At 68.7% G+C, this 55,948-nt stretch carries 50 protein-coding genes (1 of these 50 cut by a window edge); 24 read left to right on the top strand and 26 right to left on the bottom strand.

The features are described 5' to 3' along the window. From mdoH to AC3A6G_RS26350, 6 genes are all read right to left on the bottom strand, one after another. Window positions 1-1,539 carry the 5' portion of a glucans biosynthesis glucosyltransferase MdoH gene (gene mdoH / locus AC3A6G_RS26375; RefSeq protein WP_487874995.1) on the bottom strand. 468 nt of this gene lie to the left of the window's left edge, so the window shows 1,539 of its 2,007 coding nt (coding positions 1-1,539); the start codon lies at window positions 1,537-1,539; its stop codon lies beyond the left edge, outside the window. A 396-nt stretch (window positions 1,540-1,935) separates the two neighbouring features. Further along, window positions 1,936-3,336 (bottom strand): sigma 54-interacting transcriptional regulator, encoded by a 1,401-nt coding sequence (locus tag AC3A6G_RS26370; protein WP_487862832.1) that lies wholly within the window; start codon window positions 3,334-3,336, stop codon window positions 1,936-1,938. After that, window positions 3,333-3,983 (bottom strand): hypothetical protein, encoded by a 651-nt coding sequence (locus AC3A6G_RS26365; RefSeq protein ID WP_487874994.1) that lies wholly within the window; start codon window positions 3,981-3,983, stop codon window positions 3,333-3,335. Before AC3A6G_RS26365 ends, AC3A6G_RS26370 begins: the two co-directional genes overlap by 4 nt. A 73-nt stretch (window positions 3,984-4,056) precedes the next feature. Further along, window positions 4,057-5,484 (bottom strand): sensor histidine kinase, encoded by a 1,428-nt coding sequence (locus AC3A6G_RS26360; RefSeq protein ID WP_487862834.1) that lies wholly within the window; start codon window positions 5,482-5,484, stop codon window positions 4,057-4,059. After that, a complete protein-coding gene (miaB, locus tag AC3A6G_RS26355) occupies window positions 5,484-6,869 on the bottom strand; it encodes a tRNA (N6-isopentenyl adenosine(37)-C2)-methylthiotransferase MiaB (protein WP_487874993.1) in 1,386 nt (461 codons plus the stop codon). Before miaB ends, AC3A6G_RS26360 begins: the two co-directional genes overlap by 1 nt. Before the next feature lie 91 nt (window positions 6,870-6,960). After that, window positions 6,961-7,410 carry a hypothetical protein gene (locus tag AC3A6G_RS26350; RefSeq protein WP_487862836.1) on the bottom strand — a complete coding sequence of 150 codons (450 nt, stop codon included), beginning with the start codon at window positions 7,408-7,410 and terminating at the stop codon, window positions 6,961-6,963. Window positions 7,411-7,584: 174 nt separating this feature from the next. Between AC3A6G_RS26350 and AC3A6G_RS26345 the strand changes: the two genes are divergently transcribed. Both AC3A6G_RS26345 and AC3A6G_RS26340 read left to right on the top strand, forming a co-directional pair. After that, window positions 7,585-8,787 (top strand): efflux RND transporter periplasmic adaptor subunit, encoded by a 1,203-nt coding sequence (locus AC3A6G_RS26345; RefSeq protein ID WP_487862837.1) that lies wholly within the window; start codon window positions 7,585-7,587, stop codon window positions 8,785-8,787. Beyond that, the gene (locus tag AC3A6G_RS26340; RefSeq protein WP_487862838.1) at window positions 8,784-11,939 is read left to right on the top strand and encodes an efflux RND transporter permease subunit; all 3,156 of its coding nucleotides are present in this window, start codon (window positions 8,784-8,786) and stop codon (window positions 11,937-11,939) included. Before AC3A6G_RS26345 ends, AC3A6G_RS26340 begins: the two co-directional genes overlap by 4 nt. Window positions 11,940-11,954: 15 nt before the next feature. On the opposite strand, the gene AC3A6G_RS26335 is transcribed toward AC3A6G_RS26340, so the two are convergent. From AC3A6G_RS26335 to AC3A6G_RS26320, 4 genes are all read right to left on the bottom strand, one after another. Continuing rightward, the gene (locus tag AC3A6G_RS26335; protein ID WP_487874992.1) at window positions 11,955-12,596 is read right to left on the bottom strand and encodes a histidine phosphatase family protein; all 642 of its coding nucleotides are present in this window, start codon (window positions 12,594-12,596) and stop codon (window positions 11,955-11,957) included. Between the two features lie 22 nt (window positions 12,597-12,618). Continuing rightward, window positions 12,619-13,239, bottom strand: a complete 621-nt coding sequence (locus AC3A6G_RS26330) for a DUF4136 domain-containing protein (RefSeq protein ID WP_487862840.1) — start codon at window positions 13,237-13,239, stop codon at window positions 12,619-12,621. A gap of 47 nt (window positions 13,240-13,286) precedes the next feature. Then, on the bottom strand, window positions 13,287-14,222 hold the full coding sequence (gene ttcA / locus AC3A6G_RS26325) for a tRNA 2-thiocytidine(32) synthetase TtcA (RefSeq protein ID WP_487874991.1): 936 nt from the start codon (window positions 14,220-14,222) through the stop codon (window positions 13,287-13,289). 83 nt (window positions 14,223-14,305) lie between these two features. Continuing rightward, window positions 14,306-15,277 (bottom strand): LysR family transcriptional regulator, encoded by a 972-nt coding sequence (locus AC3A6G_RS26320; protein ID WP_487862842.1) that lies wholly within the window; start codon window positions 15,275-15,277, stop codon window positions 14,306-14,308. Between the two features lie 98 nt (window positions 15,278-15,375). On the opposite strand from AC3A6G_RS26320, the gene AC3A6G_RS26315 reads away from it, so the two are divergent. Further along, window positions 15,376-16,599 (top strand): MFS transporter, encoded by a 1,224-nt coding sequence (locus tag AC3A6G_RS26315; RefSeq protein ID WP_487862843.1) that lies wholly within the window; start codon window positions 15,376-15,378, stop codon window positions 16,597-16,599. 33 nt (window positions 16,600-16,632) lie between these two features. Here AC3A6G_RS26315 and AC3A6G_RS26310 read toward each other — a convergent pair whose 3' ends face one another. After that, on the bottom strand, window positions 16,633-17,031 hold the full coding sequence (locus AC3A6G_RS26310; protein WP_487874990.1) for a dihydroneopterin aldolase: 399 nt from the start codon (window positions 17,029-17,031) through the stop codon (window positions 16,633-16,635). Between the two features lie 31 nt (window positions 17,032-17,062). Continuing rightward, window positions 17,063-17,839: an SDR family oxidoreductase gene (locus tag AC3A6G_RS26305; protein ID WP_487862845.1), complete on the bottom strand. Its 777-nt coding sequence runs from the start codon at window positions 17,837-17,839 to the stop codon at window positions 17,063-17,065. Between the two features lie 51 nt (window positions 17,840-17,890). Between AC3A6G_RS26305 and AC3A6G_RS26300 the strand changes: the two genes are divergently transcribed. The 4 genes from AC3A6G_RS26300 (at window position 17,891) to AC3A6G_RS26285 (ending at window position 21,027) form a co-directional block, all read left to right on the top strand. Next, window positions 17,891-19,006, top strand: a complete 1,116-nt coding sequence (locus AC3A6G_RS26300; RefSeq protein WP_487874989.1) for a class I SAM-dependent methyltransferase — start codon at window positions 17,891-17,893, stop codon at window positions 19,004-19,006. Window positions 19,007-19,080: 74 nt separating this feature from the next. Next, complete coding sequence (gene hisN, locus AC3A6G_RS26295; RefSeq protein ID WP_487874988.1) at window positions 19,081-19,866, top strand: histidinol-phosphatase; 786 nt, start codon at window positions 19,081-19,083, stop codon at window positions 19,864-19,866. A 9-nt stretch (window positions 19,867-19,875) separates the two neighbouring features. Continuing rightward, window positions 19,876-20,070: a DUF2905 domain-containing protein gene (locus AC3A6G_RS26290; RefSeq protein WP_487862848.1), complete on the top strand. Its 195-nt coding sequence runs from the start codon at window positions 19,876-19,878 to the stop codon at window positions 20,068-20,070. Window positions 20,071-20,100: 30 nt separating this feature from the next. Next, window positions 20,101-21,027 carry an ROK family protein gene (locus AC3A6G_RS26285; protein WP_487862849.1) on the top strand — a complete coding sequence of 309 codons (927 nt, stop codon included), beginning with the start codon at window positions 20,101-20,103 and terminating at the stop codon, window positions 21,025-21,027. Here AC3A6G_RS26285 and AC3A6G_RS26280 read toward each other — a convergent pair. Further along, window positions 21,000-22,505: an aminotransferase-like domain-containing protein gene (locus AC3A6G_RS26280; RefSeq protein ID WP_487862850.1), complete on the bottom strand. Its 1,506-nt coding sequence runs from the start codon at window positions 22,503-22,505 to the stop codon at window positions 21,000-21,002. The genes AC3A6G_RS26285 and AC3A6G_RS26280 overlap by 28 nt on opposite strands. Window positions 22,506-22,680: 175 nt before the next feature. Here AC3A6G_RS26280 and AC3A6G_RS26275 point away from each other — a divergent pair, with 175 nt between their 5' ends. Then, window positions 22,681-23,001 (top strand): hypothetical protein, encoded by a 321-nt coding sequence (locus AC3A6G_RS26275; RefSeq protein ID WP_487862851.1) that lies wholly within the window; start codon window positions 22,681-22,683, stop codon window positions 22,999-23,001. 8 nt (window positions 23,002-23,009) lie between these two features. On the opposite strand, the gene otsA is transcribed toward AC3A6G_RS26275, so the two are convergent. The 4 genes from otsA to AC3A6G_RS26255 form a co-directional block, all read right to left on the bottom strand. Then, the gene (gene otsA, locus AC3A6G_RS26270; protein WP_487862852.1) at window positions 23,010-24,395 is read right to left on the bottom strand and encodes an alpha,alpha-trehalose-phosphate synthase (UDP-forming); all 1,386 of its coding nucleotides are present in this window, start codon (window positions 24,393-24,395) and stop codon (window positions 23,010-23,012) included. Continuing rightward, the gene (locus AC3A6G_RS26265) at window positions 24,392-26,314 is read right to left on the bottom strand and encodes a glycoside hydrolase family 15 protein (protein WP_487862853.1); all 1,923 of its coding nucleotides are present in this window, start codon (window positions 26,312-26,314) and stop codon (window positions 24,392-24,394) included. Before AC3A6G_RS26265 ends, otsA begins: the two co-directional genes overlap by 4 nt. Before the next feature lie 16 nt (window positions 26,315-26,330). Further along, window positions 26,331-27,101, bottom strand: coding sequence for a trehalose-phosphatase (gene otsB, locus AC3A6G_RS26260; protein WP_487864374.1), 771 nt, complete (start codon window positions 27,099-27,101; stop codon window positions 26,331-26,333). An 89-nt stretch (window positions 27,102-27,190) separates the two neighbouring features. Beyond that, complete coding sequence (locus AC3A6G_RS26255; RefSeq protein ID WP_487874987.1) at window positions 27,191-28,450, bottom strand: multifunctional CCA addition/repair protein; 1,260 nt, start codon at window positions 28,448-28,450, stop codon at window positions 27,191-27,193. A gap of 160 nt (window positions 28,451-28,610) precedes the next feature. Between AC3A6G_RS26255 and AC3A6G_RS26250 the strand changes: the two genes are divergently transcribed. After that, window positions 28,611-29,336, top strand: coding sequence for an OmpW/AlkL family protein (locus AC3A6G_RS26250; RefSeq protein ID WP_487874997.1), 726 nt, complete (start codon window positions 28,611-28,613; stop codon window positions 29,334-29,336). Window positions 29,337-29,339: 3 nt separating this feature from the next. On the opposite strand, the gene AC3A6G_RS26245 is transcribed toward AC3A6G_RS26250, so the two are convergent. The 3 genes from AC3A6G_RS26245 to AC3A6G_RS26235 all read right to left on the bottom strand — a co-directional run bounded on the left by AC3A6G_RS26245 (window position 29,340) and on the right by AC3A6G_RS26235 (window position 32,729). Next, window positions 29,340-30,023, bottom strand: coding sequence for a glutathione S-transferase family protein (locus AC3A6G_RS26245; RefSeq protein WP_487862856.1), 684 nt, complete (start codon window positions 30,021-30,023; stop codon window positions 29,340-29,342). Window positions 30,024-30,143: 120 nt separating this feature from the next. Then, entirely contained in the window at window positions 30,144-30,695 is a 552-nt protein-coding gene (locus AC3A6G_RS26240) for an MgtC/SapB family protein (RefSeq protein WP_487864371.1), read from the bottom strand. Continuing rightward, entirely contained in the window at window positions 30,696-32,729 is a 2,034-nt protein-coding gene (locus AC3A6G_RS26235) for a lytic transglycosylase domain-containing protein (RefSeq protein WP_487862858.1), read from the bottom strand. A gap of 9 nt (window positions 32,730-32,738) precedes the next feature. On the opposite strand from AC3A6G_RS26235, the gene AC3A6G_RS26230 reads away from it, so the two are divergent. Beyond that, the gene (locus AC3A6G_RS26230; RefSeq protein WP_487862859.1) at window positions 32,739-33,356 is read left to right on the top strand and encodes a 5-formyltetrahydrofolate cyclo-ligase; all 618 of its coding nucleotides are present in this window, start codon (window positions 32,739-32,741) and stop codon (window positions 33,354-33,356) included. Window positions 33,357-33,486: 130 nt separating this feature from the next. Here the strand turns inward: AC3A6G_RS26230 and AC3A6G_RS26225 are convergent, their stop codons facing one another. Beyond that, window positions 33,487-34,470, bottom strand: a complete 984-nt coding sequence (locus AC3A6G_RS26225; protein WP_487862860.1) for a LysR substrate-binding domain-containing protein — start codon at window positions 34,468-34,470, stop codon at window positions 33,487-33,489. 169 nt (window positions 34,471-34,639) lie between these two features. Here AC3A6G_RS26225 and AC3A6G_RS26220 point away from each other — a divergent pair, with 169 nt between their 5' ends. Next, a complete protein-coding gene (locus tag AC3A6G_RS26220) occupies window positions 34,640-34,960 on the top strand; it encodes a DUF2917 domain-containing protein (RefSeq protein WP_487862861.1) in 321 nt (106 codons plus the stop codon). A gap of 77 nt (window positions 34,961-35,037) precedes the next feature. Here AC3A6G_RS26220 and AC3A6G_RS26215 read toward each other — a convergent pair whose 3' ends face one another. After that, window positions 35,038-35,442, bottom strand: a complete 405-nt coding sequence (locus AC3A6G_RS26215) for a BLUF domain-containing protein (protein ID WP_487874986.1) — start codon at window positions 35,440-35,442, stop codon at window positions 35,038-35,040. Window positions 35,443-35,532: 90 nt separating this feature from the next. Between AC3A6G_RS26215 and AC3A6G_RS26210 the strand changes: the two genes are divergently transcribed. Further along, window positions 35,533-36,303: a Crp/Fnr family transcriptional regulator gene (locus AC3A6G_RS26210; protein ID WP_487874985.1), complete on the top strand. Its 771-nt coding sequence runs from the start codon at window positions 35,533-35,535 to the stop codon at window positions 36,301-36,303. 16 nt (window positions 36,304-36,319) lie between these two features. Here AC3A6G_RS26210 and AC3A6G_RS26205 read toward each other — a convergent pair whose 3' ends face one another. Continuing rightward, a complete protein-coding gene (locus AC3A6G_RS26205) occupies window positions 36,320-38,038 on the bottom strand; it encodes a sigma-54 interaction domain-containing protein (protein ID WP_487874984.1) in 1,719 nt (572 codons plus the stop codon). 164 nt (window positions 38,039-38,202) lie between these two features. Between AC3A6G_RS26205 and AC3A6G_RS26200 the strand changes: the two genes are divergently transcribed. Genes AC3A6G_RS26200 through AC3A6G_RS26175 form a run of 6 tightly spaced genes read left to right on the top strand, consistent with a single transcriptional unit; the run spans window position 38,203 to window position 44,865 of the window. Beyond that, window positions 38,203-39,750, top strand: coding sequence for an acyl-CoA carboxylase subunit beta (locus tag AC3A6G_RS26200; protein WP_487874983.1), 1,548 nt, complete (start codon window positions 38,203-38,205; stop codon window positions 39,748-39,750). A 27-nt stretch (window positions 39,751-39,777) separates the two neighbouring features. Beyond that, a complete protein-coding gene (locus tag AC3A6G_RS26195) occupies window positions 39,778-40,782 on the top strand; it encodes a Bug family tripartite tricarboxylate transporter substrate binding protein (RefSeq protein WP_487874982.1) in 1,005 nt (334 codons plus the stop codon). 12 nt (window positions 40,783-40,794) lie between these two features. After that, window positions 40,795-42,876 carry an acetate--CoA ligase family protein gene (locus AC3A6G_RS26190; RefSeq protein ID WP_487874981.1) on the top strand — a complete coding sequence of 694 codons (2,082 nt, stop codon included), beginning with the start codon at window positions 40,795-40,797 and terminating at the stop codon, window positions 42,874-42,876. Next, the gene (locus tag AC3A6G_RS26185; RefSeq protein ID WP_487874980.1) at window positions 42,873-44,255 is read left to right on the top strand and encodes an acetyl-CoA carboxylase biotin carboxylase subunit; all 1,383 of its coding nucleotides are present in this window, start codon (window positions 42,873-42,875) and stop codon (window positions 44,253-44,255) included. The genes AC3A6G_RS26190 and AC3A6G_RS26185 overlap by 4 nt, the downstream gene beginning before the upstream one ends. Continuing rightward, window positions 44,252-44,464, top strand: coding sequence for an acyl-CoA carboxylase biotin carboxyl carrier protein subunit (locus tag AC3A6G_RS26180; RefSeq protein ID WP_487862869.1), 213 nt, complete (start codon window positions 44,252-44,254; stop codon window positions 44,462-44,464). Before AC3A6G_RS26185 ends, AC3A6G_RS26180 begins: the two co-directional genes overlap by 4 nt. Then, window positions 44,461-44,865: a PaaI family thioesterase gene (locus tag AC3A6G_RS26175; protein WP_487862870.1), complete on the top strand. Its 405-nt coding sequence runs from the start codon at window positions 44,461-44,463 to the stop codon at window positions 44,863-44,865. The genes AC3A6G_RS26180 and AC3A6G_RS26175 overlap by 4 nt, the downstream gene beginning before the upstream one ends. 46 nt (window positions 44,866-44,911) lie before the next feature. Here AC3A6G_RS26175 and AC3A6G_RS26170 read toward each other — a convergent pair whose 3' ends face one another. After that, entirely contained in the window at window positions 44,912-46,300 is a 1,389-nt protein-coding gene (locus tag AC3A6G_RS26170) for an aminotransferase-like domain-containing protein (RefSeq protein WP_487862871.1), read from the bottom strand. A 205-nt stretch (window positions 46,301-46,505) separates the two neighbouring features. Between AC3A6G_RS26170 and dctP the strand changes: the two genes are divergently transcribed. From dctP to AC3A6G_RS26150, 4 genes are all read left to right on the top strand, one after another. Then, window positions 46,506-47,546 (top strand): TRAP transporter substrate-binding protein DctP, encoded by a 1,041-nt coding sequence (dctP, locus tag AC3A6G_RS26165; RefSeq protein WP_487862872.1) that lies wholly within the window; start codon window positions 46,506-46,508, stop codon window positions 47,544-47,546. Between the two features lie 64 nt (window positions 47,547-47,610). Then, window positions 47,611-48,144, top strand: a complete 534-nt coding sequence (locus tag AC3A6G_RS26160) for a TRAP transporter small permease subunit (protein WP_487874979.1) — start codon at window positions 47,611-47,613, stop codon at window positions 48,142-48,144. Beyond that, window positions 48,141-49,451 carry a TRAP transporter large permease gene (locus tag AC3A6G_RS26155; RefSeq protein ID WP_487874978.1) on the top strand — a complete coding sequence of 437 codons (1,311 nt, stop codon included), beginning with the start codon at window positions 48,141-48,143 and terminating at the stop codon, window positions 49,449-49,451. The genes AC3A6G_RS26160 and AC3A6G_RS26155 overlap by 4 nt, the downstream gene beginning before the upstream one ends. Next, entirely contained in the window at window positions 49,448-50,758 is a 1,311-nt protein-coding gene (locus AC3A6G_RS26150; protein ID WP_487874996.1) for a hydroxymethylglutaryl-CoA reductase, degradative, read from the top strand. Before AC3A6G_RS26155 ends, AC3A6G_RS26150 begins: the two co-directional genes overlap by 4 nt. 73 nt (window positions 50,759-50,831) lie before the next feature. Here the strand turns inward: AC3A6G_RS26150 and AC3A6G_RS26145 are convergent, their stop codons facing one another. Continuing rightward, window positions 50,832-51,665 (bottom strand): DUF6279 family lipoprotein, encoded by an 834-nt coding sequence (locus AC3A6G_RS26145; RefSeq protein WP_487874977.1) that lies wholly within the window; start codon window positions 51,663-51,665, stop codon window positions 50,832-50,834. 52 nt (window positions 51,666-51,717) lie between these two features. On the opposite strand from AC3A6G_RS26145, the gene glmU reads away from it, so the two are divergent. Beyond that, entirely contained in the window at window positions 51,718-53,136 is a 1,419-nt protein-coding gene (gene glmU / locus AC3A6G_RS26140; RefSeq protein ID WP_487874976.1) for a bifunctional UDP-N-acetylglucosamine diphosphorylase/glucosamine-1-phosphate N-acetyltransferase GlmU, read from the top strand. Here glmU and AC3A6G_RS26135 read toward each other — a convergent pair. Beyond that, window positions 53,096-53,599 (bottom strand): Lrp/AsnC family transcriptional regulator, encoded by a 504-nt coding sequence (locus tag AC3A6G_RS26135; RefSeq protein ID WP_487862877.1) that lies wholly within the window; start codon window positions 53,597-53,599, stop codon window positions 53,096-53,098. The two genes, glmU and AC3A6G_RS26135, sit on opposite strands and share 41 nt — an antisense overlap. A 153-nt stretch (window positions 53,600-53,752) precedes the next feature. On the opposite strand from AC3A6G_RS26135, the gene glmS reads away from it, so the two are divergent. Next, window positions 53,753-55,633, top strand: coding sequence for a glutamine--fructose-6-phosphate transaminase (isomerizing) (glmS, locus tag AC3A6G_RS26130; protein WP_487874975.1), 1,881 nt, complete (start codon window positions 53,753-53,755; stop codon window positions 55,631-55,633). The last annotated feature ends 315 nt before the right edge of the window (window positions 55,634-55,948 follow it).

The raw sequence follows: 55,948 nt of genomic DNA, 5'->3' as shown, positions 1-55,948 counted from the left end.
CTTGCGCATCAGCACCGCAATGATGCCCAGCAGGCGCGGCAGGAACAGCAGGCACAGGGTCCAGACCCAGAGGCCGGCCAGTTCCGCCGGCAGCACGCTCCAGCTCGAGATCAGGCTCGAGCCGTTGAGCCACAGTGCGGTGCCGAGCGTCAGGAATGCGAGCCACAGCGGTGCCGAGGCGTAGGCCATGGTGCCGGTCACGAACATGGCGCGGTGCACCGGGTGAATGCCGGGTTCGGCCATCAGGCGGGCGTTCTGCAGGTTGCCCTGGCACCAGCGGCGGTCGCGCTGCAGTTCGGCCAGCAGGTCCGGCGGTTGCTGCTCGTAGCTGCCGACGAGGTCCGCGCAGAGCCACACGTTGTAGCCGGCTCGGCGCATCAGCGCGGCCTCGACGAAGTCGTGCGACATGATGCCGCCCGACATGCCGCCGGTGCCCTTGATCGGCGCGAGCGCGCAGTGCTTCATGAAGGGCTCGACGCGGATGATCGCGTTGTGGCCCCAGTAATGCGATTCGCCCAGTTGCCAGAACTGCATGCCCAGCGTGAACAGGCGGCCCGTCACGCGGGAAGCGAATTGCTGTGCGCGGGCATGCAGCGTCACGTGGCCGATGGCCTGCGTGGCGGTCTGGATGATGCCGGCGTTCGGGTTGGCTTCCATCAGCTTGACCATCGAGGCCAGGCAGTCGCCGCTCATCACGGAGTCGGCGTCGAGCACCACCATGTAGCGGTAGTCCTTGCCCCAGCGGCGGCAGAAGTCGGCGACGTTGCCGGCCTTGCGGTGCGTGCGGCGGGTGCGCAGGCGGTAGTAGACCTCGACCTGGGGCTGGTTGGGGCTTTCGGCGAGCGCGGCGCGCAGGTCTTCCCAGGCGGCGCGCTCGGCGGCGGCGGTCTCGGGGTTGTAGCTGTCGGACAGCACGAACACGTCGAACTGCTGCGCGTGGCCGGTGACTGCGACCGATTCGCAGGTGGCGCGCAGGCCGGCAAACACCGTGGCCACGTCCTCGTTGCAGATCGGCATGATGATCGCGGTGCGCGCCTCTGGATTCATCGGGTGGTCCGCCACCTGCTTGGCCGAGAGCGAATGCTTGTCACCGCGCAGCGAGACGTAGAAGCCCATCAGCGCGGTCACGAAGCCGGTGACGACCCAGCCCGAGAGCAGGCCGTAGAGGCCGATCTGGCCGTATTCGAGCCAGACGTTGTCGTAATCGGGCTGCACGCCGGCGAACAGCGCCGACGCTACCAGGGTGCTCAGCACCGTGAGCAGCATGAAGGCGTTGCGGCGGCGGGCTGCCGCGCGCTGCCAGGGCAGCGTGGCTTCGGCCGGCGCGGCCTTGGCGCGCGCGCCGCCGGCGCCGAGCTTGACCAGCAGGGCGGTGCCCATGCTGTTCCAGAAGCCGCGCCAGGGGCGCGGGGCCATGGAACCGCGGTTCATTGGCGGTGCGGTCACCGAATTGGGATGGCGTTCTTCGCGCACCGGGCTGCGGTGCGAGAAATCGATGTCGGCCAGCACATTCAGTTGGGAGAAGTCGTTCGGCTTCATGTGATTTACCAACGTTGCTTGTCGAGGGAGGAAGAAGAGGTGTCGCCAATGGCAGGAAAGCGCTTGATCACGCAATCCGGTTCAGCGCCCGCCGAGCCCGGGAACGCGGCCGGCGAATGCCCGCCGGCACGGGGCCGGACGGGGGAAAACTGCTTTTGACGCAGGCCGTCGCGCTGCGGACGCAGTGCGAAAGATGGGCTGTGGAGTGCTGTCATGCCAGTACAGGGGCAAACCCTGTGCCAGCTTCGAAAAGCGCTTATGGATCAACGACTTGGCGCGATCCGGAGGCTTTTCGGGGCGCCGCAGGCGCCGCGCGGGGCCGGAAACCCCTCTTTTTGTCGCCGAACCCCGACAAGTGCCGGAGGCGTCTGCACAATATCTTTAAAAATCAACGACTTAGGGTTGTCGCTCGTCGGCGACGGACTCCCCGGGGCCAGCGACAACGTCGGCTTTGAAGTGGCCAGGCGTGAGCTCGTGCTTCTGCAGCAGGCGGTAGAACTCGGTGCGGTTGCGATCGGCCAAGCGGGCGGCATCGGCCACGTTGCCATCGGTCAGCTTGAGCAGCCCGACGAGATAGTCGCGCTCGAAACGCTGCTTGGCCTCGGCATAGGTCTGGACCTCGACCGTGGGCACGCGCAGCGCCCGCTGCACCAGGGCCAGCGAGATCAGCGGCGAACTCGACAGCGCGCAGACCTGCTCGACCACGTTGTAGAGCTGCCGCACGTTGCCGGGCCAGGCCGCAGTGGCGAGCGCCTTGAGCGCCTCGGGCGCGAAGCCCGACAGCCGCTTGCCGTATTTGGTGGAGAGTTTCTGCAGGAAATGGTTGGCCAGGAGCGGAATGTCCTCGCGCCGGGCCGACAGCGGCGGCAGCGTGAGCGTGACCACGTTGAGCCGGTAATACAGGTCTTCGCGGAACTGGCCGGCAAGCATGGCCGCGTCGAGGTCGCGGTGGGTCGCCGAGATGATGCGCACGTCGACCTCGATCGACTGGCTCGCGCCGAGCGGGCGTACGGCGCGCTCCTGCAGCACGCGCAGCAGCTTGACCTGCAGCGCGGGCGGCATGTCCCCGATTTCGTCGAGCAGCAGCGTGCCGCCGTCGGCCTGCTGGAACAGGCCCTTGTGGTTGGCGTGGGCGTCGGTGAAGGCGCCCTTCATGTGGCCGAACAGCTCGGATTCGAGCAGCGCCTCGGGAATGGCGCCGCAGTTGACCGCCACGAAGGGCTTGTCGGCGCGTGCGCTGGCGCGGTGGATGGCGCGTGCCAGCAGCTCCTTGCCGGCGCCGCTGTCGCCGCGCAGCAGCACCGAGGCATCCGACTTGGCGACCATGCGCGCCTCGGCCAGCAGTTCGGACATGCGGTTGCTGCGGCTCACGATCTCGGCGCGCCAGCTCTCGTCGCCCGACCGGGCGGGCGTGCTCGCGGGCGCCCCGAGCGCGAGCGCCTGCGCGATCTTCTCGAGCAGTTCGCGGCCGTCGTAGGGCTTGGTGAGGTAGGTGAAGACGCCGCGCGCGGTGGCCTCGACCGCGTCGGGAATGGTGCCGTGTGCCGTCAGCAGGATCACCGGCAGCGAGGGATGGCGCTTGCGGATCTCGTCGAACAGCTGGAGCCCGTCGCGCCCGGGCAGCCGCACGTCGCTGAGCACCAGCTGCGGATGCTCGATCTCGAGCTGTGTGAGCGCGGTTTCGGCCGAGGTCACGGCCGTGACCTGGTAGCCGGCCGAACTCAGCCGCATCGACAGCAGCCGCAGCATGTCGGGGTCGTCGTCGACCACGAGCAGGCGTGCGCCGGTCGTGCTCATCGCGGGTTGGCCGGCGGCGACAGGGCCGGCGCCGGCGCGGTGTTGGGCCGCGCGAAGCTGCGCTCGATGGCGCGCAGCGCTTCGATGCGGTCGTTGAGCTGGTCGATGCGGCGCTGGCTTTCGCGCACCTGCTGCACCTGCTTCTCGCGGTCGTCTTCGACGCGGCGCTGCTCGATGTAGCGGGCGGCGAGCACGCGCGCGAGCGGGTGCAGCGGCTGCGCTTCGGGCGAGGGGTTGGCGATCACGCGCTGCAGCAGGCCCAGCGCGCGCGCCAGGTCGGCCGGCACGCGCGTCTGCGCGAGCAGCAGCGCGAGCTGCATCTGCGCGGTGGGCGAATCGCCCGGGTCGCCAGCGCGGGCGATCTCGGCATTGAGTTCGTTGCCGCCGAGTGGCCGGACCTTGTCGGCGTAGGCCAGCATGGCCGCGACCGGGCCCTGGGTCATGAGCGTGAAGAGCGATGCCGGCTGCGTGGCGGGCGCCTTGGGCTCGGCTTCGACCGGCATCACGCGCGGCGCCGCGGGCGGCGGCGGCAGGGCCTCGGCCTCGGCGGGCGGCGCAGGCTGCGTCGCGCAGGCGGCCAGCAGCAGGGCGAAAGGCAGCACCACCGCTGCGCGAAGGGGCGAGCTGCGGACGAACGGAAAGGGCATGGATCGGCGAAGAAAGATCAAGACGCGGTGTTTTTCTGAGGAGTGGACGCCAAAAAGGCTCGAGGGGGAAGGCTCAGGCCGTGCGCGGCAGTTCGATGCGAAACCGTGCGCCGGGCCCGCCTGCCTGCAGGGCGATGCGGCCCCCATGGGCAGCAATGTACTCCTGCACGATGGAAAGACCGATGCCCGTGCCCTTGACGGCGTGCTGGGGCTGGCGTTCACCCCTGAAGAACGGCTCGAAAATGCGGTCCCGGTCGCCTTCGGCAATACCCGGGCCAGCGTCGTTGACATCGATGTAGGCTGCGTCGGGCGTGCCCGAGACGGCGATCGTGATGACCCCGCCGCGCGCCGAATACCGGATCGCGTTCGACAGCAGGTTGGCAATCGCCGTGCCCAGCTTGGTGCGGTCCACCGCGAGCGCGATCGGCTCGCCCTCGGCCCGCACGCGCAGGCCGTGGGCCTGCCACTGCAGGCGCTGCGCCTCGATCTGCTCTTCGATCAGCGGCAGCAGTTCGGTGCGCTCGCGGCGCAGCTCCCGGGCCTCGAAGGCGGCCGCATTGAAGCGCAGCAGGGCCTCGATCTGGCCCTGCAGCGCGACGGTGTTCTGGTTCAGGATCTGCGCCACTTCGAGCTGCGCCGGGTTCAAGGGCCCGGTGACACCGTCCTCGAGCAGCGAGACCCCCTCGCGCAGCGCCGCCAGCGGCGTCTTGAGCTCGTGCGACACATGGCGCAGGAAGCGCGCCTTGTCGGCATCGAGCTCGGTCAGCCGCAGCCGCAGCCACTCGAGCTGCTGCGAAAGGCGCCGCACGTCGGCCGGTCCGCGGATGTCGATCGGCTCGTCGAGCCGGTTCTGGCCCAGGCCGACGATCGCGTGCTCGAGCCGCTTGAACGGCCGCGCGAGCCAGATGCCGAAGGCCAGCGCCAGCGATACGGCGAGTACGCTCGCCGCGACCACTTCGCGCATCAGCCGGCGGCGCGCGTTCTCGATGCGCTTGGCCAGCGCGTCGTTCTGCAGCTCGATGAGGAACTGGGCCTGCTGCGCCAGGTTGGTGTTGAGCGAATCGAGTTCGCGAAACTGCATCGCCATGCTGCTCTCGCGCGACAGGGCGCTTTCGGGGTTGCCGCTCATCAGGCTCTGGATCACGCCGAGCTGGGCGCGCCACATCTCGATGCCGGCCGGCGCCAAGCCGTTGCCCGCCATGCGCTCGAGCACCTGGTTGGCCTCGCGCGCGGCGTCGTCGAAGCGGCGGCGCAGCACCGCGTCGTTGAGCACCAGCGATTGGCGCCCGGCGCGCTCCATGGCGGCGCTGCGCTCGGCCAGCGACTGGGCCGCACCCGACAGCCGCAGTGCGCGCGCCGCGGCGTCGCGGCTCTGGGTCATGAGCGCGTCGTACTGGAACACCGAGCGCAGCGCCACGCCCACGAGCAGCGCGGTGATCAGCAGGAAGGCGAAAAGCAGGAGCTGCTGGAACGAGCCCCGTCTCGATGACTGTTTCGCCATCAGACGGGGAGCGCAGCGCCTGCGCTCGAACTCGGCACTGTGGACGATTCGCGCAGGACCACTTCGCCGCGCAGCGTGTAGGCCAGCGAGCGCGTGATGCGCAGATCGACCATCTGGCCGACGAGCCGGCCCGCCAACTGGGGCGGGCCTTCGAAGTTGACCACGCGGTTGCACGCGGTGCGGCCCATCAGTTCGTTCGCGTCCTTGCGCGAGGCGCCCTCGACCAGCACGCGCTGCGTGCTGCCGACCAGCGCATCGCCGAAGCGGCGCACGTTGCCGTCGATCACCTTCTGCAGGGTCTGCAGCCGCGCGAGCTTCACCTCGTGCGGCGTGTCGTCGTGCAGCGCAGCGGCCGGCGTGCCGGGGCGCGGGCTGAAGATGAAGCTGAAGCTGTTGTCGAACTGGCAGTCGTCGATGAGCTTCATCATCTTGTCGAAATCTTCGGCGGTCTCGCCCGGGAAGCCGACGATGAAATCGCTCGACAGCGCGAGCTCGGGGCGGATGGCGCGCAGCTTGCGCACCGTGCTCTTGTATTCCATCGCCGTGTAGCCGCGCTTCATCGCCATCAGGATGCGGTCGCTGCCGTGCTGCACCGGCAGGTGCAGGTGGCTCACGAGCTGCGGCACCTTGGCATACGCCTCGATGAGCCGCGGCGTGAACTCGTTCGGGTGGCTCGTGGTGTAGCGGATGCGCTCGATGCCGGGGATCTCGGCCACGTACTCGAGCAGCAGCGCGAAGTCGGCGATCTCGGCCGTGTCCCCCATGCGGCCGCGGTAGGCATTGACGTTCTGGCCCAGCAGCGTGACCTCGCGCACGCCCTGGTCGGCCAGGCCCGCGATTTCCACCAGTACGTCGTCGAGCGGCCGGTTCACCTCTTCGCCGCGCGTGTAGGGCACCACGCAGTAGCTGCAGTACTTGGAGCAGCCTTCCATGATCGAGACGAAGGCGGTCACGCCCTCCACGCGCGCGGGCGGCAGGTGGTCGAATTTCTCGATCTCGGGAAAGCGGATGTCCACCTGCGGGCGGTCCAGGCGCTCGCGCTCGGCGAGCATCTCGGGCAGGCGGTGCAGCGTCTGCGGCCCGAACACCACGTCGACGTAGGGCGCGCGCGCGATGATGGCCGCGCCCTCCTGGCTCGCGACGCAGCCGCCGACACCGATCTTCACGCCGCGGGCCTTCAGGTGCTTGACGCGGCCGAGGTCGGAGAACACCTTTTCCTGGGCCTTTTCGCGCACCGAACAGGTGTTGAAGAGAATCAGGTCGGCTTCCTCGACGTTCTGCGTCGGCTCGTAGCCTTCGGCGGCATTCAGCACGTCGGCCATCTTGTCCGAGTCGTACTCGTTCATCTGGCAGCCGAAGGTTTTGATAAAGACTTTCTTGCTCATGGGACTTTCCTGGCCCTCCCTGGCGGGAAGGCGGGTGCGGCCCTGCGGTGCGGGCTGCGGCGCACAGCGGGCAGGGCGCCCGCTGGCATTCTTATTGCGTGTTGAGGGTGTCGTTCCTGGCGAACGGCCAGATGTTGAGCAGCGGCTTGTCGAGCGACTCGCGCCGGGCGACGGCTTCGTCGGGCGTCAGGATCCAGACCTCGCGCAGCAGGCCGGCGGCGTCGCGCGTGTAGTTGACGAGGTATTTCTGCCCCGTGATCGCACCCGACATGACGAGCATGTTCTGCGGGCTGCGGATGCGCGCGCCGGGTGCCATGCGGTCGGGCTTGCCATCGAGTTCGACATCGACGCCGTCGACGACCATGAACTTGCCGCGCAGGGTGCCGACCGGGAAGGTCCGCCCGCCGACGAGCGACTCGTTTTGCGTCTGGGGCCGGGGCAGTTCGGACTGGGCTGCCGCGCCGACTGAAAAAAGGCAGGCAACCCCTGTGCAAACTGCTATGAAAGTGAGAGCATTCGTGGGTTTCTTGCAGCGGTTCATGGGGTATATCCAGAGGCTGTGGAGTGGCAATTCTAGCCAGGGGGCCGGGTGCGTCTTTGTTATCGGCAAAGGGGCATTTAGGAGTCTCTTTACTTATCTTTACGGCACTCGTGGACACTTCGGTTCGGCCGCTGCTCCAATAACCGGCTGTCAGCCCAAAGTGCTCAAGAACCCATGAAGAAAAAAATCGTCCTCGCCCTCGCGGGGGTGCTGATCGTCGCTGTCGCGGGATGGTGGTGGGGCGCGTCCGGCGACCGTGCGGCAGCGCAGACTGCCGCGACCTCGGCGCCCGGCCAGGGCGCGCCGGCTGCGCTCGTGACGCTGGCCACCGCCGAGCGGCAGGATGTGCCGGTCACGGTGCAGGTGAATGGCAGCGTGGTCTCGCTCAACAGCGTCGACCTGCGCCCGCAGGTGACCAACACGGTGCGCGCGGTGCACGTGAAGGAAGGCCAGTTCGTCAAGGCAGGGCAACTGCTCTTCACGCTCGACGACCGCGCCGACCAGGCCAATATTGCGCGCGCCCGCGCCCAGCAGAAGCGCGACGAAGCCACGCTGGCCGACCTCGAACGCCAGTACCGCCGCAGCCAGGAGCTGCTGGCGCAGAACTTCATCTCCAAAAGCGCGGTGGACGCCACGCTCTCGCAGCTCGAGGCGCAACGCGCCGCGGTCGCGGCCGACCGCGCGGCCGTGCAGTCGGCGCAGGTGGCGCTCGACTACGCCACGCTGCGCGCGCCGATCGCCGGGCGCATCGGCGCCATCAACATCTACCCGGGCACGCTGGTGCAGCCCACGCTGTCGCTTGTCACGATCACGCAGCTCGACCCGATCGCGGTGAGCTTCCCGGTGCCCGAGGCCAACCTGCAGGACCTGCTCGCGGCGGCGCGCAGTGGTGCCCGCATCGAGGCGCTGGTGCCCGGCCGCAAGGAGCCGCTGAACGGTGTGCTGAACTTCGTCGACAACGCGGTCGATCCGCAGATCGGCACCGTGCGTGCCAAGGCCGAGTTCGCCAATGCCGACCAGGCGCTCTGGCCCGGCCAGTTCGTCGCCACCCGCGTCACGGTGCGCACGCTCGCCGGCGTGACGGTGGTGCCGGCGGCGGCGCTCGTGATGCTGCCCGAGGGCGCCACGCTCTACGTGGTCGACCAGGCGGCCGGCACCGCCACGCGCCGCAAGGTGCAGGTGCTGCACACCTTCGGCACCAAGGCCGCGGTCAGCGGCCTCGAGCCGGGGGAGCGCGTGGTCATCGAGGGCAGCCAGAACGTGCGCCCCGGCGGCAAGGTGCGCATCGACGCCAAGCCCGTGCCGCCCGGCACCACCGGCGTCACGCCCGGCAGCGCGGCCTCGTCGGACACCGCCGTCCCGCGGGAACGCGCATGAACATCTCGGAGCTCTGCATCCGTCGTCCCGCGATGACGGTGCTCCTGTCGGCGGCGGTGGTGGTGGCGGGCATCTTTGCCTACCTCAGCATTCCCGTTGCCGCGCTGCCGAGCTACAACACGCCGGTCATCAACGTCAACGCGCAGCTGCCGGGCGCGAGCCCCGACACCATGGCGTCGTCGGTGGCGCTGCCGCTCGAAAAGCAGTTCTCGACCATTCCGGGCCTGCAGACCATCAGCTCGGTCAACACGCAGGGCGTGAGTTCGATCACGCTGGAGTTCGTGAGCAGCCGCAACATCGACGATGCCGCGGTCGACGTGCAGGCCGCGCTGCTGCGCGCGCAGCGCCAGCTGCCGCAAGAGCTCACGCAGTTGCCGTCGTACCGCAAGGTGAACCCGGCCGATGCACCGGTGCTCTTCATCGCGCTGATCTCGCCGTCGATGAACCCGGCGGAGCTCAACGACTATGCCGAGAACCTGATCGCGCCCACGCTGTCGACCATCGAGGGCGTGGCGCAGGTGGCGGTGTACGGGCGCAAGGCGTTCGCGGTGCGCATCAAGGCCAACGCCGACCTGCTCAACGCGCGCAACATCACGCTCGACGAGCTGGCCCGCGCCGTGAATTCGGCCAACGCCAACACGCCGGTCGGCGTGCTCGACGGGCCGCGCCAGACGCTCACCATCCAGGCCAACCGCCAGCTCACCAAGGCCGAAGACTTCGCCAAGCTCATCATCGGCCAGCGCAACGGCGCGCCGGTGCGGCTCGACGAGGTGGCCACCATCGAGAACAGCTTCGAGTCGGTCAAGACCGCGAGCAGCTTCAATGGCCAGAGCTCCATCACGCTCGCGGTGCAGCGTCAACCCGATGCCAACACCGTACAGGTGGTCGATTCGGTGCGCGCGCTGATCCCGCGCTTCAAGTCGGAGTTGCCGCAGTCGGTCGAACTCAACGTGGTGAACGACCGCTCGCTGTCCATCCGCGAGGCGGTGCATGACGTGCAGCTCACGCTGCTGGGCACCGTCGCGCTGGTGGTGCTGGTGATCTTCCTGTTCCTGCACCGGCTGGTGGCCACGCTGATTCCGGCCGCGACCATCCCGATCTCGCTGATCGGCGCGGTGGCGCTGCTCTACGCCTTCGGCTACAGCCTGGACAACGTGTCGCTTTTGGGCATCACGCTGGCCGTGGGCCTGGTGGTGGACGATGCCATCGTGGTGCTCGAGAACATCATGCGCTACGTCGAGAAAGGCATGGAACCCATGGCCGCCGCGCTACGCGGTGCGCGCGAGGTGGGCTTCACGATCGTCTCGATCTCGATCTCGCTGGTGGCGGTGTTCATCCCGATCTTCTTCATGCCGGGCGTGATCGGCCTGCTGTTCCACGAGTTCGCGGTGGTGGTGGGGCTGGCGGTGCTGGTGTCGGCGGTGGTGTCGCTCACGCTGGTGCCGATGCTCGCGAGCCGGCTGCTCAAGCAGGTGCCGCGCAAGGAGGGGTCGGGCGTCGACCACGAGGAAGAGCATCCGGAGCCGGGCACCGCCATTGGCCGCGGCTTCGAGCGCGGCTACCGCTGGGTGCACGGCACCTACATGCGCACGCTCGACTGGACGCTGGACCACCGCGGCCTGATGCTCGTGGTGGCCGGCGCCACCTTCGTGCTCACCGCCTGGCTGTTCATCTCCATTCCGAAGGGCTTCTTCCCCGAGGAGGACATCGGGCAGATCCAGATCACCACCGAGGCCGCCGAAGACATTTCGTTCACGGCCATGAAGGCGCTGCAGGACCGCGTGGGCGAGGCGCTCCGGGCCGACCCGAGCGTGGACTACGTGAGCTCGTTCGTCGGCGTCGGTGGCCCGACCGCCACCCAGAACGCCGGGCGCATGTTCGCGGTGCTCAAGCCGCGCGGCGAACGCCCCGCGATGCCGGTCGTGCTCGAGTCGCTGCGCCAGCGCTTTCGCGAGATCACGGGCGTGGCGGTCTACATGCAGCCGGTGCAGAACCTGCGCCTGGGCGGCCGCGCGAGCAAGGCGCGCTTCCAGTACACGCTGCAGAGCGTCAATGCCGGCCAGATGCTGCCGTGGGCCACGCGGCTCATGGAGCGCATGCGCGCCGACCCGATGTTCCGCGACGTCACCAGCGATTCGCAGAGCCGTGGCCTGCAGGCCACGCTGGACATCGACCGCGACAAGGCGGGCGTGCTCGGCGTGGCCGTGGGCGACCTGCGCACCGCGCTCTACAACGCCTACGGCGACCGGCAGATCGGCAGCATCTATGCCGCAAGCAACACCTACCAGGTGATTCTTTCGGCCGCCGACAGCGACCGCCAGTTCGAGGACGACGTCGCGCGCCTGTCGGTGCGCAGCACCAGCGGGCAGCTGGTGCCGCTGTCGGCGTTCTCGACCGTGCGGCGCACCGTCGGCCCGACCTCGGTCAACCACCAGGGCCAATTGCAGGCGGTGACGGTGTCGTTCAACCTCGCGCCCGACGTGCCGCTCGGCAACGCGACCGCCCGGATCGCCCAGTTCAAGGACGAGCTGGACATGCCGCCCTCGATCATCACCACCTACGGTGGCGACGCGGCGGTGTTCCAGAGCTCGCAGTCGAGCCAGGCCGTGCTGCTGGTGCTGGCCGTGCTGGTGATCTACGTGTTGCTGGGCGTGCTGTACGAGAGCTACATCCACCCGCTCACCATCCTCGCGGGGCTGCCCTCGGCGGCGATCGGTGCGCTGATCTCGCTGAAGATCTTCGGCTTCGACCTCACGCTGATCGCGACCATTGGCATCCTGCTGTTGATCGGCATCGTGAAGAAGAACGCGATCATGATGATCGACTTCGCGCTCGATGCGCAGCGCACCGAGGGCATGAAGCCGGTCGATGCGATCCGCGAGGCCTGCCGGCTGCGCTTCCGCCCGATCCTCATGACCACGCTGGCCGCGCTGATGGGCGCGCTGCCGCTCGCCCTGGGCCTGGGTGCCGGCGCCGAACTGCGCCAGCCGCTCGGCGTGGCGGTGGTCGGCGGGCTGATTTTCTCGCAGGTGATCACGCTCTACATCACGCCCGCGATCTACCTCGCGCTCGACCGCTACAGCGGCACGGGGCCGATGATCGACCTGCCGAAGGAAGCGCAGGCCGAGGTGTCGCAGCACTCGCACGCCTGAGCCGGCAGGGCGCACTCAGGTCGTCGTCTCGTCCAGTGCGTCGCCCACGAGGTGCGCCGTGTCGCTCCAGCCGACGAGGCTGAAACCCTCGGGCGTCCACAGCATGCGGTTGATGGCCGCATTGCCAAGCTGCCAGGTGCGCGGCGCCTGCAGTTCCTGGCGCGTGGCGGCGCGGTAGAGCACGTCCATCACGCCGCCGTGCGCCACCAGCGCCACGAGCTGGCCCGGATGGCGCGCCGCCAACTGCGCGGCGATGCGCGTGATCCGTTCCCGGAACACCAGCAGGCTTTCGCCGCCCTCGGGCTCGAATTCGGGGTCGCGTTGGCGCCAGCGCCGGGCCTGCTCGGGCAGCGTGGCCTCGATCTCGGCGAAGCTCATGCCTTCGAAGCGGCCGAACGCGCGTTCGCGCAGGCCCGGCTCGGGCTGCACGGTCAGCCCGTGCGGCTTGGCGATCTCTTCGGCGGTCTGCCAGGCGCGCGACAGGTCGCTCGCATAGATCGCGCCGATCTCCTCGTGGGCCAGGGCGTGGCCGACACGGCGCGCCTGCCACAGGCCCGTGGCGTTGAGCCCGATGTCGAGCTGGCCCTGGATGCGCGTGTCGACGTTCCAGGCGGTTTCGCCATGGCGAACGGCAATCAGTCGGGTGGTGTCTTCCATCGGGCCGGATTCTAGAAGCCGCTCAAGGCTTCTTCGCCGGCGCGAGCTCAATGTTCACGCGGCGCTCGCCGGGCGGCGGGTTCGGAAAGCCCTGCAGCGCCGCATCGAACATCACGGGAAGGATCGTGGCGCTGCGGTTGTAGGGGCCGTCGTTGCGTGCACGGGTCTCGTAGACGACGCGGTTGGTGCCGGCCTCGCGCAGCACGATGCTCACCTCGCGCTCGTACCAGGGATTGGCGGGCGGCGTGAAGGCTGGGCCGCCATACCAGCCACCGCCGTACCAGCCGCGTGCATGGCCCGGGTAGCCGTAGCCATAGCCCCAGGGCCCGTCGAAGAACCACGGGTCGGCCCAGGGCGAGAGCCCCGCCGTGACGCGCGCCGAGATCTGCGCGCTGTAGCTCGGGCGCTCGTCGTCGCGGCGCAGCCCGACCTTGGCGAGCGCCGCGGCCGCCATGGCTTCGAGCGATGCCTGCCGTTCGGAATCGGCCTGCTGCGATGGCAGGCGCTCGAAACGGTAGCCGGCGCCGGGCGGCACCGTGCCGCCGAGGGACGAAAAACTCTTCACGTCGCTGTCGACCACCCAGCGGGTGGCGCAGCCGCTCAGCACTGCAATCAGAAAAAGAGCGAGGAACGCACGTTTCATGGAGGGTCTCCGGGCCCGCTGGCCCCAAATTCCCCTGGGTTGCCGCCTCAGCCCTGCGCGATGCGCAAGGCCGCCGGTGCCTGGGAGAGCGAGTCGAAAGAGGGCGGATCGAAGGCCTTGTCGCCGTCATCGTCCGCCACGCCGGTCGCCTTCAGACCCTTGAAGTCGTGCAGCGTTCCGTCGAGCAGGTGCGAAGGCACCACGTGCTGCATCGCGTTGAACATGTTCTCGACGCGGCCGGGGAACTTGCGGTCCCATTCGCGCAGCATCTCGCCGACCTGCTTGCGCTGCAGGTTCTCCTGGCTGCCGCAGAGCGTGCACGGAATGATCGGGAACGCGCAGTGCTGGGCCCAGCGCACCAGGTCCTTCTCGGCCACGTAGGCGAGCGGCCGGATCACGATGTGCCGGCCGTCGTCGCTCACGAGCTTGGGCGGCATGCTCTTGAGCTTGCCGGCGAAGAACATGTTGAGGAAGAAGGTCTGCAGCATGTCGTCGCGGTGGTGACCCAGCGCGACCTTGGTGGCGCCCAGCTCGTCGGCCACGCGATACAGGATGCCGCGGCGCAGCCGGCTGCAGAGGCCGCAGGTGGTCTTGCCCTCGGGGATCACGCGCTTGACGATGCTGTAGGTGTCCTGGTTCTCGATGTGGAAGTCGACACCGAGCTCGCTAAGGTAGCGCGGCAGCACTTCCTCGGGAAACCCGGGCTGCTTCTGGTCGAGGTTGACGGCGACGATGTCGAAGTGGATCGGCGCGCGCGCCTTGAGCTTCAGCAGGATGTCGAGCAGGGCGTAGCTGTCCTTGCCGCCCGAGACGCACACCATCACCTTGTCGCCTTCCTCGATCATGTTGTAGTCGACGATGGCGCGGCCCACCTCGCGGCACAGGCGCTTCTCGAGCTTGTGCGTCTCGCGCTCGATCTTCAGGGAGTTGGCAGGGGCGGCACCGGCGTCGGCGGGCGCTTCGTCGATCCAGACGGCGTTCATGGCTGGCTACTTCGGGGGTCGGGGAAGGGCCCCGATTGTCCCCGATCCCCATCTCGCATGCCGCGCGGCGCGGCAATCCCGGCTCAGTCGGGCGGGAACGCGCTGCGCATCGCCTCCACGAAGAGGCGCAGCCGCGCGGGATAGAAGCGCGCATACGGATAGGCCAGGTAGACCGGCGCCGACATGGCGCGCCACTCAGGCACCAGGTGCACGAGCCGCCCCGCGGCGATGTCGTCGGTCAGCATCCAGGCCGAGGCCACGCCCGCACCCAGGCCGAGCACCGCCGCGCTGCGCAGGGCGTAGAGGCTGTCGGTCAGCAGGCGCGGGCGGATCGGCACCCGCGCCGTCTCGCCCGTGCGCTCGTGCGTCAGCACGACCTCGGTGCGGTAGAAGTTGCGCGCGGCCAGCCACGGCAGCGCCGCGAGTTCGCGCGGGTGGGCCGGCACCGGCGCTGCCGCCGCGCCTTCAACGCCTTCGAAGAGCGCCGGCGCGGCCACAGCGATGCGCGGCACCTGCGACAGCCGGATAGCCACCAGCGCCGGGTCCGTCACCTCGCCGACGCGGATCGCGCAGTCCACGCCCTCGGCGATGAAATCGGGCGTGCTGTCCTGCGGGCTGTCGTGCAGCAGCCACTCGACGGTCACTTTCGGATGCCGGTGCAGGTAGGCCGCGAGCGGCCCGACCAGCAACTGCTGGCCGAACGCATGCGGCGCCACCACGCGCAACCGGCCTTCGGGCTGGTCGCCGGCACCGCGCAGATCGGCCTCGAAGGCGCTCCAACCGAGGATCAGGTCCTTGGCGCGGTCGAAGCAGCGCTCGCCGTCTTCGGTGAGCTTCATCGCATGGGTCGAGCGTTGCAGCAGCCGCACCCCCAGCGAGCGCTCGAGCGCCTGCAGGCGGCGGCTCACGGTCGGTTGGGTGGTTCCCATCTGCAGGGCCGCGGCCGAGAGGCTGCCAGCCTCGACGATGCGAACGAAGGTCTGCATCAACTCGATCCGGTCGACAGGGCCGGGCACCGCATGCGCCGGCGTACCACTCAGAAGACGTTTGCTCATACGCAAAGCGTATATCAGTTCTGCGCCGCGGGCGGCTACCCGCAGCGGGCATTGGGCTTCACACTCCGTCCATGCTTCGAAAACCAAGGGTAAATACCATGTCTCCTATTCAACCTTCGCATGATCAGCTCCCGAGGTCGCTGATCCTGCTGCTGGCGGCCAGCGCTGGCCTCGGGGTGGCGGCGCTCTACTACAGCCAGCCCATGCTTGGCGTGCTCGGGGCCGACATCGGCGCGCCGGCGCGCACGGTCGGCTTCGTGCCGACGCTCACGCAACTCGGCTATGCGCTCGGCATCCTGCTGCTGGCGCCGCTCGGCGACCGCTTCGACCGCCGCCGCCTTATCCTGGCCAAGGCCGCGGTGCTGGTGCTCGCGCTGCTCGGCGCGGCGTTCTCGCCGTCGATCGTGCCACTCCTGGCCGCCAGCCTCGTGATCGGCCTCACCGCCACGCTGGCGCAGGACGTGGTGCCGGCCGCCGCCACGCTGGCGCCCGAGGCGCACCGCGGCCGCATCGTGGGCACGGTGATGACGGGGTTGCTGCTGGGCATCCTGCTGTCGCGCGTGCTCAGCGGTTTCGTGGCCGAGCACTTCGGCTGGCGCGCGATGTTCGTGGCGGCGGCCGCCAGCATCGCGCTGGTCGGCATCGCCGTGGCCCGCGGCCTGCCGCACTTGCGCCCGACCACGCAGCTGGGCTACGGCGCGTTGCTGGGTTCGCTCGCCAGGCTGTGGCAGCGCCATGGCGCGCTGCGCCGCGCCACCTTCGCGCAGGCGCTGCTCTCGGTGGGCTTCAGCGCCTTCTGGTCGACGCTGGCCGTGATGCTGCACGGCGCGCCGTTCCACCTCGGCAGCGCGGCGGCCGGCGCCTTCGGGCTGGCCGGTGCCGCGGGCGCGCTGGCGGCACCGCTGGCCGGGCGCCTGGCAGATCGCCGCGGTCCCGAGCTGGTGATCCGCATCGGCGCCGCGCTCGTGGCCGTGTCCTTCGCGGCCATGCTGTTCGCGCCGCTGATGGCGCCCGCGGCGCGGCTCGGCTTGATTGTGGCCAGCGCCATCGGCTTCGACTTCGGGCTGCAGGCCGCGCTGATTGCGCACCAGACCGTGGTCTACGGCATCGATCCCGCGGCGCGCGGCCGGCTCAATGCGGTGTTCTTCACGGGCGTGTTCATCGGCATGGCGGCGGGCTCCGCACTCGGCGCGCTGGTGCTCGCGCAGTGGGGCTGGCCGGCGGTGGCGCTGCTCGGCGTGCTGTCGGGGCTCGGTGCGCTCGCGGTGCGGTTGTGGCCCGCGGGTGGCAGGGGTGCAGCGGCCTGCGGCTCGGCCGCCTGAAAAAGGAAGACGCCGCTCAGCGCGTTTGGCCGTTCACCACTCGCCGGATTCCATGCGGATCGCGACTTCGCAGTCGTCGAAGATCTCGAGCTTGGCGATCTTCACGCGCACACCCTGCACCCCGGGCAGCTGCAGCAGGCGCTGCACCAGCTTGCCGATCAGGCTCTCGAGCAGGTTGACGTGCTCGGCGGTGCACTCGTCGATGATGATGCGGCGCACCTTGCGGTAGTCGAGCACGTGAAAGATGTCGTCGTCCTGCGGCAGCAGCGGCTGGGCACCGAGGTTGAGCTCGGCATCGACCTGGATCGGCTGCGGCGCCGCCTTCTCCTGGTCGAGGATGCCGAGGTTGGCGTCGAAGCGCAGGCCCTGTAGCGTGAGGGTCTGGCGGCCCAGCGGGGAAGGGGACGGGGGCGGTGGCGTGGGGTTGGACATGGTGGGTGCCTCGTGCCTTCTTCTTGTCTTCTCACATGAGCGAGAAATCGCGCTCGAATTTCATCAGGTGTTGGCCGCCGTCGACCAGCAGAGTGGTGCCGGTGATCGAGCGATTCTCGAGCGCGAACTTCACGGCCGCGACCACGTCTTCGGGCGTCGAGGAGCGCCCGAGCGGCGACAGCTTGTGCAACTGCGCGAACTTCGCGTCGTCGAGCATGTGGCTCGGCAGCGTGAGCCCCGGCGCGACGCCCACCACGCGCACATGCGGCGCGAGCGCCTGGGCCAGCATCGGCGTCGCGGCCTCGAGGGCCGCCTTCGAGAGCGTGTAGCTCAGGAAATCGGGGTTCGGGTTCCAGAGCTTCTGGTCGAGCATGTGCACCACCGCGCCCTGGGTGCCACGCGCCGCGACATGCTCGTGCAGCGCCTGCGCCAGCAGGATCGCCGCGCCCGTGTTGCTGCGGGCATGGCGCTCCATGAGCGCGTAGCCGAAGGTGGCGGCCGCGTCGTGCTCGAACAGGGCGGCGCTGTGCACCACGGCGTCGACACCGCGGAAGCGCGCGACCACGCGGGGCAGGAGCGCGCGCGTGGCCTGCTCGTCCTCGAGCTCGGCCGCGAACAGGGCCGAGTCGCCCGAAAGCGCGGCGCAGTCGGCCACCGTGCGCTCGGCCTCGGCGCGCGAGTGGCGATAGTGCACCGCGACCTGCCAGCCGCCGGCGGCGAGCGCCAGCGCGATCTCACGACCCAGCCTGCGGCCTGCGCCCGTGACGAGAACGGTGCGGCGGTCGGCGGAGGGCGTTGCGGGGCTCATGCGGGGAAGCGACGAAGGAAGAGGGCGAGTAAGAGGGTGGAGAATGGCGCCGTGACGACGACGACATCCCCCGGCAGTTTACCCATCGCCCTCGACCATCTCATCGCGCGTTCGGTCGAACGCGCGGGCGGCTGGATCGGGTTCGACCGCTTCATGGCGCTGGCGCTCTACGCGCCCGGCCTCGGCTATTACGCCAACACGCTCGCCAAGTTCGGCCACATGCCGGCCTCGGGCAGCGACTTCGTGACGGCCCCCGAACTGACGCCGATGTTCGGCGCGACGCTCGCGGTGCAGGTGGCCGAGGCGCTCGAGCGCACGGGCACCGACACCGTCTGGGAATTCGGCGCCGGCTCGGGGGCGCTCGCGGTGCAGCTGCTGCATGCGCTCGATGGCTTGGGCCGCGGCGACGTGCGCTATCGCATCGTCGACCTGTCGGGCACGCTGCGCGAGCGGCAGCAGCAGGCGCTCGCGGGCCATGCGGGGCAGGTCGAGTGGCTCGACGCGCTGCCCGACTCCATGCAAGGTGTGGTGGTCGGCAACGAGGTGCTCGATGCGATGCCGGTGCAACTGCTCGCGCGCGTGGGAGGCCAGTGGTTCGAGCGTGGCGTGGTGCGCCAGGCCGGCAACGAGGGCTGGGCCTGGGCCGATCGCGAGACGCCGCTGCGTCCGCCCGTCGAGGTCGAGGGCGCGCACGACTATCTGACCGAGGTCCATCCGCAGGCGCGGGCCTTCATCGCCACGCTCGCCGACCGGCTCGAAAAAGGCGCGGCATTCTTCATCGACTACGGCTTTCCCGAGCACGAGTACTACCACCCGCAGCGCCACATGGGCACCGTGATGTGCCACCGCGCGCATCAGGTCGACGGCGATCCGTTGTCCGACGTGGGCCAGAAGGACATCACGGCCCACGTCGACTTCACCGGCATCGCGCTGGCGGGGCAGGACGCGGGGCTCGAGGTGCTGGGCTACACGAGCCAGGCACGCTTTCTGCTGAACTGCGGCCTGCTTGCGCGCATGGAGGCCGGCTCGGTGGCCGAGCGCGCAATGGCGGCGCGGCTCGTGCATGAGCATGAGATGGGCGAGCTGTTCAAGGTGATCGGGTTTGCTGCGGGCGGGGCCTGGGATGCGGTTGGGTTCGCGGAAGGCGACCGCAGCCACAAGCTCTGAGCGGCTGGGCCCCGCCTCGAACGGCCCCGGCTCGGGTCTAATCGCATTTTTGGCCCGCGCAAAGTTCCTGCCCCATGAGCCCTTCCACGCCCGATCTCCTGTCGATCGCCCATGCCCTGGCCGATGCCGCCGCGGCACAGTCGATGCCGTATTTCCGCACGCCGCTCGACATCATCACCAAGGCCGACGAGAGCCCCGTGACGCTCGCCGACCGCGCGGCCGAGACGGCGATGCGCGAGATCCTGCTGGCGCGGGCTGCGGCCGACGGCATCTTCGGCGAGGAACACGGCCAGGAGCGGCTCGACGCCGAGCGCATCTGGGTGCTCGACCCCATCGACGGTACGCGCAGCTTCATCACCGGATCGCCGCTCTGGGGCACGCTGATCGGCGTGCTGCAAGGCGACCGCGTGGTGCTCGGCATGGTCGACATGCCGGTGCTCGCGGAGCGCTGGATCGGCCAGGCCGGCCAGGGTGCCACGCGCAATGGGGATCCGGTGCGCGCAAGCGGCTGCACCGAGCTGGCCCGGGCGCGCATCGTGACCACATCGCCCGACATCTTTGCGCCGGCCGACTGGCAGGCTTTCGACCGGCTGAGCCGCCAGTGCGCGATGCGCCGTTTCGGCGGTGACTGCTACGGCTATGCCCAGCTCGCGGGCGGCACCATCGACCTCGTGGTCGAGACCGGCCTGCAGCCCTACGACTACCTCGGCCCCGCAGGCCTGATCGAGGCCGCAGGCGGGATCGTCACCGACTGGGAAGGCCGTCCGCTGGGGCTCACGCCCGACTGCCGCGTGATCGCCGCGGCCACGCCCGAACTCCACCGGCAAGCCCTGGCCGTTCTGGCGGGCCTGGCGGCCTAGACTGTCACCATGATCCGCTGGCTGCTCGTCGTCGTCCTCGCCTTGGTGCTCATGAGCGGGCTCACCGCCTGGCTGCGCCGGTTCGGCTTCGGACGGCTGCCCGGCGATTTCGAGTTCCGCGCGTTCGGCCGCGACTGGCAGTTGCCGATCGCCAGCACGCTGGTGCTCAGCATGATCGCGGCGCTGGTTTCGCGCCTGATATAGACAACCGAGAGACAAAGGGAAGAACGACGCATGAGAGCCTGTGTTGACATCGGCGGCACCAAGATTGCCGTGAGCCTTTCCGCTTCGAGCGATGCGCCGCTCGTCGGCCGGCGCAGCGAGCCGACCGCCAAGACCGGCGACAACGATGCCGTGGCGGTGCAAATCATTCGCATGATCGACGAGGTCTGCGCCGAGCAGGGCATCTCCGCCGCCGACATCGACCGTGTGGGCGTGTCGTCCACCGGACCCTTCGAGCTGCGCGACGGCATGGTCGAACTGGCCACGCCGAACATCTGCGGCGGCATCGCAGGCCCGGCGCGCGGCCTGCCGAATGACTGGATGACGGCCATCGTCGAGGCGCCGCTTGCACAGCGCTTTCGCAGCGTGCGGGTCGAGAACGACGCGGTGGCCGCGCTCGAGGCCGAGCGCCACTGGGGCGCGCTGAAGGGACTGGACCACTGCGCCTACGTCACCTGGAGCACCGGCGTGGGCGTGGGCCTGTGCGTGGACGGACGCGCGCTGCGCGGCAAGAACGGCAATGCGGGCCATGCGGGCCACAGCTTCGTGGTGGACGATGCGAGTGGCGCCCTCTGCGGCTGCGGCAACCTCGGCGACGTCGAGGCGCTGGTGGCCGGCAACTCGATGGCGCGCCGCTTCGGGCAGTCCGCGCCCGACCTGTTCACGGCCGCGTCGGCCGGCGAGCCGCATGCCACCGAAGTGGTCGATGCGCTGTGCCGCGTGCTGGGCCGCATGCTCTACAACCTCGTGGTCACGCTCGACCTGCAGCGCATCAGTCTCGGCGGCAGCGTGTTCTGGCATCACCGCGATTTCCTGCTGCCGCGGCTCCAGGCGCAGGTCGACGGCAGGCTCGCACCGCTCACGCGCGGCGTGCTGCTGGTGCCCGCAGGGCTCGGCGACACGATCGGCGACTACGCGGCGCTTGCGTTGCTGGACTGAAGGCGGTGCGCCGCGGGCTGCGGCACCGCGGCGCTGTGGCCGCGCAGCAGCGCCTCGGTGATCTGGCCCAGCCGGCGGAGGCCCGTGGCGACTGCCTCGCCGTACGGCCAGCCGCAATTGATCCGCAGGTAGTGGTCGAAGCGCGAGGAGTTGGAGAACAGCGTGCCGGGCGCCACCACAATGCGCTCTGCAAGCGCCGCATCGAACACGCGCGACGACGAAAGCCGCTCGGGCAGCTCGATCCAGAGCTGCAGCCCGCCGGGCGGCAGATTGATCCTCGTGCCCGAGGGGAAGTGGCTGGCGATCGCATCGGCGGTCTGCTCGCGCTGCGTCTTCAGGCAGGCGCGCAGGTGCCGCAGGTGGCGGTCATAGGCGCCAGTGGCCATGAAGAGCCCGGCCGCGCTTTGCGACAGGCCCTCGTTGTTGCGCGTCTGCGCATATTTGAGCATCTCCACGCGCGCCTGCCAGCGGCCCGCGGTGATCCAGCCCAGGCGCAGGCCGGGCGCGAGAATCTTGTGCAGCGACGCGCAGTGGATCACGTTGCCGACGGTGTCCCACGACTTCAAAGCGCGCGGCGGGCCCTGCGCATCGACGAGTTCGCTGTAGGTGTCGTCCTCGATCAATGGGATCGCATGCCGCTCGCACAGCAGCGCGAGCCGCGCCTTGTGGGAATCGGGCATCACACTGCCGAGCGGGTTCTGCAGGTGCGGCACCACCACCACGGCCTTGATGTTGTCGTAGGTGCGGATCGCGAGCTCCAGCGCTTCGATCGAGAGGCCGGTCTGCGGACTTGTCGGGATCTCGAGCGCACGCATGCCCAGGCTTTCGAGCACCTGCAACAGGCCATAGAAGGTGGGCGATTCCACGGCGACGGTGTCGCCGGGCTGCGCGACGGCGCGCAGCGCGAGGTTGAGCGCCTCGATGCAGCCGTTGGTGACCAGCACGTCGTCGGGCGAGATCGTCATGCCCACGCGCAGGCTGCGCTGGGCGACCACCTCGCGGAACTGGCGATGACCCTTGAGCTGCGCCGCGACCGTGAGCATTTCGGGGTGCCGGCGCAGCATGCGGGTCATCGCGTTGCGGAGCGCCTCTGCGGGATACAGCTCGGGCGCGCCGCGCGCGATCGAAAGGTTGAGCTTTTCGGGCAATTGCCGGCGGCGCGCCACGAAGTCCGACACCTTCGCGTGGATGCCCACGTACTGCGCCGGGTCCGGCGGTACGCCGGCCGCAGGCTCCTCCAGCGGCGCGATCGCGAGCCGCTTCGGACGGCGCACGAAGTAGCCGGAGCGGTCGCGCGCCTCGACCCAGCCGTCGCTCTCCATCGTGCGGCATAGCTGCAGCGCGGTCGAGAGGCTGATGTCGTGCAGCTGCATCAGGCGGCGCAGCGAGGGCAGCTTGTCGCCCTGCCGGAGCGAGCCGGTGTGAATCGCATCCACGTAGTGCGCTGCAAGCTGGCGGTAGAGCGGTAGCGAGTCCATGGCGTCGATGGTCCCTCGATCGTGCGTTCGGAAACAGATGCAGTTGTGGGGGAAAACGACCATAACAGATGGCCCGGAGGCAGCGCTGTTCCGGTGCGAATCGCCCTGGCGTGTGCCTGTTTCGGAAGGGCTCGGCTTCCTACGATGGACCATCCGAATCCACAAGGCGCAGCCCATGTCACCCCTCACGCTCGAACCTCCTCCCGCTACCATCGCCCTGCAGCCGGGCGAGGCGTTGCGCACCGCGCTCGACCGCGCGACCTGGCTCGAAGTCCGGCAGGGCTCGGTGCTGCTTGTCGCGCCGCCGTCGTGGCTCGGCGAGACGGTGTTCACCGCGCAGACGAGGCTGGGCGAGGGCGAGGTGCACCGCATGGCACGTGGCGGCTGGGTCGAGCTGGTGGCATTGACGGCGGTGCGCCTGCGCCTCCATGCGCCCGCACCGTCGGTGCAGGCATCACCAGCGGTCCGGTGGCTACGCCGGCTGGCCGGCGGCTGAAGCGGACGCTAGCGCTGGCTGGCTGCCTGGCGCAGCGCATCGAGAAAGCTGCGGCGCCACCAGTGGATGTCCTGCTCGCGAATGCGCGCGAGCAGTTTCGTGTGGCGCTCGCGGCGCTCCTCGAGCGGCATCTGCAGTGCCTGCTGCACCGTCTCGGCGGTGCGGTGCGTGTCGTAGGGGTTGACCAGCAGCGCCTCCTTGAGCTGCTCGGCCGCACCTGCGAAGCGTGAGAGCACCAGCACGCCCGGATCCTCCGGGTCCTGAGCCGCGATGTACTCCTTGGCGACGAGGTTCATGCCATCGCGCAGCGGCGTCACGAGTCCGACGGCGGCGGCACGGCACAGCCCCGGCACGCGCTTGCGCGCCACCATGCGGTGGATGTAGCGCACCGGCATCCAGTCGAGTTCGCCGTAGTCGCCGTTGATCGCACCGCACAGCGACTCGAGTTCGCGCCGGATGTCGCCGTAGGCGTCGACCGTCTCGCGCGTGGGCGAGGCGATCTGGATCAGCGTGGCGCTGCGGCGGTTCTCGGGGTAGTTGGCGAGCAGTTCGCTGAAGGCGCGCACGCGCTGCGGAATGCCCTTGGAGTAGTCGAGCCGGTCGATGCCCAGCAGCAGTCGCCGCTGCGAGTATTCGCGCCGCATGGTGTCGAACATGTCGCGCGACTCCTTGGCATGCGTGAGCCGCGTGAACTCGTCCACGTCGATGCCGATCGGGAACGCGCTGCAGCGCACCGTCTGCCCGTAAGCGCGGTACATGTCGTCGCCGAGGTATTCGCCGTTGGCTTCGTTGCGCACGTAGTGTTCGAAGTGCTGCACGTCCTGCTGCGCCTGGAAGCCGATCAGGTCGTAGGAGAACAGCGAGCGCATGAGCCATTCATGCTGCGGGACTGCCGCGATGATGATCTGCGGCGGCAGCGGGATGTGCAGGAAGAAGCCGATGCGCTGCTTGCAGCCCATCGCGCGCAGTTCGGCCGCGAGCGGCATCAGGTGGTAGTCGTGGATCCAGATGATGTCGTCTTCCTTCAGCAGCGGCATGAGCTTGCGCGCGAACAGCTGGTTCACTCGCCGGTAGCCGCCGATGAAGCCGGCATCGAAATGGGCAAGGTCGAGCCGGTTGTGGAAGACCGGCCACAGCACGTCGTTGCTGTAGCCGAGGTAGTAGCTGTCGTGGTCGTCACGGCTCAGGTCGAGCGTGGCCAGCGTGACCTTGCCGGCCTGCTGCACATGCAGCTCGCCTTCGCCGGTGGGACCTTCCTCGACGATCTGGCCACTCCAGCCGAACCAGAGCCCCCCGCTTTGCTGCAGGCTTTCGCCGAGTGCCACGGCCAGGCCGCCGGCCGCGGGCTTGCGTGGGTCGGCCACGCGGTTGGATACGACGACAAGACGGTTCATATGGCGGAGTCCCAGGGCGCCGAGAGCCGCATCGCCGCGTTGATGATGCCGACCATGGAATAGGTCTGCGGAAAGTTGCCCCACATCTCGCCGGTGACGGGATGCGTGTCTTCGGAGAGCAGGCCGAGCGGATTGCGGGCCGCGAGCATGGTCTCGAAGATCTGGCGTGCTTCGGCCTTGCGGCCGATCTTGGCAAGCGCGTCGATGCGCCAGAAGGTACAGATGTTGAAGGCGGTCTCGGGCTTGCCGAAGTCGTCGGCCGCTTCGTAGCGGCGCATGTAGGGGCCGTCGCAGAGCGACTTCTCCATGGCGTCGACGGTGGAGACGAAGCGCGGATCGCGCGCGTCGATCAGGCCCACCTCGACCATCAGCAAAATGCTCGCATCGAGTTCGTGGCCGCCGAAGCTCTCTGCGAAGGCCTGCCGCTCCTCGCACCACGATTTGTCCAAGATCTCTTCCTTCATGCGCGCGGCATGGCCCTGCCAGTAGGCGGCGCGCTCGGGCAGCGCCAGCGCATGGGCGATCTTGCCGAGCCGGTCGCAGGCGGCCCAGCTCATCAGGGCCGAGCTGGTGTGCACGCGGGCGCGGGTGCGCAGCTCCCACATGCCGGCATCGGGCGTGCCGTAGACGCGGATCGCCTGCTCGCCCACCGCTTCGAGGTGCGGGAATTCCGCCACGCCCGCGGGGCTCAGCAGGCGCTGGTCGTGGAAGGCCTGCGCCGCGCCGAGCACGATGTTGCCGTACACGTCGTGCTGGAAGTGCTCTTGCGCCTGGTTGCCCACGCGCACCGGCCCCATGCCGCGGTAGCCCGGCAGGTGCTCGACCATGGATTCGGGCAGTTCGCGCTCGAGCCCGATGCCGTAGAGCGGCTGAATGTGCTCGCCGTGCGAGCCGATCACCACGTTGCCGAGCCAGCGCAGGTAGTCCTCCATGGTGCCCACTTCGCTCAGCGAGTTGAGCGCGCGCACCACGAAGAAGGCGTCACGCAGCCAGCAGTAGCGGTAGTCCCAGTTGCGCTGGCTGCCCGGCGCCTCCGGGATGCTCGTGGTCATCGCGGCGACGATGGCGCCGGTGTCCTCGTAGAGCGAGAGCTTGAGCGTGATCGCGGCGCGGATCACCGCGTCCTGGTATTCGAACGGAATCGCAAGCCGCTTGCTCCAGGTGCGCCAGTAAGCGATGGTTTCCTGCTCGAAGGCCCGCGCGGTATCGGCAATGCCGTCGAGCAGCGTCTCGTCGACGCCGAACATGAAGTTGTACTCGCGCGAGAGTACGAACGGCTGGCGCGCGAGGATGTGCGAGATCGAGGCGTCGGTGTTGAGCCGCAGCGTCACGTCGGGCCCGACGTAGCGGATGTGGTTGCTGCCGCGCGTGACCTCCACCGGCGCCGAGGCGCCCCACTGGAAGCGCGGATCGAGCGACACGCGGATGCGCGGCGAACCCGCGAGCGGCCGCACGCGGCGCACCAGCATGAGCGGGCGAAAGTAGCGCGAGCGGCTGTAGAAGCGCGGCGCAAAGTCGGTGATCTCGATGCCCTGGCCGGCGCTGTCGAACAGCTGGGTGCGCAGCACGGCGGTATTGGGCTCGTACCATTGCTTGCTCGAGGCGAAGTCCTCGATCTCGATGGCCCAGGCGCCTGCCTCGTCGCCCGGGTGCAGCAGGGCATTGAAGACCGGGTCGCCGTCGAAGCGCGGCAGGCAGCACCAGACGATGCGCCCGCGGGCGTCGACCAGCGCGCTGTAGGCGCAATTGCCGATCACGCCGACGTCGAGCGAAGGCTCGGCCGGCGGGGCGAAGCCGCGCGGCACGGCCGAGGTGGCGGCGCGGGGATCGACCGGGGCCTTGTCGGCGGGCCCGGCCGCGCCCGCGAGCGAAGTGCCCGCGCGGTCCTCGGGCGCCTTCGGCAACTGCAGTTCACTCATCCGGTCGCTCCTCTGCTCAGGTATCTTCGTTCTTCTTGTGCGGGGCTGCAGCCAGTTGGTCGCGCATCTGCACCAGCCATTCGTAGACGGCGCGCGGCGACTCGAGGCGGTGCTGTGCAATGCTCGGCCCCGCGCCGACCTTGATGGCGATGCCGCCGCGCGGCTGCACCACCGCGAAGCCGGTTTCGTCCGTGGTGTCGTCGCCGGCAAAGAACGGCACGCGCCCCGCGAACGGGGCCTCGGTCATGAAGGCGTCGATCGCGGTGCCCTTGTTGACGCCCGTGGGCTTGATCTCGAACACGAACTTGCCATGCATGAGTTCGAGCAGCGGACGGTCGGTGATGGCGCGCGACATCGCGTCGCGGCACACGGCCTCGAGCTGCGGCGCCAGGCGGTAGTGCAGCGCGATGGCCGCGTGCTTGCGTTCGACCAGCAGCCCCTCGTGCACGCGCGCCAACTCGTTGGCGGCATCGAGGATGGGAATGAGATCGGGTGGGCGCTGCTCCTGCATGCGCCCCTTGGCGTCGCGGCGCTGCACGCCGTGCTCGCCCGCGACAGGCAGCCGCAGCGGTGCAAGGAAGCGGTCGATGGCGTCGATCTGGCGGCCCGAAACCACCGCCAGCGCACCGCCGAGCTGGTCACTCAGATCTTCGAGCAGTGGAACCAGCGCGGGAGGAATCTCGATCGATTCAGGGGTTGGCGCGAGGCCGACCAGGGTGCCATCGAAATCGAGAAAGAGGGCGCCGTCTTGGCCCAACGGAGGTGGCAACTTGGAAGACATTGGCATCTGGCAACGACCATAACACGGGCCTAGCAAGTTCCATGTCGGCCAAAGCCGGACGTGCCCGGAGGCGGGCGCGAGCGCTTACAAAGTTGTCAGTCGAGCGCGGCCGCGACCGCTTCCACGCGCGCCCGGTGGATCGCTTCGCCGATCTGCGGTCCCGCGGCGCCGGCCTGCTGCGCGGCGCGTGCGACCGGATCGGTCGCCACGCCGGTCGCCACCGCCAGCACGCGCAGCAGCCGCTCGCGCTGCGGGTAGGCGCGGTCTTCGAACCCGAGCCGGCCGCGCGCATCGCATTCGCAGGCCAACAGCGCATCGGCGAAGCGCGCCGGCTTGCGCAAGGCGTCGCAGCGCTCCAGCAGCCGCACCAGCGCCGCAGCGCCCAGTTCGCCGCTGCGATGGATGTTGCCGTGTTCGCGCGCCACCACATCGGCCAGCTCTCGGATCTCCACGGGCACGCGCCAGCGGTCGCACACCGCGCGCAGCAACTCGGCGCTGCGCTTCTCGTGGCCGATGTGGCGCGGCAGCATGTCGGCGGCGGTCGTGCCCTTGCCGAGGTCGTGCATGAGGCAGGCGAACCGCACCGCGAGCGGCGCCCCGAGCCGCGCGCTCGTGTCGATGACCATCCTCAGGTGCACGCCGGTATCGATTTCCGGATGGTGCGCCGCGGGCTGCGGCACGCCCCAGAGCCGGTCCACCTCGGGCAGCAGCACCGCCAGCGCGCCCGACGCCCGGAGCACCTCGAACATGCGCGAGGGGCGCGCTTCCATGAGTCCGCGCGACAGTTCCTGCCAGACGCGCTCGGGCACCAGTGCGTCGGCCTCGCCGGCCTCGACCATCTCGCGCATCAGGGCCATGGTCTCGGGCGCCACCGCGAAGTCATCGAAGCGCGCCGCGAAGCGCGCCACGCGCAGGATGCGCACCGGATCCTCGCGGAAGGCGTCGGTCACGTGGCGCAGCTGCTTCTGCGCGAGGTCGCGCCGGCCGTGGAAGGGATCGGCCAGCTTGTCGGGGGTGGGCTCGAAGCTGCCGTCGGCCTCGACGAACTCGGCCGGCATGGCGATCGCGTTGACCGTGAGGTCGCGCCGCGCGAGGTCCTGCTCGAGCGTGACGTCGGGCGCGGCGTGGATGGTGAAGCCGCGGTAGCCCGGCGCGCTCTTGCGCTCGGTGCGCGCGAGCGCGTATTCCTCGCGCGTTTCGGGGTGAAGGAACACCGGGAAGTCGCGGCCCACGGGCAGGAAGCCGCGCGCGTTCATCTCCTCGGGCGTGGCGCCGACCACCAGCCAGTCGTGGTCGGTCACGGGGCGCCCGAGCAGCCGGTCGCGCAGCGCGCCGCCGACGAGGTAGGTTTTCATGGCGCCAAGTTTAGGGATATCCCATATGTAAAAATAGAACGACCGTTCGATAATTTATTGATGCCTCGGACGATCCTTCGCCGTTTTTCGCGGAACGCAGTCGCCGTCTCTGGCAAGGCTGCTTACTACAAAGTTCTTAACCAAAAGGAGCGAACAGATGATGAAGAAAAACATGTGGGCCCTGGCGGCATGCGGTGCGCTGGCGTCGGGCGGCGCATGGGCGCAGAACGCGGGCGACTGGGTCGTCGGTGCGGGCTGGCTCCACCTGGCACCGCAGGATTCGAGCAAGCCGCTCACGCTGACCGCGCCGATGCGCAGCGTGGTCGCCGGCTCGGGCGCATCGGTCAGCGACTCGGACACGCTGGGCCTGAGCGCCGTGTATTTCATCGACAGCCACTGGGCGGTCGAGGGCGTGCTGGGCGTCCCGCCGAAATTCAAGCTCGACGGCAAGGGCACGCTCGGCCGCGTGGGTGAACTGGGCGAGGCGCGCCAGTGGAGCCCGACGATCCTCGGCAAGTACTACTTCAACCAGGCCAACGACGCCTTCCGCCCGTTCGTGGGCCTGGGCGCCACCTATGTCTGGTACAGCGACGTCAAGCTCACGCAGGGGCTGCAGGGCGCGCTCGGCAGCCAGCTGCGCCGGCCGCCGATGTCGACCTCGACCACGGCCGAACTCGACAGCTCGTTCGCGCCGGTGTTCAACGTGGGCGCGTCCTACCAGTTCGACAAGCACTGGGGCGTCTCGTTCTCGGTCTCGTACATCCCGCTGAAGACCAAGGCTACGCTCACCACCACGTCGCTCGGCGGGCTGCCGATCGCCACCAGCGAGGCGCGGCTGAAGCTCAATCCAATCGTGACCTACCTGTCGGCGACCTACAGGTTCTGAGCGTCAGCGCTGCTGCCGGTAGGGCTCCTCGAAGTCGAGGAAGTCCTTCTCGGCCAGCGCGTCGTCGATCCAGGCCTTGACGCCGGGCAGCGCCTGCACGCGCGCGATGTAGGCGGTGATGGCGGCCGGCACCGGCAGGCCGTAGGTCTTGATGCGTACGCCGACCGGCGCGTAGTAGGCGTCGGCGATGCCGAATTCGCCGAACAGCATCGGCCCGCCGTGCGCATCGAGCAGGCCGCTCCACATCTGCACGATGCGCTCGACCTCGGCGCCGAGCGCGGGATGGTCCTTGAGCAGTTGCGCGCCCACGTGCGCAAGCGAGGCCTCGATGTTCATGCCGCACAGCGTGCGCAGGTTGCCGAAGCCCGCATGCATTTCGGCGCAGATGCTGCGCGCACGGGCGCGATCGGCCGCGGCGCTCGGCCAGAGCTGCTTCTCGGGAAAAGTCTCGGCCAGGTATTCGGCGATGGCCAGGCTGTCCCACACCACGAGTTCGCCGTCGACCAGCACCGGCACCTTGGCGACCGGATTGAGCCTGGCGATGATCTGCTTGAACTGCGAATCGGCCTCGAAGGAATCGAAGCGCACCTTGACCTCTTCAAACGGAATGCCGGCCTGCTTCATCAGCACCCAGGGCCGCATCGACCAGGACGAGTAGTTCTTGTTGCCGACGTAGAGCTTGCGCATGGTGTGGTCCTGCGGATCAGAGGAAAAGGAAGGCCCTCGATGCTAACGAGCCTGCGCGTCCGCATTGATGCCGAAGCCGCGGCAGATTGATGCGCGGTGCGCGCCCGGCGCATGCGCGCTTCAGCGCGGCGGCTCGTCCTCGGGCGCAGCGATCACGCGCCGCTTGCCCGGGTCGCGCGGCGGGCCGACCAGGCGCTCGACCAGGTTGACCAGGCGCGGCACCACGGAAAGCACCGCCAGCGCCAGCAGCGCGCTCGTCACCGCCGTGACCTCGCGCCCGAGCCCGCAGGCCATGCCGATGGCCGCCGTCATCCAGAGCCCGGCCGCGGTGGTCAGGCCCTGCACCTGGTGCTCGCCTCGGCCCTGCTTGAGGATGGTGCCGGCGCAGAGAAAGCCCACGCCCGCCACCAGTCCCTGGATGACGCGGCTCATGTCGGCCGGCTCGATGCCCGACTGCTGCGGGATCAGCACGAACATCGCCGATCCGATCGCCACCAGCATGTGGGTGCGCACGCCGGCCGCCTTGCCGTGCTGTTCGCGCTCGAAGCCGAGCATGAAGCCGAGCACCGCCGCGAGCATCAGCCGCACGACGATGCGCGTGAGCTGGGCGACATCGGCCGCGTCCGAGAACTCGGCCGCAACCGTGTCGAGCACCTCGGTGGTCCAACTCATCTAGGGCAGGTCCTTGTTAGGTTCGGGTTCGGCCACATTGCGCGGGCCGACCTGGCCGAGGCGCTCCTTGAGCGACTGCGGACGGCCGCTGATCAGCGCCGCGTAGTTGGTGGTGTTGGCGAGCACCTTCTTCACGTAGTCGCGCGTCTCGTTGAAGGGCACGTTCTCGGCCCAGATCGCGGCGTCGAGAACCGGGCCGTTGCGCCAGTTGCGCGGCCGGCCGGGGCCGGCGTTGTAGGCGGCAGCGGCCAGCGCCATGGAGCCGTCGAAGTCGTCGAGCGCGAGCTTGAGGTAGGCGGTGCCGATGGTGATGTTGGTCTCGCGCTCGTTGATGCGGCCCGGCGTGAAATCGGTCATGCCGATCTTGCGCGCCGTCCAGCGCGCGGTGGCGGGCATGACCTGCATCAGGCCCGAGGCGCCGACGCCCGAGCGGGCGTCCATGATGAAGCGGCTTTCCTGACGGATCAGGCCGTAGACGTAGGCCGGGTCGAGACCGATCTCCTGGCTCTTGCGCAGCACGGTGTCGTGGAAGGGCATCGGAAAGCGCTGCTCGGCATCGATCGCGCCCTTGGTGCGCTCGCTGGTGTTGATGCAGCGGTCCCAGACTTCGCGCTGGCAGGCCAGGTCGGCCGCGGCCAGGAGCGAGCGGTCGTCCATGCCGCCCCGGTCGTGCAGGTTGGTGGCGTAGTTCCACTCGCGCACGCCTTCGGAGCGCAGCCCCATCGAGATCGCGTAGAGCCCACGCGCCAGCGACGGATTGGTGCGCGCGGCGTTCTTCTCCTCGGCCGTGAGCGGCGCCGGGCGCGTGGGCACCAAGATGCGCTGGCCCATCTCCTCGAGCGCGAGCATTTCGTAGAAGCCGCGCGTGCCGGCGATGCTCTGGTACAGCTCGCGCGCCTGGGCGCGGCGCTCGTCACCGCCCGCCGCGCTGAGCGCACGCGCCTTCCAGTAGATCCAGGTCGGCTCCAGCTGGGCGTTCTCGCTCATGGCGTTGATGGCGGGCGCCACCTCCTTCCACTGGCTGGCGCGCAGTGCGGCGCGCACGCGCCAGCCGAGCATGTCGTCGGAGAGATCGCTGTTCTTCGTGACGTTGGCGAAGTAGCTGCCGGCCAGCGGCGAGAGCTTGTTCGCGGCCTGGCGGCCGATGGTGCCCCAGACCCAGTTGCGTTCTTCGGCCGAGAGCATCGGCCCCCATTTGCCGTCGAGTTGCGAGGCCGCCTGCTCGGGGTCGGCCATGGCGATGCGGATCAGCGCCAGCACGACGATTTCCTTGCGCGACTTGGCGGCCACGAAGGCGCGGCCCGCGAGGAACTTCGCGGCGCTGGCATTGACCTCTTCGAACAGCGGCAGCGCGTCGGGTGCGGCGATGGCCACGGCGCCGCGTGCGGCCTGCGCGCGATTGGCTTCCATGGCCAGGCGCGCCTTCTTCCAGGCGTCGTTGGGCGACATCAGCCGGGCTGCGACCATGCGGTCGGCCGCGGTGAGGCAGCCGTCGTCCGCCTCTTTCTGCCCGTGCCAGTTGCGGCGCACCTCGTCGGCCTGGGCCTGGGTGGCGGTGCCGGTGCGCAGCGACTCGACGAGGATCGCGTAGCAGCGAACCTGCGGGTCGTCGTTCATGCGAAAGCCCGGCAGGGCGGCCGAGAAGCCGTCCCAGTCGCGGCGCTCGCCCAGCAGCAGCAGCCAGTCGTTGCGCAGCCGGTCTTCCTGGTAGGAGCCGGGATAGCGTGCGAAGAAGTCCTGCACTTCGTTCGGCAGGGCCTCTTTCAGCCGCGCCTTGAGCTCCCAGTAGGCGGCCCAGGGTTCGAGCGCATGGCCGCGGGCTTGCGGCAGCAGCGCGGCCAGCCGCGCCTTGTCGCCGCGCTGGAACGCCTGCTTCATCTGGACCAACAGGTCGTCGTTGCTGTTGGCCTGTTGCGCTGCCGCGGGCGCCTGCGCGAGCAGGGCGGCGGTGGCCAGGACGGTGGAAAAGACCAGCGCGGAGGCCGCTCGGCGCGGGCCGCGGTGCTTGGGTGCCAAAATGCTCGGGAACTGCATCGGGGGATTATGGACAAGTCACAGGATGCCGGCACCTCGGCGACCGCAAGTTTTCTCAAGGCACAACTGCGCAAGGCGCTCATCGAGCAGCGCCTCGCGATGCCCGACCGGCTGGCCAGGGCCGACCTGCTGCAGCGCGTGATGCGCATCTGGCTCGTGGGGCGGCCCGACACGGTGATCGGCGCCTACTGGCCGATCAAGGGCGAGTTCGATCCGCTGCCCGCGCTGCACCGCTGGAAGGAAGACGGCGAACTGATGGACGAGCCGCAGCGCCGCCGCATCGGCCTGCCGGTGATGAACAAGGTCCACAAGACGCTGACCTTCCACGCCTGGTACCCGGGCTGCCAGATGGAAGAGGACGCCTACGGCATTCCCAAGCCCAAGGACACCGAACTCATCGTGCCCACGCTGCTGTTCGTCCCCTGCGTGGGCTACAGCGCCGGCGGCTACCGCCTGGGCTACGGCGGCGGCTTTTACGACCGCACGCTGGACGCGCTCGAGCCGCGGCCCTTCACGGTCGGCCTCGGCTTCACGAATGCGTTTCTCGAGGACTACCAGCCCGAGCCGCACGACCTGCCGCTGGATGCCATCCTGAACGACAACGGCGTCGTCTGGCCGGTGGGCTGACCCGGCCCTCGTCAGTCCCATGGCGCTTGAAGTGTCAGGGCCCAAAGCGTGAACGCCGCGGAACCGGCTTTGCCGGGCCGCTGGTGTTGCCCCCCAGTGGGGGGAGGCGCCGCAGGCGCTTCGGGGGGCGTCAATCAATATTGTCGACCGTGTCGGGGTCGGGCACCTCGCCGATCGTCTCGCGCGTGGTCACCGCCTGCGCCTGCAGCCAGTCCGAGAATGCCTTGATCTCGGGCCGCAGTGCCTGGCGCGGGCCGGCGATGAGCCAGTAGGCCATCGGTGAATCCATGCGGTGCTGCGGCAGCACCTCGACGAGGTCGCCATTGGCCAGGCTTTCGGCGATCAGCGAGCTGCGCGCCAGCACCACGCCCTGGCCGGTGAGCGCCGCCTGCACCATCTGGTAGGCGTAGTTGAAATAGAGCCAGCGCCGGGGCTGCGCCCGTTCGAGGCCGTTGACTTCGAACCAGCGCCGCCAGGTCAGCCATTCGAGGTGCGAGCGGTGCGCGTCGCCCGCTTCGATCAGCGTGAAGCGCGCGATGTCGGCCGGCGTCTTGACCGGCGGGCTGCTCTTCAGCAGCCACGGGCTCGCCACCGGGGTGAGCGTTTCGCCGAAAAGGCGCAGCGCCGAGGCCGGCATGCTCTCGCGCGGACCGTAGCGCAGCGCGATGTCCACGTCGGCCACTTCGAGGTCGACCGCGACGTCGCTGGCGTCGATGCGGATGTCGATTTCGGGGTTGTCGCGCTGGAAAGCCTCGAGCCGCGGGATCAGCCACATCGATGCGAACGATGCGAAGGTCGTGAGCGAGACGTTCTTGCGCCCGGCGCTCTGGCGGATCTGCCGCACCGCCATGTCGATGCGCGGCAGCGATTGCTGCACCGCGAGCAGCAGCTGCGCACCGGCGCTCGTGAGCTCCACCGCGCGCGTGTGGCGCAGGAACAGCGCCACGCCCACCTCTTCCTCGAGCGACTGGATCTGGCGGCTGACCGCCGACTGGGTGAGCGCCATTTCCTCGGCGGCGGCGCGAAAGTTCAGGTGGCGCGCCACCGCCTCGAAGGCGCGCAGGTGGCCGGCCGAGATCGGGCGGGAGCGCAGGTGGGTTTGCGAGTGCTGCATGGATCGGGAAGGGTGGATGCCGGGCATTGATGCGGATTCGGAATCAGTAGGCTACTTCGTTTTCATTGGACTGCCAACGGCCCGGAAACGATCATTCATTCCCGAACTGCGCCAATTCCTGTTTCTTCCCGTCCTGTCATCGCGCATCGGCCCAGCCAAGGAGTCTCTTATGTCCACCGCCGTCTGCACCAATGAATCGCTCGCTTCCCTGCCAGGTGCTGCCCGCACCAACGCTGCCGTGCCGCCGGCCGTGCGCCGTGGCGCCTGGCAGATCGCACCCGGCGAGGCCATGAGCCTGCGTGCCCGCACCGCCAGTGTGCTGCGCATCAAGCAGGGCCGCGTCTGGGTCACGGCCGACGCCAACGCGGCCAGCGCAAGCGAAGACCTCGTGCTCGCACCGGGCGAGTCGCTCACGGTGGCTGGGGGCCGGCGCATCGTGATGGAAGCCTGGGACGGCTACGGCGCCACCTATTCGTGGGACCCGGCCTGAGCCCGCCCGTCGGGCAGCGCGTGTTTCCCACGGACGGAAGGCGGCCTCGGCCGCCTTTTTCTTTGGCTGCCCGGAATTCAGATGCTGACGTCGAAGCTGGGCCGCAGCGCCAGGAAGTGCTTCAGCGCCGCCTCGCCGTCGAGCGCATGGACGCCGGCCATCAGGTCGGGGCCTTCGCTCTCGGCCAGGCCCATGCCGAAGCCGCTGTAGCGGCGGCTGTCCAATGCGCCGCGGTAGAGCACCCGCACCTCCGTATGCCGCGGGTCATGGGCGATGCGGTGCATCAGCGTCTCCACGGCTTCCACGGGTCCTTCGAGGTGTTGGCAGAACCGCATGCCGTCGAACACCAGCAGGCCGGTGATCCGGTGTTCTGCGTTGCGAGCGCGGGCCTGGGTCACGATGGTGCCGACGGCCGTCGGCGGCAGGTCTTGCGTCAGAAGGCTGCAGTAGAAGATTTCGTGAAGTGCTTGGTGATCTGTCATGCGTTCGGAGGCAAGGGACGTGCGAAGTTTAGGCACCCCCGGGGACCGGCGAAATGTGAAAAGACATAGGCAAAAGACCTATAGTGCGGCGTGAAATTCGAGGACTACGCCATCCCTGCGCCGCCGCCCGCGGGCCCGAACCCTTGCGACGACTGCGCGTTGCGCCGGCTCGACGCCTTCTTGCCGGCATCGCAGGACGAGCTTGCAACCATCCAGTCCTTCAGGATCGGCTCGCGCCAGGTCGCGGCCGGGCGCGCGATCATCGAGGAGCACCGGCCCAGTCCCGAGCTGTTCACGCTCTACGCCGGCTGGGCCTTCCGCTACAAGACGCTCAGCGACGGCCGGCGCCAGATCCTGAGCTTCCTGTTACCTGGCGACTTCATCGGGCTGCAGGACGAATTCGCCGATGGGCAGACGCACGGCGTGGAGGCCGTGACCGACACCACGCTGTGCGCCTTTTCGCGCGCCCGGCTGTGGGAACTCTTCCATGGCCAGCCGAAGCTCGGCTACAGCATCACCTGGCTCGCCGCGCGGGAGGAAAAGCTCGTCGACGACAACCTCGTGACCGCGGGCCGCCGCAACGCGGTCGAGCGCGTGGCCATGCTGCTGATGCACCTGTACCGGCGCGCGCAACGTGTGGGCATGGTGCGCGACGACTGGGTCGAGTTTCCGTTCAACCAGCAGCACATCGCCGATGCGCTCGGACTGTCGCTGGTGCACACCAACAAGACCTTGCGCAAGCTGCAGGCGCTCGGGCTCTACAAGCTCGATGCCGGCTGGCTGCGCATCCTGGAGCCGCATGCGCTCGAAAGGCTGGGCGATTATTTCGAGCGGCCGATGCGGCCGATGCCGCTGATCTAGGGGCCCGAGGCCGCGGTCAGGCGCGCGCGCTGCTGCCCAGCACCTTGTAGAGGTACGAGCGCGAGATGCCGAGCTCCTGCGCCGCCAGCTTCTTGTTGCCGCCGCAGCGCGCGATCGCATCGAGGATGGCCTGGCATTCGACCTGCCGCAGCGGTGCCACCGTCCCCGCAGCCATGGAGTCGGGCCGCGTCGCCGGCACGGACGGGGGATCTTGCGCCGGTATCCGCAGCGCATCGGCAAGCGGATCCTGGTGGCGCGCGAAATCCGCCACGCCAAGCAGCTTGCCGTCGCAGAACACCAGTGCCTCTTCCACGCGCTGGCGCAGCTGGCGCACGTTGCCGGGCCAGCGCTGCTGCGCCAGGTAGCCGATCACGCCGGGCGCGATGCCTGGCTGGGCGATGCCGTTGCGCTCGCAGAACGCCTGCATGAAGCGCTGCACCAGTGCGGGAATGTCCTCGAGGCGCTGGCGCAGCGCCGGCACGTTCAGCACCACGCCGCTGAGGCGGTAGAACAGGTCGAGCCTGAAGCGGCCGCTGTCGATCAGCGCCCGCAGGTCGCGGTGCGTGGCCGCCACGATCCTGAAGTTCATGCGCCGGCTCAATTGGCTTCCGAGCCGCTGCACCTGACGGTCTTCCAGCACGCGCAGCAGCTTGACCTGGATCTCCATCGGGATGTCGGCCACTTCGTCGAGAAAGAGCGTGCCGCCTTCGGCCTGCTCGAGCTTGCCGGGCTGTCCCTGCTTCTTGCCGCCCGTGAAAGCGCCGGCCTCGTAGCCGAACAGCTCGGATTCGATGAGGGTGGCGGGCAGGGCGGCCAGGTTCAGGCTGACCAATGGCGCATCGGCGCTGCGCCCACGTGCATGCAGTGCCTGCGCGACCAGTTCCTTGCCGCTGCCGCTCTCGCCAAGGATGAGCACGGGCACGTCGAGCCTCGCCACGGCGTCGATCTCGCGCGAGAGCCTTTGCATGGGCGCACTGCTGCCCACCATGATGGTTGCCGCGGCCGTTCCGCCCTGGAGCTCGCTGAGTTGCCGCTTGTAGTGCTGCACCTCGTCGCGCAACTGGTTCAGGCGCTGCTGCATGCGGTTGACGGCCTCCACGCCGCTGAAGCTCACCTGTCCCACGGCACCGACCACGGCGCCGCCCTCGAAGATCGGCATGCGATTGACGATGCGGCTCACGCCGCGCCCCAGTTCCTGCAGCTCGCCGATCTCGGCCCTGCCGCTGCGTGCCACGTGGGGCAGTCGCGAGTTGGGGATCACGTCTTCCGCACGGCGCCCCACCGCCACGCCCGGCGCCAGGCCGAAGAACTTCTCGTGCACGGGGCTGATGTAGCGCATGTGCCCGTCGAGGTCGGCCACGGTGATGGCCTGGTACGGATTGGTCAGGAACATGTTGAGGATGGCGTACGCGAAAGGCACGCTCGCCGCGAGGTCGAACAGCGCGGCCGATTCGTCGGCCGGCCGCACCAGCGCGACTTCCGTGTCCGCATCCGCCAGCCAGACGACGACATGGCGCGACATGCCGCGTGGCCCTGGCGTTTCCACATGCAGCAGGCGCCCCGCGCCGGACGGCTGGCCCTGGTCGGCCTGCGCCAGTCGCGCGCTCGCGACGGCCTTGGCCACGGCCGCGCGCAGCAGCGGTTCGCGCGCCGACCCCAGCTGCACGGCCGGCGCTTGCGCGCCGCTGTGCCAGGCGAGCAGGCCGAAACGGTGGTCCGTGGGATGAACGGGCATGTCTTTGCGACGTGTGTTTGCTGCGGACACCCACTCTAGCAGTGTCTTCGCCGTGTCCTTGTCGTGGACGTGCCTCACGCGTCCGTTAAGCGGTTGCCTTTGAAATCAACGGCTTACCCGCCTGGCACGGTCCCTGCGCAGCAATGGCCAGGAGACATACACACATGACTTGGCAACCCGAAGTGGACGAGATCGCCTACCGCCGCGCGCTGGCCGCGAAGCTCGGTGGCGAGGACAAGGTGGCGCGGCACAAAGCTGCAGGCAAGCTGACGGTGCGCGAACGCATCGCCGGCTGCACCGACCCGGAGTCGTTCGTGGAAGTGGGCTCGTTGACGGGCTCGGGCCAGTATGACAGCCTGGGCCGGCTGGTGGATTTCACGCCGTCCAACCTCGTCATGGGCCGCGCGCGCATCGGCGGGCGACCGGTGGTCGTGGTGGGGGACGATTTCACGGTCCGCGGGGGTGCCAACGACGGCGCCGTGGGCGACAAGCTCATCTTCGCGGAGAAGATGGCGCACGACCTGCGACTGCCGATGGTCCGGCTGGTCGACGGCACGGGCGGCGGCGGTTCGGTGCGCAACATCGAGACCAAGGGCTACACCAGCGTGCCGACCATGAAGGTCTGGAGCCAGGTGGTGGAGAACCTCTCCACCGTGCCCGTCGTGTCGCTCGCGCTGGGCTCGGTGGCGGGCATGGGGGCGGCACGGGTCGCCTCGAGCCACTACTCGGTCATGGTCAAGGACACCGCTCAGGTGTTCAACGCGGGCCCGCCCGTGGTGGCGCGCATCGGTCAGACGGTGACCAAGAACGAACTCGGCGGCAGCCACATCCACACGCGCAACGGCGTGGTCGACGACGAGGTGGCGACCGAGGAAGAGGCCTTCGAACGCGTGCGCGGCTTTCTCTCGTACCTGCCGTCGTCCGTGCATGAACTGCCCGCGCGCGGCGAGGTGCGCGACGACCCCGCGCGCCGCGACGAATGGCTGCTGTCCGCCATTCCGCGCGACGGCCGCAAGGTCTACAAGGTCCGGCCGATCGTCGAATGCCTGGTGGACAGCGGTTCGTTCCTGGAAACCGGCCGCCAGTGGGGCCGCGCCATCGTCACCGGACTGGCGCGCATCGACGGCTGGCCCGTGGCCGTGGTCGCGAGCGACCCGTATTTCTATGGCGGCGGCTGGGATGGCCTCTCGGCCGAGAAGTTCACGCGCTTCGTCGACCTGGCGCAGACCTTCCATCTGCCGGTGGTGAACCTGGTGGACATCGCCGGCTTCCAGATCGGCGTGGAGGCCGAGAAGGCCGGGATCATGCGCTACGGCGTGCGCGCGCTGGCGGCGGTGTACCAGGCCACGGTGCCGTGGTGCAGCCTGATCGTCCGGCGGGCCTACGGCGTGGCCGCGGCGGGCCACCAGCACATGGGGCGCTTCAACTTCCGCTACGCCTGGCCGTCGGCCAACTGGGGTTCGTTGCCGATCGAGGGCGGGCTCGAGGTGGCCTACAAGGCCGAGATCGAAGGCGCGGACGACCCGGTGCAAAAGCGCGCCGAGATCGAGCAGCGCGTGCGCAGCCTCAGTTCGCCGTTCCGGACCGCCGAAGCCTTCGGCATCGACGAGGTGATCGACCCGCGCGACACGCGCCGGCTGCTGTGCGAATTCGTCCATCTGGCCGCGCCGCTGCGCGAGCCGGGAGCTCCCCGCTTCGGCCTGCGCCCCTGAATCAACAACCAAGAAGGAGACAAGAACATGACCGAAACGCATCGCCGTCCGTCCACGCGCCGCATCCTCGCCGCGCTGGGCCTGGCCGCCTCGTGCCTGGCCATTGCGCCGGCGCAGGCGCAGGCGGACAACTGGCCGAGCAAGCCGATCCGCATCCTGGTCGGCTTTCCGGCCGGTTCGTTCACCGACACCATCGCGCGCAGCGTGGCGGACCAGCTCGGCAGGCAGCTGGGCCAGCCCGTGGTGGTGGAGAACAAGCCCGGCGCCAACGGCGCCATCGGCGTGGGCGAGGCCGCACGGGCCGCGCCCGACGGCTACACGCTGTTGGTCACCAACTCGAGCAGCATCACGATCAATCCGCAGATCTACAAGAAGATCACCTACCAGCCGAAGGACTTCGCGCCGGTCGCCATGCTGCTGGACGCGCCTTTCATCCTGGCGGCCAACCCCGCCTGGGCAAGCAAGAACCAGATCCGCGAACCCAAGGACGTGATCGCATACGCCCGGCGCAATCCCGACAAGATCAGCTATGGCTCGGCGGGCCCGGGCAACATCGCGCATCTGGCCTTCGCGTCGTGGAGCAACCGAGCCGACGTCAAGACGACGCACGTGCCCTACAAGAGCGCCTCGCAGGCGCAGTTGGCGGTGCTCAGCGGCGAGCTGGCCCTTCAGTTCGACACCTGGAGCGCGCTGCCGCAGATCGCCGCGGGCAAGCTGGTGCCGCTGGCCGTCACCGCGCCCAATCGCATGAAGCAGCTGCCCGACGTGCCCACGATGGCCGAAGCGGGCTATGCCGACTTCAACGTCACCTTCTGGGCCGGCCTGTTCGCGCCGGCCGGGACGCCGCCGGCCATCGTCGATCGCCTCTACGAGGCGACGCAGGGCATGCTCAAGGACGAGCGCGCACGCAACGTGCTCACCAGCCAGGGCGACATGGCGATGCTGCCGCCCGGGCCTTTCGGCGAACGGATCGCCAAGGAAGTGGCCGACTGGAAGCAGGTGATCCAGCGCGAAGCCATCTCGCTGGACTGAAACGAGGTTCGCGTGTCTTTGCTGCAAACCTTGAGCCCCGGCGCCGTGGCCATCCTCGGCGCCTCCGACAACCCCATCAAGCCGGGTGGCCGGCCGATCCACTACATGCGCCGCCACGGCTATGCGGGGCGCGTCTTCCCGATCAACCCGAACCGCAGCGAGGTGCAGGGCCTGCCCGCCTACGCGTCGTTGAAGGCGCTGCCGCAGGCACCGGACGTGGTGGTCATCAGCGTTGCCGGCGAGGACGTGGCGGCCGCCATCGACGACTGCGCCGCCGCGGGTGCCAGGGCGGCGGTCATCTACTCGTCGGGTTTTGCCGAGATGGGCGAAGCCGGGCGCGCGCAGCAGGCTGACCTGGTCGCCCGTGCGCGGCGCGGCGGCCTGCGCCTGTTCGGCCCCAATTGCCAGGGCGTGGCGAACTTCGCCACGGGGGCCATCCTCAATTTCTCGACCATGATCAACGAGAGCCCGCCCGCTGACGGTCCGGTGGCGATCGTGAGCCAGAGCGGCGCCGGGGCCGCGATCCTCTATGGCGGGCTGCGCCGCGCAGGCGTCGGCGTGCGCTACATGGTCTCCACCGGCAACGAAGCAGACGTCTGCGCCGCAGAAGCCGTGCTGGCGCTGATGGACGACCCGCAGATCCGACTCGTCGTGCTCTACGTCGAGACCCTGAGCCGCGCCGACCGCCTCGCTGAAGCGGCGCGAAGGGGGCGCGAGCGCGGTGTGACGATCCTCGTGGTGAAGGCGGGGCGCACCAGCGCCGGCCAGGCGACGGCCAGTTCGCACACCGGTGCCCTGGCCGGCGAGGATGCGCTGGCCGACGCTTTCCTGCGCCAGCACGGCATTCGGCGGCTCGCCGACTTCCGTGAAGCGATCGACTACGCACCGCTGTTCCTGTCGCAGCCTGCTGCACGCGGCAAGCGCGTGGTGAGCATCAGCAACTCGGGTGCGACCTGCGTGCTGTCGGCCGATGCGGCCGAGGAGTTCGGCCTGTGCATGGCGCCATTCGACGCTGCCACCCTCGCGAGATTGAAGCAGGCCTTGCCGCCGTACGTGAACGCGCGCAATCCCATCGACATGACCACGGCCCTGCTGGGCAAGCCCGAGACCTTCGGCAACACGCTGGCTGCGCTTGCCGGCAGCGGTGCCGTCGACCTGGTGCACGTCGGGTTCCCGATCGGCGGCGAGGGCTACGACTTCGCGGATTTCGCCGCGCAGGTCAGCCGCTTCGCGCAGGACAGCGGCGTGCCCGTGGCCGTCAGCGTGAACCAGGACTGGGTGGCGGCGGCTTTCCAGGCGCAAGGCGTGCCGACCTTCTGGAGCGAGCGTGCCGCCCTGCGCGGCCTCGCGCTGCTCGCCGCGCAGGCCGGGCCGCTATCTTCAACGGGCGTCGCGGCCCCGATCGCCGAACGGCCCGCGGTCATGCTCGACGAGCCGTCCACGCTGGCGCTGCTGCAAGCCGCAGGGCTGCCCGTGATGCGCCATGCGGTCGCCACGACCGAAGAAGCGGTGCGTGCCGCCTTCGACACCCTGCCGGCACCGCTCGTCGCCAAGGGCATCTCGGCCGACGTGGCCCACAAGTCGGAGCACGGGCTGGTGCGGCTGAACATCCGCGAACCGGCCCAGGCCGTGCAGGCATGGCGCGACTTTGCCGCCACCTTGCGCGACCTCGGCGCGCAGGACGGCGGCCTGCTGCTGGGCGCCCAGCACCAGGCCGATTTCGAAATGGCGTTGGGTGCGCATGTCGATCCGTCGTTCGGCGTGGTCGTGATGATCGGCCACGGCGGTGTGCTGGTCGAGGTGCGCAAGGACGTGCAGTTCCTCGTCGCGCCGTTCAGCCGCGACCAGGCGCTCGCCGCCATCCAGCGGCTGAGGCTGGCGCCGGCCTTCGCCGCCGTTCGCGGCATGCAGGCCGTGGCGCTGGCGCCGTTGGCCGACATGATGGTGCGCCTGGGCGACTGGATGCTGGCCCAGGCCGGCCACGTGCAGTCGGTGGACGCCAACCCGGTGCTGGTGGCGCGCGGGGCGGCAACCCCGGTCATCGTCGATGCCGTGGCGGCCGTGGCGGCCGTGGCGGCGGGGGAGGCCGCATGAACGCACCGCGCCTTCCCCGCCGTGTGCTGGTCGCCAACCGCGGCGCGGTGGCCGCACGCGTGATCCGCACGCTGCAGCGCATGAACATCGAGGCGGTGGCCGTCTACTCCGAGGTCGACGCCGAGCTGCCCTACGTGCGCCTTGCCGACGCGGCTTTCGCGATCGGCCCTGCGCCCGCCCGGGAGAGCTACCTGAACCAGGCGCGCCTGCTCGAAGTGGCGCACCGGAGCGGTGCCGACGCGGTGCATCCGGGCTACGGATTCCTGTCGGAGCACGCCGATTTCGCCGAGGCCGTGCAGGCGCAGGGCCTGTGCTTCGTCGGGCCGTCGCCGCACTGGCTGCGCGTGCTCGGGCACAAGACGCAGGCGCGCGATTTCATGGCCGCGCAGGGCATGCCCCAGGCCGCCAGCTCGCGTGTGCTCGCGAGCAGCGACGAGGCCCTGGCCGCGGCGGCGCGCCTCGGCTACCCGGTGCTGGTCAAGCCGGCCGGCGGTGGCGGCGGCATCGGCATGCTCCCCGCGCGTGATGCGCAGGAACTGGCGGCCGCCTGGGCCAAGGCCAGCGGCATCGCTGCCAAGTTCTTCGCATCGGCCGAGCTGTACCTCGAAAAACTGGTGGAGGCACCACGCCACATCGAATTCCAGGTGCTGGCCGACCGCCACGGCGAGGTGCGCATCCTGTTCGAGCGCGACTGCTCAGTGCAGCGCCGCCACCAGAAGGTGGTGGAAGAGGCGCGCCCCGCAGGCATTCCCGAGGCGCAGCTGGCCGACATGCGGCGACTGCTGTCGGCGCTGCTGTCGCGCATCGGCTACGACGTGATCGGCACGGTCGAAACGCTCTACACGCCGCGGGACGGGTTCATGTTTCTCGAGATGAACACCCGCCTGCAGGTCGAGCATGCGGTGACGGAGGAAATCACCGGCATCGACATCGTCGAGGCGCAGATCCGGCTCGCGGCCGGCGAGCCCATGCAGCGCGTGCTGCCTGCACCGCCGCAGGCCAGCGGCCATGCGATCGAAGCGCGCATCTATGCCGAGGACCCGGTGCGCTTTTTGCCCTCACCGGGGCGGCTGACGCGCTTCGCGCTGCCCTCGGGTGAGGGCGTGCGGGTGGAGACCGGCTATGCCGAGGGCAGCTGCGTCACGCCGTTCTACGACCCGATGGTGGCCAAGCTCGTCGCGCACGGCCACGACAGGACCGAGGCCATCTCGCGCCTGCAGGCGGCACTGGCACGGACCCGCATCGAAGGCGTGAAGACCAACATCCCGTTCATCCAGCGCGTGCTGGTCGACCCTGACTTTCGGGCCGGCCGCATCGACACCGGCATCGCCCAGCGCGTGGCCGCCATCCCATCTTCTCCCTCAGTGAACCTGCCATGACCACAGTCGAAAGCCCCATTGCCGGCCTTGTTGCCGCCATCGAAACCAGCGAAGGTGCCGCCGTCGAAGCCGGTGCGGTCCTCATCGTCGTCGAGTCGATGAAGATGGAGATCCCGGTGGAGGCCGAGGCAGCCGGCGTCGTGCGCCGGCTGCTCGTTGCCGTCGGCGACCGGATCGCGGAGGGCCAGGCCATCGCGGAGCTCGGATGAGCGTCGCCGAGACAGGCTATTTCGGCATCGACGTGCCGTTCATGCGGCACATCGGCCTGGAGGCCGTGGGGCTCGAGCCCGGCTGCGCACGCACGCGGCTGCCGATGCGTCCCGAGCTGGTCAACAGCCGGGGCCATGGGCATGGCGGCGCCATGATGAGCGCGCTCGACTTCACGCTGAGCGCGGCCGCCCGCTCGCACGATCCGCTTGGGCAGGGCGTGATCACCGTCGAGATGAGCACCCATTTTCTTGCTGCCGCCACGACCGACCTGCTGATCGAAGCGCGCGTGCTGCGCGGCGGCGCGCGCACCGTCTTCTGCGAAGGCGATGTGCGTGACAGTGCGGGCGAGGTGGTCTGTACGGCGCGCGCCGTGTTCAAGCTCGTCGCGCTCGGGCGCTAGGTGCTGTCGCAGAAGCTGCCCGGAGGAGCGAACGCCGCCGGCGCCTTCATTGCCCGAGCGCCGACCGCAAAAAGCGCAGGAAGCGCGCGTCGCTCGCATAGGCCACATTGATTCGCAATGCCGGCGGATGATTGTTTCGATCGGGAAAAAACACGGACCCCGGCGCGAGGAATATGCCCTTGGCAGCGGCTTCGCGCGTGAGCTTGAGTTCGTCGACGGACGCAGGCAATTCGCCCCAGAGGTAGTAGCCGTTCGAATCGGCCGCATGCACGCGAACGCCTGCGCGCGCCAGCGCTCCGATGGCGGGCCGGTGCACTTCGGCCAGGCGGGTCTTGAGTCGATTCAGGTGCCGCCGGTACTGCCCGGCCGAAATCAATTGGTGCACCACCCTTTCCACGAAGTCCGAAGTGGACACCACGGTGACCATCTTGAGGTCGCAGATCGCGGCGATGCGTTCGACGGCGCCTGCGATGTAGCCGACCCGAAGACCTGCCGACAAGGTCTTGGAGAAGCTGCTCACGTAGATCACGCGTTCGAGCTGATCCAGCGCGGCCAGGCGAGGGGCGGACGCGGGTAGCAGATCGGCAAACGGGTCGTCCTCCACGACGAGGCAGTCGAATTCCGCCGCAAGCTGCAGCAGCTTGTGGGCCTTCGGCAGACTGATCGAGCCGCCCGTGGGGTTGTGCGCGAGCGATTGGGTGAAGAAGACCTTGGGCCGGTGCAGATGCAGGTACTTCTGCAGGAGGTCGAGATCCGGCCCGTCGGACATGCGAGGAATACCCAGCATCTCCACTTTGGCGAGTTTCAGTTTGCCGAAGAGCGGGTAGTAGCCGGGCGAGTCCACCAGCACCTTGTCGCCCGGTTCCAGCAGATGGCGCACGATCAGGTCGAGTGCATGGTTTGCGCCCTGCGTGAGCAGAACCTGTCGCGCATGCACCTGGATGCTGCGTTCACCGAGCAGGCGGACCACCGTCTCGCGCAGGGGCAGGTAGCCCCAGGGCGTGCCATAGCCGTGCTCGATGTCCGACAGGCCATGCGCACGCGCGCGACGCAGGTGGCTGCCGAGCTCGGAGCCCTCCATCCACGACGCGGGCGGGCGGCCATCGCCGACGCGCACCTCGTAGTGCTGTTCCAGCTGCTCCCGCAGCAGCGACACCACGTCCACGGCCGCCGCCACGTGCGGCGCCGGGGCCGAGGCGCGGGTGCGCGTGATCTTGCGGACGTAGTAGCCGGACCCGGGTCGCGACTCGGCATGGCCGCGGGCGACGAGCCGGTTGTAGGCCTCGACAACCGTGTTGATGCCGAGGCCTTCCACGCGGGCGGTGTCTCGCACCGAGCGCAGGCGGGCGCCGGCGGGCAGGTCGTCGTGTTCGATCGCGCGCAGCAGCTTCTGCGTGAGCGCCTCGACCTTCGTGCCGGAGGGTGGGGTGACCATGGAGACTTCGTGAAGGGAGTGGACTGTTCCCATTGGTGGGTGGATACAGTTCATCGAACTGTGCCCAAACTGTATCCCTTCCGGGCTGCGTTGTCTCATAGACTGGCCGCGATCGCAGCGAGGACGGGGCTTGCCCCACCGTGGACGCTGCGACGCGAAGCCCCGGCATCCGATCGGGGATCCATCATCCTACGGAGACAGTGACATGACCCAACCGCCGATGGCTCGCCGCCAGATCATCAAATCCGCTCTCGCCGCGACCGTTGTGGCCACCCCTCTGTTGGCGCAGGCCCAAGGCGCCAGCGTGACGTGGCGCATGCAGGCGTTGTGGGACGGCGGAACGACACCGCAGAAATTCGAGGAGCGTTTCGTGGCCCGCGTTGCCGAGCTGACGGGTGGCCGCTTCAAGATCAACCTGTTCGCCGCGGGTCAGATCGTTCCGGCGGCGCAGGCCTTCGATGCCGTGCGCGGCGGGGCCTTCGAGCTTATGAAGACCTTCGATGGCTACGAAGCCGGCAAGATTCCGGCCTTCGCCTTCACCAGTACCATTCCGTTCGGCTTCGCGGAAAGCGACGAGTACGAGGCCTGGTTCTACGAGCGTGGCGGCCTGGCGATGGCGCGACAGGCGTACGCACCGGCCGGCCTGCATTACATCGCGCCCACCGTCTACGGGCAGGAGCCGTTGCACTCCAAGGTGCCGATCCGAAAGATCTCCGATCTGGCCGGCAAGAAAGGTCGTTTCGTCGGGCTGGCGTCGGCGGTGATGGGCGCCATGGGCGTGTCCGTCACGCCGCTGCCCACGGGCGAGGTGTATTCGGCGCTCGACAAGGGCGTCATCGACATGGCGGACCGGGGCGATCTGACGGCCAACTTCGAGGCCGGACTGGCCGAAGTGGCGAAGTACGTGGTGGTGCCCGGGTTTCATCAACCGACCACCGCGACCGCTTACGTCGCCAACCGGGCGGCCCACGAGAAACTTCCTGCCGAGTTCAAGGCGGCGCTGGCAGTTGCCGCGCGCGAGGTGTCCGCCGCGCTGCGTCAGCACATCCTGGTGAGCGATGCAACGGTGCTGAGCAAGTACGCAGCCAAGGGATGCGAGATCATCCGCTTCAGCGCGGCCGACATCGCCGCGGCCCGGCCCAAGGCGATGGAGGCCTGGCGCTCGGCTACCAAGGGCGATCCGCTGGCGACGAAGATTCTGGACAGCCAGATCGCCTTCATGAAGGAACTGGGCCTGCTGGCCTGACCTGACGCCTCACCGATCGGCACACCCGGGTGCCGGTCTTCATTCCCTTTTCGAGGAGTTCGGCATGCCCGTCTGGCTGTCCGTTCCCGCCTCGGCCATCACCACCTTCAACCGCTGGCTGTTTCAGGCCACGGTGTGGCTGATGGCCGTGGTGGTTCCCGTCATGCTCTATGAAGTGGTGGCGCGCTATGTCTTCGACGCGCCTACCGTCTGGGGCATGGAATTGGCCGTGCTGCTGTTCGGCCCCTATTTCCTGTTCGGGGGGCCCTACCTGTTGCACCTCAAGGGCCATGTCGCTCTGGATCTCGTGCGCCAGCGGCTGAGCGCCGCCTGGGTGCGCCGCCTGGACCTGGTGAACTACCCCGTGATCGTGATTTTCTGCGCCATCCTGCTGTACTTCAGCGTGCCCTCTGCGTGGAGCGCCTGGACCTACCGGGAAACCAGTTTCTCGGCATGGAATCCGCCGATCTGGCCGGTCAAGGCGGCCGTGCCCCTGGCGTTGGCCTTCATGTTGTTGCAGGCGCTCGCGGAGTGGGTGTATGCCTGGTTCGGCCACCCGCTGGACGCGGCCGCAGCGCATGAGGGGGTCGCGCTGTGAGTGCCAATCTCATTTTGCTGATGATGTTCGGCAGTCTCACGCTGTTCATGCTCAGCGGACTGCCCATCGCCTTCGTGCTTGGCGGCCTGTCGCTGCTTTTCACGGTCACGCTGTGGGAGCCGAATGCGGTGATCGTTCTGGTCCTGCAGATCTTCGACACCATGAAGTCGGAAGCGCTGTTGGCCATTCCGTTGTTCATCCTGATGGCCTGCATCCTGCAGCGCGCCGGCGTGATCGAAGACCTCTACAAGGCGATGGAACTCTGGTTCGGCCGCCTGCGCGGAGGGCTCGCCATCGGGACCGTGATCATCTGCGTAGTCATGGCCGCGATGACCGGCGTGGTCGGCGCGGCCGTCACGGCCATGGGCATCCTCGCGCTGCCCGAGATGCTGCGCCGGGGATACAAGCCCGAACTGGCACTGGGAACCATCTGCGCATCGGGAACGCTCGGGATCCTGATTCCGCCTTCGGTGCTGACCATCGTCTACGCCGTCACGGCGCAGATATCCATCGGCCAGATGCTGATTGCCGGACTCGTTCCCGGCCTGATCCTGGCCAGCCTGTACATCGCCTACATCCTGATCGTGAGCTGGCTCAAGCCGGAGTGGGTACCGCTCGACAAAGGCGCCCATGTCGCAACGTGGCCCGAGAAGCTGCTGGCCTTGAAGGCGCTGGTGTTCCCGACGATGCTGATCGTGATCATCCTCGGATCGATCTTCTTCGGTGTCGCCACGCCCACCGAATCGGCCGCGGTGGGCGTGGCCGGCGCGTTGATTCCAGCCGCTCTCAAGCGCCGCCTGGGCATGCTGCGCGATGCGGGATTCGATGCGCTCAAGGCCACGTCGATGATCCTGTGGATCACGCTCGGTGCCAAGGCCTATGTGGCCATCTTCACAGGCCTGGGCGGGGCGGACACGCTGCTCGAAATCATCAAGGGGCTGGAGGTCAACCGCTGGCTGATCCTTGGCGCGATGATGCTGCTGCTGGTGTTTTTGGGGACCGTGCTCGACGAACTCGGGATCATCCTGCTCACGGTGCCGGTGTTCCTGCCGATCGTGCGCCTGCTCGGCTTCGACGAACTCTGGTTCGGCGTGCTCTACGCCATCACCATCCAAATGGGCTACATCAGCCCGCCATTCGGCTACACGCTCTTCTATATCAAGGGCACGCTGCCTCGAAACATCGGCATGGGTGCGGTCTACCGCGGCATCCTTCCCTTCTTCGCGCTGCAGTTCGTCGGCCTGCTGATCTGTGCCGCCTTCCCCGATCTCGTCACGTTCCTTCCCAAGCTCATGACAGCGCGCTGAGCGTTCACCACCCCCTGAAGACCATGAACACACAAGCTCCAAGCAGCCGCATCGGCGGTTTCCACAAGCTGCCGATGCCGCAACGTATCGAGGCCGTGGCAGCGTTCGCTGCGCTCGACGCCGCAGAACAGGCCCACCTGCTCGACACCGGCAACCTGTCGGCCGACCTGGCGGACCACCTGATCGAGAACGTGATCGGGACCATGAACATCCCGGTGGGCATCGCCACCAACATGAAGATCGACGGCGTCGATCGCCTCATTCCCATGGCGACCGAAGAGTCTTCGGTGGTGGCGGCGGTCTGCAATGCCGCGCGCCAGTCCTATGACAGTGGAGGGTTCGTCACGTCCATTTCCGGCACGCAGATGATTGCCCAGATCCAGCTGACCGGCGTCGGCGACCCCGAGCACGCGCGCATCAGGATCCTCGAGCAAAGGGACGAGATCCAGGCCCTTTGCGACAGTTGCGATCCGGTGCTGGTGGGGCTGGGCGGCGGCTTCCGTGATCTGGAGGTACGCGTGATCCAGACCCAGGGTGGACCCATGGTCATCACCCACCTGGTGGTCGATACGCGCGATGCCATGGGCGCGAATGCCGTGAACACCATGGCCGAGAAGCTGGCGCCACGCATCGCCGGCTGGACCGGCGGCAAGACCAACCTGCGCATCCTCTCCAACCTTGCCGATCGGCGCCTGGCGCGGGCGCGTTGTACCTGGCGACTGGCCGACATCGGCGGCGAAGCTGTGCGTGACGCCATGATCTCGGCCTACCACTTCGCCGACGCCGATCCTTACCGGGCGGCGACCCATAACAAGGGTGTCATGAACGGCATCAGCGCCGTCGTGCTGGCGACGGGGAACGACACCCGCGCGGTGGAGGCCGGTGCCCATGCCTATGCGGCTCGCCAGGGTCGCTATGGCAGCCTGACACGCTGGGAAGTCACGGCCGAGAGGGACCTGGCTGGCTCCATCGAGGTGCCGATGGCCGTGGGTCTGGTCGGCGGCGCCACCAAGCTGCATCCCACCGCCAGGCTGGGGCTGAAGATCCTGGGCGTCACTTCGGCGCAGGAGCTGGCGCGGATCATCGCGGCTGTCGGTCTGGCGCAGAACTTCTCGGCCTTGAAGGCGCTGGCGACGGCGGGGATCCAGAAGGGCCATATGGCCCTGCATTCACAGAACATCGCCATGATGGCGGGCGCTGTGGGCGACGAGATCGAACATGTGGCGCGTGCGCTGGTGAGTCAGGGTGCGGTGCGGCTGGATCTGGCCGAAGCCGAACTGCAGCGTCTGCGTGCCGGCGGCGCATGATGCCGACCAACTGCCGAAGATAGGAACGCCTGGCCGAGGCCCGCGCCGCCGCTGTGCCGCGCATCACCGCACGTCAACGCGCCATGAGCAGGCTGATGTCCTGCCGATAGCCTTGCAGCCGCTGCACCGCCTTGTCGCGCTGGCCCGCGCTGGCCGTGGCGTGCAGCGCCGCCAGATTGCGGCAGCCCTCCTCGAGCAGCGCCTGCTGGTGCTCGCGCCAGGGGCCGGGCGGCGGATCGGCGATGCGCAACACATGCGCATGGACCGCGGCACGTGCCTCGGCGGCAGGCGGCCGCTCGGTCTGGAAGCCGCGCAGCGGCGCCAGCATCTCCCGCTGCCGCACGCGGCGTTCCGCATCGGCGAGCCTCGGGTCGAACACCGACTGGGCGATCTGGCGCCGAAGCAGGTCGCGCTGCGCGGGTTCGAGCCGGCCATAGAAGTCTTCCAGGCGCTCGAGGAAGCGGTCGTAGCGCCGCTCGTGCACCTCGGCCTTGCTGCGGTCCAGCCATTCCTTGCGGTATTCGGCGTTGATCTTCGCGTACTTGCGTTCGAGCTGCTGCAGTTGCGCGTCACCCAGGCCCAGCGCGATGTCGGCGATCGCGGGTTCCGCCTGCACGGCCACCGCGAGCAGGCGCTCGCGGATCTGCTCTGCCATGCGGCAGGCCTGGTCGGCGCTCACCTCGCCCGGCGCCAGCGCCTGCGCATCCTGCAGCAGGGCGGCCACGCGCGGCAGCTCGTTGCGGCGGTGCCATTCGAGCAGGCGCGCGAGTTCGTCGCGCACCTTCGGTGTCTGCGCGCCGTCGAAATCGAGGTAGCCGTCGAGCCACCAGTAGCTCAGTTCGGGCAGGTTGTTGTAGGCCAGGCGTACCGTGCTGCAGGCCCCGAGCGCGGCGGCCACCAGCAGCACGCCGATAATCCGCGCCAGCTTGGGGCAACACGACATTCGAGTAGAAAGACGCATGAATCAGATTTCGCAAGAGAACCAGGGGCCGGTCGACGTGGTCGTCATGGCAGCCGGCAAGGGCACGCGCATGAAGAGCAGGCTGCCCAAAGTGTTGCATCGTTTGGCCGGGCGCGCACTGCTGGCGCACGTGACCGACACCGCGGCGCGCCTTGGCGCGCGCCATGTGGTGGTGATCACCGGCCATGGTGCGGCCGAGGTCGAGGCCGCCATGGCCGCGCCCGCCGCCGGCGGCAGCTTGCAGTTCGCGCGCCAGGAACCGCAGCTCGGCACCGGCCATGCGGTGCAGCAGGCCATGCCGCTGCTGCCCGACGACGGCACCGTGCTGGTGCTCTCGGGCGACGTACCGCTGATCGCCGAAGACACGCTGCGCGCGCTGATCGCCGCCAGCGCGGGCGGGCGGCTCGCGCTGCTCACGATCGAATTCGCCGACCCCACGGGCTACGGCCGCATCGTGCGCGACGAGGGCGGGGGCGAGGTCCGCGCCATCGTCGAGCAGAAGGACGCCAGCGAGGCCGAGCGCGCGATCCGCGAGGTCTACAGCGGCATGATGGCCGTGCCCGCGGCGCTGCTCAAGGGCTGGCTCGCGCGGCTGGACAACCGCAATGCACAGGGCGAGTACTACCTCACCGACATCGTCAAGTTCGCCGCCGCCGATGGCGTGCCCGTGGTGGCGCACGTCACCACCGATGCGCTGCAGGTCGCCGGCATCAACAGCCCCGCGCAGCTCGCCGCGCTCGAGCGCGCCTGGCAGCTGCGGCAGGCCGATGCGCTGATGGCGCAGGGGGTGCGGCTCGCCGATCCGGCGCGTTTCGACCTGCGCGGCACGCTGGCCTGCGCTACCGACGTCGAGATCGACGTCAACTGCGTGTTCGAAGGCGCGGTGTTCCTCGGCGAGGGCGTGCGCATCGGTGCCAACTGCGTGATCGCCAATGCACGCATCGAGGCGGGTGCGGTGATCCATCCGTTCACCCACATCGACGGCGAGAAGGCGGGCGTGTCGGTCGGCGAGAACGCCCTCGTCGGCCCCTTCGCGCGGCTGCGGCCCGGTGCCCAGCTCGGCGCCGAGGTGCACATCGGCAACTTCGTGGAGGTCAAGAACTCGACCCTGGCCGAAGGCGCCAAGGCCAATCATCTGGCCTACCTGGGCGACGCCACCGTGGGCCGGCGCGTCAACTACGGCGCGGGCAGCATCACGGCCAACTACGACGGCGCCAACAAGCACCGCACCATCATCGAGGACGACGTGCACGTGGGCAGCAATTGCGTGCTGGTGGCGCCCGTCACCATCGGCGCGGGCGGCACCATCGGCGGCGGCTCGACGGTCAACAAGTCGACCGCGCCCGGCGCGCTCACGGTGGCGCGCAGCAAGCCCGTCAGCTTCCCGGACTGGCAGCGGCCGCAAAAGAAGAAATAGGCAGCCGGGGCTCGAACTTCGCGCGCTTCAGGCTGAAGAAGGCCTTGACGTTGCGCACGTTGGCATCGGCCGTGAAGAGCCGCTGCGCGAGGGCGCCGTAGCCGGGCATGTCGCGCGTGGCGACCACCAGCACGAAATCCGGCCCGGGCGAGACGCGCCAGCACTGCTGGACCGCGTCGTCTTCGATCACGCGGGCCTCGAAGGCGTCGAGCGCGGCGGCGTCCTGGCGGTCGAGCGAGATCTCGACCACCGCCTGCAGCCCGTGGCCCTGCGCGGCCGCAAGGCGGTCGGGCGAGAGTAAGGCCACCTGCCGCTCGATCAGACCTTCCTGTCGCAGTCGCTGCACGCGGCGCAGGCAGGTGGGCGGCGAGACGCCCACGTCGGCAGCCAGTTGTTGGTTGGTGCGCGAGGCGTCGCGCTGGAGTGCTTCGAGCAGGCGGAGGTCGATGGTGTCCAGTTCCATATATCCGTCGATTATGAAATAAAACTTCAGATCACCGGTGACATGGAATAAATAACCAGGTATGCGTTAGTTTTTGAATGCATATTTCTTGTGATGCTGCCTACCATCGACGGCTGTCCCGTTTCAGCTTTCATACTTGTCAAAGGCAACACCATGTGCGGCATCGTCGGCGCGGCATCCCATCGCAACATCGTTCCGGTCCTCGTCCAGGGCCTGCAGCGACTCGAATACCGCGGCTATGACTCCTGCGGCGTCGCGGTGCACGCGGGCGGGCTGGCCCGATCGCGCACCACCTCGCGCGTCGCCGAGCTCGAGACGCAGGTGCGCGAGGACCGCGTCGAAGGCCTGACCGGCATCGCCCACACGCGCTGGGCGACGCACGGCGCGCCGGCCGTGCACAACGCCCATCCGCACTTCAGCCACGGCCCGGGCGCCGATGCGCAGGGCGCGCGGCCGGGCCGCATCGCGCTCGTGCACAACGGCATCATCGAGAACCACGAGCCGCTGCGCGCGGCGCTCGAGGCCAAGGGCTACGTGTTCGAGAGCCAGACCGACACCGAGGTCATTGCGCACCTCGTCGACAGCCTCTACGACGGCGATCTGTTCGACGCCGTGAAGGCCGCGGTGCTGCAATTGCACGGCGCCTACGCCATTGCCGTGATCTGCCGCGACGAGCCGCAGCGCGTGGTGGGCGCGCGCGCCGGCTCGCCGCTGATCCTGGGCGCGGGCAAGGATGGCAGCGAGAACTTTCTTGCCAGCGATGCCATGGCCCTGGCCGGCGTGACCGACCAGATCGTCTACCTCGAAGAGGGCGACGTCGTCGACCTGCAGCCCGGCAAGTACTGGATCGTCGATCGCCAGCACAAGCCCGTGCAGCGCACCGTGCGCACGGTGCTGGCGCACAGCGGCGCGGCCGAGCTGGGCCCGTACCGCCACTACATGCAGAAAGAGATTTTCGAGCAGCCGCGCGCGATCGGCGACACCCTCGAAGGGGTGGCCGGCATCGTGCCCGAGCTGTTCGACGGCATCGGCCAGGACGGCGCCACGGGCGCGAGCGCGCACCGCGTCTTCAAGGACATCGACAGGATCCTCATCCTCGCCTGCGGCACCAGCTACTACAGCGGCTGCACCGCCAAGTACTGGCTCGAGGGCATCGCGAAGATCTCGACCCAGGTCGAGATCGCGAGCGAATACCGCTACCGCGAATCGGTGCCCGACCCGAAGACGCTGGTGGTCACCATCAGCCAGTCGGGCGAGACCGCCGACACGCTCGCCGCGCTCAAGCATGCGCGCTCGCTCGGCATGGAGCAGACGCTCACCATCTGCAACGTGGCCACCAGCGCCATGGTGCGCGAATGCAAGCTCGCCTACATCACGCGCGCAGGCGTCGAGATCGGCGTGGCCTCGACCAAGGCCTTCACCACGCAACTGGCCGGCCTGTTCCTGCTGACGCTGGCCATTGCGCAGAGCAAGGGCCGGCTCAGCGAGGCCGACGAGGCGCGCTACCTGAAGGAAATGCGCCACCTGCCCGTCGCACTGCAGTCGGTGCTCGCGCTCGAGCCGCAGATCATCGGCTGGGCCGAGGATTTCGCGCGCAAGGACAACGCACTCTTCCTGGGCCGTGGCCTGCACTACCCGATCGCACTCGAAGGCGCGCTCAAGCTCAAGGAGGTGACCTACATCCACGCCGAGGCCTACGCCGCCGGCGAACTCAAGCATGGCCCGCTCGCGCTGGTCACGAGCGAGATGCCAGTCGTGGCGGTGGCCCCGAACGACACCCTGCTCGAAAAGCTCAAGAGCAACCTGCAGGAAGTGCGCGCGCGCGGCGGCGTGCTCTACGTGCTGGCCGACGGCGACACGAAGATCAAGGGCGCCGAGGGCCTGAACGTGATCCGCATGCCCGAGCACTACGGCGCGCTCTCGCCGCTGCTGCATGTGGTGCCGCTGCAATTGCTGGCGTACCACACGGCGTGTGCACGCGGCACCGACGTGGACAAGCCGCGGAATTTGGCGAAGAGTGTGACGGTGGAGTAGGGCGTCTCGCTGTCGCGGCTGCGGCCTAGATTTACTAAGGTTGTGGATATTCTCTCCAGGGAAGACGGCGCGAACTACTAAATTTTTAAGTTCTGGATATTTCCGACTAAAAATTCTCACGCCGAACGACTTCATGGTCAGTCGCCGCATCGGAGCGCGTTTCAGGCGAGTACCCCTTGCGCGACATCGAGCGAATGAGCTTCGCATCAACGCCTCAGTCAGTTCATCAAAGACAATCGTGAATCGCCCCGGCTTTCATGGAGGCCGGTTGGTTTAAGTCATGCCGCCGTCTTGAAGGGCTGACTAGCGAGTTGC

Source organism: Variovorax sp. Soil_C_26 (genome assembly GCF_057657075.1).
Note: the sequence above shows the minus strand (reverse complement) of the source record. Positions and strands in the feature narration are given on the sequence as shown.

Coding starts and splice junctions, on each gene's coding strand:
- AC3A6G_RS26285 (WP_487862849.1), top strand. CDS start 20,101: ATGAGAGCCTGTGTTGACATCGGCGGCACCAAGATTGCCGTGAGCCTT.
- glmS (WP_487874975.1), top strand. CDS start 53,753: ATGTGCGGCATCGTCGGCGCGGCATCCCATCGCAACATCGTTCCGGTC.
- AC3A6G_RS26235 (WP_487862858.1), bottom strand. CDS start 32,729: ATGCAGTTCCCGAGCATTTTGGCACCCAAGCACCGCGGCCCGCGCCGA.
- AC3A6G_RS26215 (WP_487874986.1), bottom strand. CDS start 35,442: ATGACAGATCACCAAGCACTTCACGAAATCTTCTACTGCAGCCTTCTG.
- glmU (WP_487874976.1), top strand. CDS start 51,718: ATGAATCAGATTTCGCAAGAGAACCAGGGGCCGGTCGACGTGGTCGTC.
- AC3A6G_RS26345 (WP_487862837.1), top strand. CDS start 7,585: ATGAAGAAAAAAATCGTCCTCGCCCTCGCGGGGGTGCTGATCGTCGCT.
- AC3A6G_RS26135 (WP_487862877.1), bottom strand. CDS start 53,599: ATGGAACTGGACACCATCGACCTCCGCCTGCTCGAAGCACTCCAGCGC.
- AC3A6G_RS26280 (WP_487862850.1), bottom strand. CDS start 22,505: ATGGACTCGCTACCGCTCTACCGCCAGCTTGCAGCGCACTACGTGGAT.
- AC3A6G_RS26195 (WP_487874982.1), top strand. CDS start 39,778: ATGACCGAAACGCATCGCCGTCCGTCCACGCGCCGCATCCTCGCCGCG.
- hisN (WP_487874988.1), top strand. CDS start 19,081: ATGAGCCCTTCCACGCCCGATCTCCTGTCGATCGCCCATGCCCTGGCC.
- AC3A6G_RS26180 (WP_487862869.1), top strand. CDS start 44,252: ATGACCACAGTCGAAAGCCCCATTGCCGGCCTTGTTGCCGCCATCGAA.
- AC3A6G_RS26185 (WP_487874980.1), top strand. CDS start 42,873: ATGAACGCACCGCGCCTTCCCCGCCGTGTGCTGGTCGCCAACCGCGGC.
- AC3A6G_RS26340 (WP_487862838.1), top strand. CDS start 8,784: ATGAACATCTCGGAGCTCTGCATCCGTCGTCCCGCGATGACGGTGCTC.
- AC3A6G_RS26160 (WP_487874979.1), top strand. CDS start 47,611: ATGCCCGTCTGGCTGTCCGTTCCCGCCTCGGCCATCACCACCTTCAAC.
- AC3A6G_RS26170 (WP_487862871.1), bottom strand. CDS start 46,300: ATGGTCACCCCACCCTCCGGCACGAAGGTCGAGGCGCTCACGCAGAAG.
- AC3A6G_RS26240 (WP_487864371.1), bottom strand. CDS start 30,695: ATGAGTTGGACCACCGAGGTGCTCGACACGGTTGCGGCCGAGTTCTCG.
- AC3A6G_RS26290 (WP_487862848.1), top strand. CDS start 19,876: ATGATCCGCTGGCTGCTCGTCGTCGTCCTCGCCTTGGTGCTCATGAGC.
- otsB (WP_487864374.1), bottom strand. CDS start 27,101: ATGCCAATGTCTTCCAAGTTGCCACCTCCGTTGGGCCAAGACGGCGCC.
- AC3A6G_RS26315 (WP_487862843.1), top strand. CDS start 15,376: ATGTCTCCTATTCAACCTTCGCATGATCAGCTCCCGAGGTCGCTGATC.
- AC3A6G_RS26265 (WP_487862853.1), bottom strand. CDS start 26,314: ATGAGTGAACTGCAGTTGCCGAAGGCGCCCGAGGACCGCGCGGGCACT.
- AC3A6G_RS26320 (WP_487862842.1), bottom strand. CDS start 15,277: ATGAGCAAACGTCTTCTGAGTGGTACGCCGGCGCATGCGGTGCCCGGC.
- AC3A6G_RS26335 (WP_487874992.1), bottom strand. CDS start 12,596: ATGGAAGACACCACCCGACTGATTGCCGTTCGCCATGGCGAAACCGCC.
- dctP (WP_487862872.1), top strand. CDS start 46,506: ATGACCCAACCGCCGATGGCTCGCCGCCAGATCATCAAATCCGCTCTC.
- AC3A6G_RS26310 (WP_487874990.1), bottom strand. CDS start 17,031: ATGTCCAACCCCACGCCACCGCCCCCGTCCCCTTCCCCGCTGGGCCGC.
- AC3A6G_RS26350 (WP_487862836.1), bottom strand. CDS start 7,410: ATGAACCGCTGCAAGAAACCCACGAATGCTCTCACTTTCATAGCAGTT.
- AC3A6G_RS26220 (WP_487862861.1), top strand. CDS start 34,640: ATGTCCACCGCCGTCTGCACCAATGAATCGCTCGCTTCCCTGCCAGGT.
- AC3A6G_RS26365 (WP_487874994.1), bottom strand. CDS start 3,983: ATGCCCTTTCCGTTCGTCCGCAGCTCGCCCCTTCGCGCAGCGGTGGTG.
- AC3A6G_RS26245 (WP_487862856.1), bottom strand. CDS start 30,023: ATGCGCAAGCTCTACGTCGGCAACAAGAACTACTCGTCCTGGTCGATG.
- AC3A6G_RS26200 (WP_487874983.1), top strand. CDS start 38,203: ATGACTTGGCAACCCGAAGTGGACGAGATCGCCTACCGCCGCGCGCTG.
- AC3A6G_RS26305 (WP_487862845.1), bottom strand. CDS start 17,839: ATGAGCCCCGCAACGCCCTCCGCCGACCGCCGCACCGTTCTCGTCACG.
- AC3A6G_RS26330 (WP_487862840.1), bottom strand. CDS start 13,239: ATGAAACGTGCGTTCCTCGCTCTTTTTCTGATTGCAGTGCTGAGCGGC.
- AC3A6G_RS26250 (WP_487874997.1), top strand. CDS start 28,611: ATGAAGAAAAACATGTGGGCCCTGGCGGCATGCGGTGCGCTGGCGTCG.
- AC3A6G_RS26360 (WP_487862834.1), bottom strand. CDS start 5,484: ATGGCGAAACAGTCATCGAGACGGGGCTCGTTCCAGCAGCTCCTGCTT.
- AC3A6G_RS26225 (WP_487862860.1), bottom strand. CDS start 34,470: ATGCAGCACTCGCAAACCCACCTGCGCTCCCGCCCGATCTCGGCCGGC.
- AC3A6G_RS26230 (WP_487862859.1), top strand. CDS start 32,739: ATGGACAAGTCACAGGATGCCGGCACCTCGGCGACCGCAAGTTTTCTC.
- otsA (WP_487862852.1), bottom strand. CDS start 24,395: ATGAACCGTCTTGTCGTCGTATCCAACCGCGTGGCCGACCCACGCAAG.
- AC3A6G_RS26205 (WP_487874984.1), bottom strand. CDS start 38,038: ATGCCCGTTCATCCCACGGACCACCGTTTCGGCCTGCTCGCCTGGCAC.
- miaB (WP_487874993.1), bottom strand. CDS start 6,869: ATGAGCAAGAAAGTCTTTATCAAAACCTTCGGCTGCCAGATGAACGAG.
- AC3A6G_RS26255 (WP_487874987.1), bottom strand. CDS start 28,450: ATGAAAACCTACCTCGTCGGCGGCGCGCTGCGCGACCGGCTGCTCGGG.
- AC3A6G_RS26175 (WP_487862870.1), top strand. CDS start 44,461: ATGAGCGTCGCCGAGACAGGCTATTTCGGCATCGACGTGCCGTTCATG.
- AC3A6G_RS26275 (WP_487862851.1), top strand. CDS start 22,681: ATGTCACCCCTCACGCTCGAACCTCCTCCCGCTACCATCGCCCTGCAG.
- AC3A6G_RS26370 (WP_487862832.1), bottom strand. CDS start 3,336: ATGAGCACGACCGGCGCACGCCTGCTCGTGGTCGACGACGACCCCGAC.
- ttcA (WP_487874991.1), bottom strand. CDS start 14,222: ATGAACGCCGTCTGGATCGACGAAGCGCCCGCCGACGCCGGTGCCGCC.